This window comes from Sinorhizobium glycinis (assembly GCF_001651865.1).
In the GTDB taxonomy this organism is placed as follows: domain Bacteria; phylum Pseudomonadota; class Alphaproteobacteria; order Rhizobiales; family Rhizobiaceae; genus Sinorhizobium; species Sinorhizobium glycinis.
Window position 1 is genome coordinate 341472 of record NZ_LPUX01000050.1, and the last position, 56659, is coordinate 398130.

A 56659-nucleotide genomic window follows, 5' to 3' on the forward strand; every position below is an offset into this window, starting at 1 on the left:
GGCCGAGACCGTGGAGGGCTGCCTCCTGACATGCAATCGAGTCGAGCCTTAGGGTTCGACGCATGACGCCGATCGCCGCCCTGTGCATGAGATCGAAAGTCGGATCGTCGGCAAGCGCCAGACATGGGAACTCGTCCCACCACATGTAGCAGACGGCGTTCAGGGGAGCCGCGCCGGGTTCGTCGATGTGACCCAACACAGCGGCGCAGCGCGGTGCGAACAGGTCGGTGAAGAGGTTCTCGATGGCTTCTACGCAGCGCAGCCGGGCTGCCGTGGACGTGGAAGTCTTGTAGAACCAGCCGTTATCGCCCGAGGCGCTGGTGCTGAGCAGGTAGGTGAGGCCTTGGGCGATCTGCGCGTCGGAGAAGAAGGCCAGCGAGTGTTCGGTCGTCGAAAAGAGCCTCGTGAAGTAATCGATGGCGACAGGCGGCTCGGGATCCCACCAGGGAGGGTCTTCATCGAAGAACCAGGGGTTGCCGTGCGGCCGGATCGAGTGGCTGAACGCATGCTCGAGCCAATCATCGTAGCTCAGGTTCGACACCGCAGGCATGCAATCCTCCTCCTGTAGGGTTACGTCGCCGAAATACTGGCCTGCTGGCGCGTTTGGCCTTACCTTCTCACGACCTCGTCTCGGGCGCCAGTCGCGCTAACCTGGTTTTGCCATTACCTCTTGCGCGCGTACTTGCGGAGTTTAAGGGCTGGAAGGCAGAAGCGCCGCCTTGTAGGCTACATCACCGCTTCAAAGTGCAGCCGACAGGAGGAAAGTTGCCTCATGCCGCCCGTGAACGTCGATCCCAAAAAGGTGCATGCGTTCGACGCCGCCGAGCGTTTCTACAATTGGCTGGGCAAACACCACGACAGGGAGGACGAGGTCTGGATCAAGATCCACAAAGTGGCTTCGGGGCTCAAGTCGATCACGCCCAAGGAAGCCATCGACGTGGTGCTCTGCTGGGGCTGGATCGACGGCGTTCGCAAAGGGCTCGACGAGACGAGCTATCTGCAGCGCTACACCCCGCGCGGCCGGAAGAGCACCTGGAGCCAGATCAATGTCGACAATGTCGCTCGGCTGATCGATGAAGGCCGGATGACCGAGCACGGTCTCAGGCAGGTCGAGATGGCAAAGGCCGACGGCCGTTGGAGCCGCGCTTACAAGAGCGGCAAGGATATGAAGATCCCCGACGATCTCCAGGCCGCGATCGATGCTGAACCCAAGGCGAAAGAGATGCTCGGCAAGCTCAGCGAGCAGAACCGTTTCGCCATTGCCTTCCGCACCCATAACATGAAGACGCAAGCCGGCCGGAAGAAGAAGATCGAGACCTTTGTGGAAATGCTCAAGCGCGGCGAGACGATTTATCCGCAGGGGAAGAAGTGAGGCGGCCGAGCCCTGTTTTTCTGCGGCGAGTCACCCCAGCCTGAACAGCTATCTGTAGAAGGTACAATCCGTCATCAAGCGCGCAAGAAATTGGTTGAAGTTCCGTGCAAATGCGGACCTCCCGAAAGGATAATAAACAGCGGTTCCGTGCCCTCGCCTGAAAACCAGAACCGAATTGTTTCCCAGCTGAAGAAGGGAACCTCGTCTTCGTCGATGAAATCCGGGTAAATGCTCCACTCGACCGAGCTACGGCGTAATATCTCGGCAATCGCAGCTGTGCTCAGGAAGGAATTCTCGTAGTCATAGGTGTCCCCGCCGGTGATATCCTCTGTCAGCCATCCGGTCCCAATCTGTCGCAAGAAGGCGAGATATGCAGACGGCAGAACGTCCCCGAACTCACGCTCGAAATCCTGGATCTCAGCTTCGCCGCGAGGGACGAACAAATTCGATGTCGTGTGGTCATCGCGATCACGCACGAATCGCCGATACCAGCCCCCAGACTTCCGGATCTATCTTCTCTTCCATTCGCCGGTAACCTCTCAGTTACTTCCAACGCCTGACGTCCTGCCAAAACGAATGGGGCGGCGCATGTTTGGCCGCCCCATTTCCCCCATTCCCCCAAAAATCAGTTCCGCTAGACGTTCAACCCAGTGCCCACGGCCTGGGTGGCTGTCGGCGCCGTCGATGCGGGCGAAGCCGTACCGCGCAAATCCGGGGCCGTATGCTTCATATGCTCACAGCCGGCCAATATTTGTCGTCGGTAAAATCCGTCGGGATCGGATTGAGCTGTCCGAGTTTCTCGGCAACGAAATCGATCTGTATCTTCAGATAGCGGATTGAATGCGGAATCGGCGCTCCAGTGGCGAGGCTGCGTACCCGCCATTGCTCGTAGCCTGACGCCCTTATGCGCCGCTCCGCCTCGCTGCGGATGCATGCCGGCCCGGTGCCGGACCTAGTGTCGATCGCCTTGCCCCCTTCGATCACCCTGAATTTCATGTTGCCTTCCCGATTGCTCCCTTGCTTGAGACGCCGTGAGCATGTCGTGAAAGGGCGACCGGCGCCACCCTTCCTTTGGTACAAATGAACTAAACTGATCCTACGCGTTCAGCCCGCTGCCCCACGGACCGTGGTGGCTGTCGGCGCCGTCCACGCGGTCGAAGCCGTGGGCACCGAAGAAGTCGCGCTGCGCCTGGATGACGTTGGCCGTGCCGCGGCCGCGGCGATAGCTGTCGAAATAGCCGAGCGCCGAGGCGAGCGCCGGCACCGGCAGGCCGCCGAGCACCGCCGCGGAGACGACGCGGCGCAGAGCCCCGTCGGTCTCCTTGACCATCGCCGCGAAGGCAGGCGTCACGATCAGATTCGCCGCATCCGGCGCCTTGGTGAAGGCGGTGGTGATCTCATCGAGGAACTGCGAGCGGATGATGCAGCCGGCGCGCCAGATCCTGGCGATCGTCGGCATCGGCAGGTTCCAGTTGAACTCCTTCGACGCTGCCGACATCACCGCGAAGCCCTGCGCATAGGCGCCGATCTTGGCGGCAAGCAGCGCGTTCTCCAGATCCTCGATGAAGGCCTGCCTGTCAGCCACGTTGAATTCGCCGACCGGCGGCAGGCGGAGGATCTTCTCGGCCGCCTCGCGCTCCTCCTTCGCGGAGGAGATACTGCGGGCGGCGACGGCCGCTTCGATGGCGGTCGCGGGAACGCCCATGTTCTGCGCCTCGATCACCGACCATTTGCCGGTGCCCTTCTGGCCGGCCTTGTCGAGGATCAAATCGACGATCGGCTTGCCGGTCAGCGGATCGGCGGCCTTCAGCACCTTTTCGGTGATCTCGATCAGGTAGGAATTGAGCCGCCCCTTGTTCCAGGCGCCGAAGACTTCGCCGATCTCCTGCGCCGTCATCTTCAGCCCGTCGCGCAGGATGCCGTAGATCTCGGCGATCATCTGCATGTCGGCATATTCGATGCCGTTGTGGATCGTCTTGACGAAATGACCGGCGCCGTTTTCGCCGAGCCAGGCGACGCAGGGGTCACTGTCATATTTCGCGGCGATGGAGGTCAGCACCTTCTCGACGCGGCGGTAGGACTCTTCCGTGCCGCCGACCATGATCGACGGCCCATGACGTGCGCCCTCCTCGCCACCGGAAACACCCATGCCGATGAAGGTGAGGCCCGAGTCCTTCAACCCGTCGAAACGGCGCATCGTATCGCGGAAATTGGCGTTGCCCGCGTCGATCATGATGTCGCCCTTGGAAAGATAGGGCTTCAAAGCCTCCATCTGCTGGTCGACAGGATCGCCGGCCTTGATCATGATGATGATCGGACGCGGCGGGCGGATGGCGGCGACGAATTCCTCGATGGTCTCGCAGGGAACGATCTGCCCCTTGAGCGCGCCGGCCTCCGCGTAGAATTTGCGCGTCGAGTCAACCGTGCGGTTGAAAACGGCGATCTTGTTGCCTTTTTCAGCGATGTTGAGCGCCAGGTTAGATCCCATGACGCCGAGACCGATTAGGCCGATTTCCGCCTGTGACACGTGATTGCCTCCATTGGACAGGATAGGCTGGCCCCGCAGCGATGGCGGTGTGCCGACCCCTTGAATTTGATCTGCGCATGTAGGGCATCCAAAGAGAAAGTGGCGGATGAGACATGCGGCGGCGGAGGCTGTTTTGGCACTCAAATCGATTTACGACAAGCCATTCCTGACAAATCAATGCTTCTCCGGCTTGCCATGCATGGCCTGCGAATGGAACATCTTTGGTGACGCATCTCAAGATAGCCGGATCGGCCGAAACAAATCTGGGAAGGCCGGAACATCGAGTTGCGCCGGAGATTGGCCGTTTCATTCGAGACGATTGCGCAATGTATTGAAACGGAGACACGCATGACCACGATGGCCGCTAGAATCCTTCATATTTCGATCGAGCGGGACTGGCGCGAAGTCTACGCCTTCATGGCCGACCCGGAGACGATGCCGCTTTGGGCATCCGGGCTCTCCTCAGGCCTTGCGCGGGACGGCGACGAATGGATCGCGCCAGGCCCGCTCGGCAATGCCCGCGTCCGCTTCGCTCCCGAAAATGCACTCGGCGTCGTCGACCATCTCGTAACGCTAGAGAACGGCGCCAAGGTCCACAACGCGCTCCGGGTGGTGCCGAATGGCGACGGCGCGGAAGTGATGTTCACGCTGCTGAGACAGACCGGTATCAGCGACGAGCAATTCGCGACCGACGCCGCCTGGGTCGAAAAGGATCTGGCGGCGTTGAAGGCCATTCTGGAAACAGGCGACGAGAAACACAAGACTGGAGAGGAGATGGCCATGATCGGTAACGACCGTCGCATCGACTATATCGAATTCAACGTCGCTGACATCGCGGTGAGCAAAGCCTTTTATGGCGGCGCTTTCGGCTGGACCTTCAAGGATTACGGTCCGGAATATTGCGAGTTCGCCGACGGCCGGCTGACCGGCGGCTTCACGACGCTCGGGGCGGTTCGCAGCGGAGGGCCGCTCGTCATCATCTATGCCGATGACCTGGAGGGCGCTCGGGCCCGCGTGGAGGCGGCAGGCGGCGCGATCCTCAAGCCGATCTTCGCCTTTCCCGGCGGCCGGCGCTTTCACTTTAGCGATCCGGATGGTTACGAGTTGGCGGTCTGGTCCAAGCAATAACGGCGGTGGCGGCGCAGGAATCATTCGCCGAGGCGGGTGGAAAGCGCGCTGACGCGGCCGACGACGATACACTACAGGATGAAACCATCCGTCACATCACGGCTCTAAGCGGCCACCGCCCTCCGCCTGTCGGCATGTTCCTGAATGACCAGGATGGCACCGATGAGCTTTCCGGCACAGGATCGGCAGGGTGTCATGCGGCAGCGAACGACGACAGTGCGGCTATCGACGGTCTTGGCAAAGGTATAATCGATTACCTCGCCGGCGAAACAGCGGTCGAGTTGCGCCCTGACGCGTTCCTCGAAGCGCTGAAGGCCAATGAACTCGACGACGTGCCGGCCGATCAGGTCCATCGGCCGGCGTTCCAGGTGGCTCGCATGCGCGGAATTGGTGTAGAGATACCGGTAATCCGGCGTGATGACCGCGACGCGGTCGGGAAAACAGTCGAGGATCGCCTCGTTGAGCAACCCTTCGTCGGCGCGCCCTTTCGCAGGCAGTTTTGGAACCCGGCCAAGGTCGAGTCCGGTGAGGCCGGCGGTCCCCGTCGCCGCAAGATAGCGATCGATCAGCGATTTAAGCAATTGCGAGTGGCGCAGCACACAGGCGATGTCGTCCGCCTCGGCACGCAACAGGTCCACGACAAACTGGAACTGAAGGCGAGCATCTTCGACGCTCGCGGCTTTCTCGTCATAGACGGCCCTCAGAATGGGATCGAGTTCACGATCGAGGATGTCGATCAGATGTTCGTCTGCCACCTTCACCGCATACCGCAACTGCGAATACCTGAACCAGAATAGCTCAATCAATTCATTCAATTTGAAAACCTCATTCCCGCGGCGAACCCCGCGCCAATGCGTTCAAAGGCGAGTCAGTGCAGCTGAAAATCCCTAAATTTTCTTCCCGAACCCTGATGCGACGCTAAACCGCGTTGCACCTTCCACGCCCCAGTACAACGACGAGTGTACACTCATCGCGTGTTCGTTCAACAGCAGAAGGGAGCGGCGATCGGCCGCAAACGATTTCGACCGCCAAACTTTTGCGGGATCAATCAAGAGTAGAGGCGAATGGTGTCGCGCGAGGCGCCGAGCGAGCATTGGAAGTGGCTTGACGGCGGAGCGCGAGGCACCCTTCCATCAGCGATTTCGCGTGCGCCAGCCTCTCCGGCCGCAGACACTGACATCATACCTCAGGCAAACCCGGTAGGACCGGCTAAAGATACCGCTTGATGCGCCAGCGGTCGTGATACCAGAGCCACTGGCCGGGATATTCCCGGACCCAGCTCTCGACCTTGTCGTTCAGCATCTGCGCCGTTGCCGTGACGTCGACGCTGCCATCGGTCCTGCGGGGAATTTCGACTGCCGGTTCGAGTTCCAGCCGGAAGCGGCCGCCGGGGAGACGGATGCAACGGGCCGGGTAGACCTCGCAATTGAACTGGCGGACCAGTTTCGCGAGGAGAGGATTGGTCTGGACATCCTGCCCGAAAAATTTCGTCTTCAGCCCCTTGCGGAACTTCTGGTCGACCAGCACGCCAACGCCGCCGCCGCGTTCGAGCTGGCGGGCGAGCGCAAAGGAGGAGCCTGCATGGGACGGCACCAGATTGCCCATCCGCTCCTTGCGGAACTCGAACACCTTGTCGGCCATGTATGGATTGTTCGGCGGCCGGAAGAGGACGGTCACGTCCAAGCCAAAGGCGGACCCCGCAACCGGAAGCATCTCGAAATTGCCGCTATGCGCCGTGAAGACGATGAAGGGTCGCGGATTGTCGCGCAGTTCCAGGAAGAGCGGAATGCCCGAGACCTCCACCCTGCCCGGCTCTGCGCGATACGGATCGAAGTCGAAGAGCCGATCGAGGAAGACGTATTCGGCGGCGAGCCGCCCCATATTGCCCCAGCTTTCGAGCGCAATCTCCTGGATCTCGGCGTCGCTCTTCTCCGGAAAGGCATTGCGCAGATTGGTGAGCGTCAGCTTATGGCGGCTGGTCTTCGGCCCGATCCGGCGCACCACCCGATCCATGAAATTGATCGCGGTGTCCGCCGGGAAGAGCTTCAGGACATTGAGCAGCAGGAACACGAACTGCGCGATCAGCCATTGCCGGAAGCGGTCGGCAGCGAGCACCAGCCGTGTGATCAGCATCCGCACCGGGATCAGTCCATCCGCAGAATGATTTTGCCGAAGATCTGGCGCGATTCCATCCGCTCGAGGGCGCGATCGATATCGGCCAGGCCGACCTCCGTATCGATGACCGGATGAACGAGGCCGCGCGCCATCTTCTGCATGGCGTTCGCCATGTTCTCCATGCGGCAGCCGAATGAGCCGAGCAGCTTCAACTGCTGTTGGAAAAGCATCATCAGGTTCATGTCGGTGGAGACGCCTGACGTGGATCCACAGGTGACGAGCCGCCCGCCCCGCTTCATCGACAGCATCGAGCCCGCCCAGGTGTCCTTGCCGACATGCTCGAAGACGACGTCGACGCCCTTCTTCCTGGTGAGCTTGCGCACCACGCCCTCGAAGCGGTCGGTGCGATAGTTGATGACATGATCGGCGCCGAGCGCCCTTGCCTTCTCGATCTTGTCGTCGGAACCGACGGTGGTGATGACGGTGCAACCGATCTTCTTGGCTAGCTGGATCGCCGCCGAGCCGATGCCGGAACCGCCGGCGTGGACGAGGATCGTCTCACCCGGCTCGAGCCTGGCATTGTCGAAGAGCATGTGTTCGACGGTCCCGAAGGTGACCGGAGCGAGCGCCGCACCCACAGCGTCGACACCGGGCGGTGCGGGCACCAGCAGACGCGCCGGCAGGTTGATCTTCTCCTGGGCGAAACCGTCGAGGTGGAAACCATGCACGCCGCCGACATGTTCGCAAAGATTGTCGCGCCCTTCCTTGCAGGGACGGCAGAGGCCGCAGGTGCGCGCGCCATAGATCGAAACGAGCTGGCCCGGCAGAACGCTCGCCACACCCGGACCGATGCTCTCGACGACGCCGGATGCTTCCGCGCCGATGACCAGCGGCATCTTGCGCTTGGCAAAGGCCATGCCGCGCCAGCCCCAGACATCGATATGGTTGAGCGCAACCGCCTTGACCCGCAGCGTCACTTCGCCAGGACCCGGCGCCTCCGGCTCCGGAAGGTCGGTGATTTCGAGCTTGCGGTCATCGAGCAGTTGCAGAGCGCGCATGGTCTTTCCTTAAGATGTTCATAGTCGAGCGGCCGGGCCGTGCTGACTGGGCATATATACACATTGGTCGGGTGGCGCAGCACCCCCCTCTGGCCTGCCGGCCATTTCCCCCACAAGGGGGGAGATTGACCCGCGGCAAGCCTATCGCTCCAAGGCTCCACGTTCAGAGTCCCTTGATGGGCAAGGCGGTGCCACATCCAATCTCCCCCCTTGTGGGGGAGATGCCCGGCAGGGCAGAGGGGGGTTAACGCCCGTGCCACCGTCCTCGAAATGACTCAAACCGGCTCGGCGGTCATCACGAGGCTAGCGTTCTGGCCGCCGAAGCCGAAGGAATTCGACAGCACCGCAGTGACCTGCTGGCTGCGCTTCGCGTTCGGCACGACGTCGAGAACGATCGCCGGATCCGGGTTCTGATAGTTGATGGTCGGCGGCAGCGTGCCGGTGAGCATCGTCTGGATCGAGAAAACCGCTTCGACCGCGCCGGCGGCCGTTAGCGTGTGGCCGATCATAGACTTGTTGGACGAAACCGGGATCGACGGCAGACGTTCACCGAACACGGCCGACATCGACAGATACTCCATCTTGTCGTTCTCCGGCGTCGAGGTGCCGTGCGCGTTGATGTAGCCAATGCCGGTTTCATCGATACCGGCATCGGCAAGCGCCGCTCGGATGGTCGCGATCGCCGGTCCGCCATCGGGCGAGGAGCGCGTGCGGTGGAAGAGATCGGCCTTTTCACCGCAGCCCTTCAGGATACCGTAGACGCGCGCGCCGCGGGCGATTGCCGCTTCGAGCGATTCGAGAACCAGCGTGGCCGCGCCTTCGGCGATCACGAAGCCGTCGCGATCCTTGGTGAAGGGCTTCGACGCCTTTTCCGGCGGATCGTTCTGCGTCGAGAGCGCCGAAAGCAGCGAGAAGCGGATCAGTGCTTCGGCGCTGACTGAGCCGTCGGTCGCGACCGTCAGCGCCCGATCAGTGCGGCCCTGACGGATCGCCTCGACGCCAAGCTGGATGGCGGTGGCGCCCGAAGCGCAGGCGGTCGACAGGGTGACCGGCAGGCCGCGTGTGCCGAAACGATCGGCGAGCCGCTCGGAGATCGAGCCGAACAGCACTGCCTCGTGGAAGACCGGATCGGCCTTCTGACGCATGGCGGCAAGGAAGCGGTTATAGGCGTCGCCCGGCCGCTCCGAGGCGGGCGCGCGGTCCGCGAGCTCGAAGCGCGCGCTCCACTCCGGTTCGATCGGCGGCGCGGCCAGGAACAGCGGGCCGTTGAAATCGCCGGAGAGGCCAGCCTGCGCAAGCGCTTCCAAGGTCGTCTCGCGTGCCATCGCATAGGAGCGCTCGACGGCGTTCTCGGCCGGAAGCTCGATGAAATCGACCGTACCGCTGATCCGGGTCGAAAGGCCTTCGGTCGGGAAGCGGGTAATCTTGTGAATCCCCGAAACGCCGCCGCTGAGCGCCGCCCAATTGTCCTCCACCCCCTGTCCGAGCGAGGTGATGACACCCATGCCGGTAACGGCGACGATCGGACGGCCGAGGTGATCCGTATAAGCCTTGCTCATGCTTGAGCTCCTTATTCCGCGGAAAGCACGGCGATCCCTTCGCCGCGGGCATGGCCGATGGTCGTGACGATCGCCGTCTTGGCCGGCGTCGTCATCGGCGCTTCGGCGGGATCGAAGGGCGGAACCTTGGCCGCAGCCCCGAGCGAAAGTGCGGCAAAGGCCATGCCGACCGGGAATTGCGCCTCGATGCCGTGACCGACGAGGCCGCCATAGGCACGGACCGGCCGCCCGGCAAGCTGCGTCTCGAGGAAGACCTTCTCGCGCCGCGCCAGGTCGTGGAAGCCGCTCGTGCCGGAAAAGACCACGGTCGACTGCGGCTCGAGCTCTGCGCCTGGCCGTGCCATATCCCTCAGCCGCGCTTCCAGCCGGCCGTCCTCGCGGCTGCCGCGATCGCCTTCGATCGCATCGATCGTGGCATAGATGCGGGCGCCGCGGGCTTCGGCGTACTCGCGCGACTCCAGGACGAGGAAGGCGCCGGCGGAGCCCAGGATCATGCCGCCGCCGTTCCCGGGCTTGCGCGACCAGATCGGGTGCCATTCACCGAGGGCATGGCCCTGGATGGCTTCGATCAAAAGGATGATGTCGAGGCGTTCGGCCGAAAAGGCGCCGCCGACGAGCGTATGGGTCGACTGTCCGGCCTTGATGCGCGCAAAGGCGGTTTCCATCGCCGAGATACCCGCCGCTTCCTCGCCCATGAAGGTGCGCGACGAGCCCGTCACCTTGTGGACGATCGAGATATTGCCGGCGAGAAGATTGGAGAGTTGGGCGAGAAACAGCGTCGGGCGGAGCTCCGTCGTCAGCTTCTCGTTCAGAAGCTGTTCGCGATCATTGCGCTTCAGGGCCTCGTCGACGATCAGCGAGTCGACATTGATGTCGCGCTCGCCGCCGCCGGCGGCGACGATCATGTCCATGCTGCCACAGGCCTCGAGATTGTCCTTGAGCCCCGCATCGTCCAGCGCAAGGCCGGCCGCGAAGACGCCGAGACGCTGCCAGTTTTCCATCTGCCGCTGATCGCCGCGCTTGGCGATCTGCTCGGACCAGTCGATCTCCGGCAGGGGATGGACCGGATAGGGCGCGAAGCGCTCCGTCTCGACCCGAACCTTCGGCGCTTCGACGGCACTCAGCAGGGCAACGTGCGGCTCGGCGCCGACGCCCTGGCTGGTCACGATGCCGACGCCGGTGATCACCACGTCGTTTGCGGATTTGGTCATCTCACTTCTCCGAAGCGGCCGCAGCGGCCATCAATCCGACTTCCTCGGCGCGCTTGCGGACGATCTCCCCAAGCGGCACCTGATCGAACGGCATCGTCCTCAGCTTGAGCTGGGCGTCGCAGATCTTCTTGCCGCCCGAAGCGATCTTGGCCTTGGTGACCGCAAATCCCGATCCCTCGTGCTCCAGGAATGCTTCGATTTCGAGCTCGGCGGCGGGCTCGACGAATGTGCGCATCTTTGCCCCGTCGACCGACATCAGGAACGGCATCGCCACGAATTTGGTGGCGGCAAGCACGAGAAAGCCCGAAGCCTGCGCCATCGTCTCTATCAACAGCACGCCGGGAACCAGGGGATAGCCGGGAAAATGTCCTTCGAATACCGGGCTCTTCTCCGGCACGATGGACCGCGCCGTCAGCCGGCCCGCCGCGAGATCGACGGCTTCAATCCGGTCGATCATCTGGAAATATTCAAGGAGCATGAGCGCCTACCCCGTTCGTTTCGGGCTCAAGTAAAAATGCCGATGCCGCCTGTCAAGCAAAGGACGCTGCAGGCGGCATCGGGAAACGGTTGAACCGTGTCAGCGGAAGGTCAATCAGGCCTTGGCGGCCCGAAGCTCGTCGATCTTCGTACAGAGGTTCTTCAGCACGAAGTATTCCTCGGTCGACACCTTGCCTTCGTTGACCTCCTGGGTCCACTGCTCAAGCGGAATCTTGATGCCGAATTCCTTGTCGATCGCAAAGACGATGTCGAGGAAGTCCAGGCTGTCGATGCCGAGATCATCGATCGTGTGGCTTTCCGGCTTGATCGTTTCGCGATCGATCTCGCTCGTTTCCGCAATGATGTCGGCAACCTTGTCGAATGTAGCTGTCACGCGCTTACCTCTTGAAAATCGAGTCTTGGCGATCCCTATAGAAAAATGCACCGCAAAAGCCAATGCCTCCCGGAGTTTTGCCACCCAGATTTGAAAAATGGTGTTGCCAATCGGCGACCGGGTGTCGCTGCTGACGGGCTTCCGGCTGGAAGTTTGCATGGATCGGAACCGCTCAACGAGCAAAACATGCAGCAATTCAAAGCGCTACAGCGACCTTTGTGCGTCTGGTAAGGCGCACGGCGCTGCAGGACCTTATCGGAAACACCCGGCCGCCAGTCGCGGATCGTCCAGGAGGATCGCGTCAGCGTCAATTGGGCGCAGGCGCTGAAGCCCTTCCCCGTCGATCAGGCCGACCGGAAACGGCGGGTATTCAGGCAGCGGAATGGCGCGCGGCTGGCCGACCATTATCGCAAGGTGCAGGCCGGCATGGCGAACGATTGCCGCCTGTTCGAGACTCGCTGCGCCCTGCCATAGCCTGAACCACTCGGCTCCGGCATTCCGGGCCTGACCCGCGGAGTCCGGCTCCTCCAGAAAGGCGAGGACGGCGATGTTCGCTCTGGCGGAGCGTGCGGCAGCGATGAGGTCGAGGCTGCGCAAGCCCAGCATGGTTCGCTCGGCTGCGTTCGCGCCGACGACCTCGTCGATGACGCGCCGGACCTGCTGCGCGTCGGTAAGCTTGATATCCAGGAGAACGCCCAAAGAACCGGAGGCTGCCAGCGCCTCATGGAGCGTCATCGTGGCCGGCAGCAGGCGCCGCAGTGTTGCGAGATCGACCTCCGCAACGGCGCGTGCATCACCGCAGAGCCGTCGAAGGTCGTCGTCATGCATGCAGACAAAAGCGCCGTCCTTCGTGAGGCGGATGTCCGTCTCGATCGCGTCCGCCCCGGCGGCCTGGGCGGTATGCAGCGCCTCCACGGTGTTTTCGGCAGCAAGAGCCGCACCGCCGCGGTGCGCAATGATGAGCGGCTTCCGGCCGGAGCGAGCAATCCACACATTGGAGACCATCGTCTTCTCCGGCCGCTGGATTTCAGAAAAGCAGGAACGGTGGAACCAGGACGGCCGAGGCCAGCGTGAGCGCGGCCCAGGCACCATGGAAGACGCCCACGGCGGCGTCGATGTCGTCAACCCTTGCGACGTCGCGGCCGGAGCCGTTGATCATCGGCTCGTCCACCGTGACGCCGCCATAAACCCGCGGCCCGGCAAGTTGGATATCGAGCGCTCCCGCCATGGCCGCCTCTGGCCAGCCGGAATTGGGCGAACGGTGGAAGCCATGGTCGCTCCTTGCCACGTCGATCGCTGCCCTCGCCGCTTCGGCGCCGCGCTTGAGATAGGCTCCGGCCGCAATGAGGAGCACAGAAAGCCGTGCGGCCGGAAGATTGGCGAGGTCGTCGAGCCGCGCCGAGGCCCAGCCGAAGTGGAGATATTTCGGGCTCTTATGACCGATCATCGAATCGGCCGTGTTCAGCATCTTGTAGGCAAAAAGGCCGGGGAGCCCCGCAATCGCATACCAGAGGGCCGGCGCGACGACACCATCGGAGAAGTTTTCCGCAAGGCTTTCGATTGCCGCCCGGCAGACGCCGGGCTCATCGAGCGTTTTGGGATCGCGGCCGACGATCATCGATACCGCCTCGCGACCACCGGCAAGGCCATCGCGGCGCAGACTGTCAGCGACCCGGCGAACATGATCGGCGAGGCTCTTCTGGGCCAGGAAAACGGCAACGGTCATTGTCTCGAGGACGAAGCCGAGAGCGCCGAGTACATCGAACAGGCGATTGAGCACCACACCGAACAGAATGCTTGCAGCGAGCAGGATGAGAATGGTCGCGACACCCCGCATCTTCAGCCAGCCGCCCTCGCCGCCGCGATTGAGGGCCTCGTCGAAAACGCCGATCGCCTTTCCGAAGAGCACCACCGGGTGCGTCAGCCGCTCCCAAAGCCATTCGGGATCGCCAACGAGGCGATCAATGATCAGAGCGGCAAGGAGGATGAGGAAAATTTCGGCCGACATCTACAGTCCTGTCTTTCGCAAGGCTTCGGCAAGCCGGCGGTCGCCATCCGCGTCCGCGGCCAGCCCGATCCGCAGCCAGCGCCGATCGTAATCGAACTTGCGTGTCAGAATGCGCTCTTCGCAGAGCGCCGCATGAAGATCGTAGGCCCGTTCATGGTCGACAAGCGCGAAGAGACCGGTACCGCCGATGACATTGATGCCAGCGCCACGAAGCACCGCATGGAGTGCCGCATTCCGTTCGAGGATGCCATCCCCAATCAGCTTCGTGTCGCTTTCCATCAGCTGCACCGAAATCGCCAGCGCCGGCCCTGACACCGCCCAGGGGCCAAGCCATTCGCGGAAGGCTTCCGTGATCGAGATGCTTGCGACGACGAAGCCAAGCCTCAGGCCCGCAAGACCGAAGAACTTTCCGAAGGAACGGAAGACGACAAGGTTGTCATGGGCGGCGACATGCGCCGCAACGCTTGCCTCCGGCTCCAGATCCCCGAACGCCTCGTCGACGACGAGGAGACCGCCATGCGCCTTCAGCGCCGTTGCCATGGCCAGAATTTCGTCGGGCGGGAAAAGCCGGCCGGTCGGGTTGTTAGGATTTACGAGAACCACGATGCCGTGCGCCGCCGAAAGGTCATCGGCGCGTGCGACGGGATCGACGACAAGGCCTGCCGCCTTCAAGACGCGTGCGTATTCGCCATAGGTGGGGCCGAATATGGCGGCACGCCTTCTCGAGTCGGCAAGCCGCGGAAGCAACTGAATGACGGCTTGGGTGCCGGGTACCGGCAGCGGCATGAGATCGCCAGTCCGATAGCAGCTGCACGCAGCTGCACGCGCCGCTTCTTCCAAGTGGCGATCCGGCAGCCGATGCCAGACTCGCGGGTCGATCTCCGGCAGCGCGACCGGGCACGGGTTGATGCCGGTCGAAAGGTCGAGCCAATCGTCGGGCGCGCCGCCGAAACGGGCCGCGGCCTCGGTGATTCCGCCGCCATGGACGATCGGACCGGTCATCGTCACTCCGACAGATCGATGAGATGCATGAAGGAGCCGGCAACATTCCCGCGGCGCAGGCCGGCATGGCCGAGCTCGGCGCCAGCCGCATCCATAACGGCGAAAAGCGGCTCTGCCGCCCCTTCGGAAACGATGGTCGAATAGTGAAATTCGTGCGCCGTCATCGGTCCCTCGAAAAACGCAATGTCTAACGGCGCGACGCGCCGGTAGCCGAGATGCCGCTTGCGCTCCGCGAAACTGGTGACGAGCGGCAACAGTCCAAGCATCTCGTAACGTCTGCCGTCCGACGCCACAAGCCCTTCGCCCAGCGCCATGTAGCCGCCGCATTCCCCGAAAATGCGCACGCCGCGCCCGGCGGCAGCATGCATGCCAGCGCGGAATTTCAAAGCGCCGGCGAGCAGTTCGGCGTGCAATTCCGGATAGCCGCCCGGCAGATAGACTGCGTCGGCGGCGATATCGGGCGCTTCATCGTCCAGCGGCGAGAAGAATGAGATTTCCGCTCCCTGCCTCACCCAGCCGGAGAGCAGATGCTCGTAACTGAAGGCAAAGGCGACGTCGCGCGCGACGGCGATCCGCTGGCCGAGCGGTCTCAGCGCCCTGGCTTCCACCGTCGGATCCACCCGCAGAGGAGACGCTGTTGCGAGAATGGCATCGACATCACAGCCCGACGCGACGCGCATGGCCGCGTATTCGATGAAGGCTTCCAGCCCCCCGTGCTCGCCGGCCTGGACAAGACCCAGATGCCGTTCCGGCAGCTTCAACACCCCATCCTGGCGCAGTACGCCGAAAATCCGGACGGCCGCGCGGTCGAGCGCGTCGCGCAGCATCGCCTCATGGCGGTCGCTGCCCACGCGGTTCAGGATGACGCCGGCGACGCGCACATCATCGCGGTGATCCATATAGCCGCGCACCAGCGCCGCGACCGAATGGGAGAGGCGGGCGCAATCAACGACCAGGACCACCGCCAGCCCGAGCGTCGCGGCCAGATCGGCCGGTGATCCCGTGCCGTCCGCGGCGCCGTCATAGAGCCCCATCATCGCCTCGACGATCAGCGAGGAGCCATCCTTCGTCGCGGCCGCAGCGTTGGCGAGGAGCAGTTCCGGCCGCATCGCCCAGGGATCATAGTTGAGACAGGGCTTGCCGCTGGCGGCCGTGTGGAAGGCCGGATCGATGTAATCCGGGCCTGCTTTGCCCGGCGCAATGGAAAAGCCGCGCCGCGTCAGCGCCCGCAGGAGACCCAGCGTCACCGTCGTCTTGCCCGAGCCGGAACTCGGGGCGGCAATCATCAGACCGCTCATGCAGGGTTCCGGCGTATGCGGGTCGAGAACGGATCGACGGCAAGCAGGCGGCCATTGAGCGCGCCCAGCCAATCGAGCGACGGACGCAGCCGAACGACCTCGCCGACGACGACGATTGCCGGCGGCTCCAGCCCCGAAGCTCTAACCTCGGCCTCGGCACGGGAAAGCGTGGTCTCAAGCACCACCTGCTCAGGCGTCGCCGCGTTGCAGACGAAGGCGACCGGCTCGCCAGGCGAACGGCCGGCAGCAATGAGGTTCGCCGAGATCTGCCCGATATGCTTCATCGCCATATACATGACGATGACCGGCGAGCCCTTGGCGATGCCCTCCCAGTTGATCCGGTCCGGGACAACGCCGGAAGAGTCGTGGCCGGTCAGGAAGGTGACCGCGTGATTGACTTCGCGGTGGGTTACCGGGATACCGGCATAGGCAAGCCCGCCGATGCCCGCGGTGATGCCCGGCACGATCCGGAACGGGATGCCGTGTTCGACGAGGGTCAATGCCTCCTCGCCGCCGCGGCCGAACACAAAGGGATCGCCGCCCTTGAGGCGCAGCACCCTCAGCCCGGCGCGTGCGAGCTCGACGAGGCGGAGCGAGATGTCGCGCTGCTTCGGCGACGGCTTGCCGCCGCGTTTGCCGGCGAATTCGAGCGTGGCGCCCGGCTTGGCAAGCGTCAGGCAATCGGCATTCACCAGCGCATCGTGAACGATCACATCCGCCTGGCGAAGCGCATTGGCGGCATGCAGCGTCAAAAGGCCCGGATCGCCGGGGCCGGCGCCGACCAGCCAGACGGAACCGGGATTGAGTTCGGGCAGCCCGGCAAAAAAACTATCGGTCACCGCTTGTTACTCCCGGCCTCGCGAACATCTGAGCTGATTCTCTTTTGAAGGGAATGGTGGCAAAACATTGAATTTGCGAAGAAACGACTCGTTGGCCGCACAAAACATCAGCCGACTCCCGATTCGCCTGTTTCGGTTCCGCGGGTACCGGCCTCGTACCGCGGTCCCGCAACCGCTGCCGTTGCGCGGGCCGAGCGCATCTTCGGAACGAGCAGGACTGCATCGCACCCCGCCCCTGCCAATGCCGCTCCCTCGGCGACGCCGTGGCAGCCGGTATGGGTAAAAACGATCTCGGACGGATTCTGGAGTCGCGTCGCTTCCGCCTCGAGTGTCGCCGCGTCGAAGAAGCGGACGGGCACGGAAAAATGCCGACCCGCCGCATGAATGGCGGGCTCTTCGGCACGCGCGTCGAGCGAAGCGACGAACGCGACATCTCTTCTCCCCGCGCCGGCACCCGCGAGTGCCTGCTCGGCAAGCGCGATCACTTCCGCCGGCTCGGTGTTTCGCTCGCAGCCGAGACCGAGAACGAGTTTCGCGGTTGGATCTGGCCCTTTGACCGAAGGCATCTGCAGTGAGGCTCCCCCGCAGCGCCACGCCTCCCCCGGATGCACAAGCGCTGCAAATCATTAACATCTGCGCGAGATCCCCATACCCCTGGGGTTTGGAGCCGCGCAGCGGTCGGCGTTCAGACGAAGCGCCGGCCTGGGCAGACAGCCGCACCGGTCTGGACAGCACCGGATCTGGCCCCCTGGATGGGTCGACCGCACCGGACGCTCTTTCGATCCGCTCGCACGGACGCCGTCGCATGATCTTCATTTCTACCGAAGGGCATCCGGGCGGTCAAACCGGTTTGCGCCATCGAGGCGTCGTAAACGGCGCAGGCGAGATGCGCCGTCCGTCCCGGCTGACCGAGGCAGCGAGCTTGCAGCAGAACAGCATCTTCTGCGGAAATTGGCGCGGACAATCCTTTGCTTTTCTCCGCCGGCTCTGACACAACGCGGAAGCTATCGTTTCGCATCGAGCCTTCCGTGACCGACCTCGCCTTCCACATCCTGCTTTTCCTGTTCGCGGCCGCCTTCCTCGCCGGATTCATCGATTCGATCGCCGGCGGCGGCGGGATGATCACCATCCCCGCCATGCTGATCGCCGGCATTCCGCCGCTCGGAACGCTCGGTACCAACAAGCTGCAATCGCTGTTCGGTTCCGGTTCCGCCAGCATCGCCTATGCGCGCCACGGCCACGTGAACCTCAAGGAACAGCTGCCGATGGCGCTGATGTCGGCCGCCGGGTCGGTGCTCGGCGCATTGATCGCGACGGTCGTTCCAGCCGATGCGCTCAAAGGGGTATTGCCCTTTCTGCTGATCGCAATCGCGGTCTATTTCGGCTGCAAACCGAATATCGGCGATGTCGAAAAGCACCGCCGCATGTCGGCATTTCTCTTCACCCTCACCTTCGTACCGCTCATCGGCCTCTATGACGGCATTTTCGGACCGGGCACGGGCTCATTCTTCATGCTCGGCTTCGTCTCGCTCGCCGGCTACGGCATCCTCAAGGCGACGGCCCATACGAAGTTCCTGAATTTCGGCTCCAATCTCGGCGCATTCATCGTCTTCGTTCTCTATGGCGCCGTGCTCTGGAAAGTGGGGCTGATCATGGGCGCCGGCCAGTTCCTCGGCGCACAGGTCGGCTCCCGCTACGCGATGGCGAAGGGCGCGAGGATCATCAAGCCGTTGCTCGTCGTCGTCTCGATCGCATTGGCAATCCGGCTGCTTGCCGATCCGATGCATCCGCTCAGAATTTGGCTCGGGGTCTGATCGCGCCGGCCGCTTCCAGGGACGGCGCTTGAAAATGCCAGCCCCGCCGCGTCAGAACTCGACGCCCTTCTGCCCCTTGATGCCGGAGCGGAACGGATGCTTGACGAGTTCCATCTCGGTCACCAGATCGGCGATCTCGATCAAATCCTCCTTGGCGTTGCGGCCGGTCAGCACCACATGGGTCATGTGCGGCTTCTCTTCCTTGAGAAAGCGGACGACCTCGGCGATGTCGATGTAATCGTAGCGCAGCGCGATATTGATCTCGTCGAGCAGCACCATGGAATTGCGCTCGTCGCGGATCAGTTCCTTGGCCTTCTCCCAGGCTTTCTCGGCCGTCGCCACGTCGCGGGCGCGGTCCTGCGTCTCCCAGGTGAAGCCTTCGCCGAGCGTGTAGAACTGGCAGAGATCACCGAAATGCTTGTCGATCAGATCGCGCTCGCCGGTCTGCATGGCGCCCTTGATGAACTGCACGACGGCGCAGGGCATGCCATGGGCGATGTGGCGGAAGATCATGCCGAAACCGGCGGTCGACTTGCCCTTGCCCTTGCCGGTGTGGACGATGACCAAGCCCTTCTCGTCGGTCTTCGTCGCCATGATCTTGTCTCGCGCCGTCTTCTTCTTCGCCATCTTCATGGCGTGACGGGCTTCGTCCTTCTCGGCGACCGGTTCGCCGGTGTTTGTAGTTTCGTCGCTCATCGTGTCCTCCCTATTCGTTTCCGGCGCGCGAGCGGTCCGTCGCCGCGCCGCCTGACAGGCTGTTCAGTTCAAATCGCGCCGAGTTGGAGCGCGGGTTCCACAAAGCGCGATCGACCGCCTCAAGGAACCGCTGGGCGATCTCGGCAAGGGCGGCCGGGTTCTTGTCGCGCAGGAAATCGAGGACCTTTTCATCGGCGATGAAGGCCCGGTAGGCAGCCTCGAAATGGTGGTCGCGCACAGCCCCGGTCGTCGCGGCAAAGGCGAACATGTAATCGACTGTCGCGGCAATCTCGAAGGCGCCCTTGTAGCCGTGGCGCATGACCCCGTCGATCCATTTCGGATTCACGACGCGGGCCCGCACCACGCGTCCGATCTCCTCCTCCAGCGAGCGGATCACCGGCTTTTCCGGACGGGAGTGATCATTGTGGTAGATCGCCGGGCGCTGCCCGCTGAGATGCTCGGCGGCAGCGCTCATGCCGCCCTCGAACTGGTAGTAGTCGTCGCTGTCGAGCAGATCGTGCTCGCGGTTGTCCTGATTCTGGACGACGGCTTCGATCGTGCGCAGGCGCTCCTCGAAAATACCGCGCTCCGCCTTGCCGTCTTCGCCTGCGCCATAGGCATAGCCGCCCCAGGTGAGATAGGTTTCCGCGAGATCGCCGCGCTTCTCCCAGCCTTTTTCATCGATAAGTGCCTGGAGGCCAGCGCCATAGGCACCCGGCTTCGCGCCGAAAACACGATAGGAGGCGCGGCGCGCCGCCTCCTTCGGCTCGACACCCTTTTCCTCGAGCCGCCGCGCTTCCGCGCGCATCCGGGCGGCGATCATGTTGTCGGCATCGTCCTCCTCGAGCGCGCCGATCGCGCGGATCGCCTTGTCGAAAAGCGCGATCTGCTCCGGGAAGGCGTCGCGGAAGAAGCCGGATATCCTCAGTGTGACATCGACGCGCGGTCGGCCGAGCACGGCGAGCGGCACGATCTCGTAGCCGGTCACCCGGCGCGAGGCCATGTCCCAGACCGGCTTCGCTCCGATCAGCGCCAGCGCCTGGGCGATATCGTCGCCGCCGGTGCGCATGTTGGACGTGCCCCAGGCGGTGAGCCCGAAGGACGACGGCCATTCGCCATGGTCCTGCAGATAGCGGCGGATCAGCAGTTCGGCGGATTTCTTGCCGAGTTCGTAGGCCGCCGGCGTCGGCACGGCGCGGCTGTCGACGGAATAGAAGTTGCGGCCGGTCGGCAGCACGTCGGGACGGCCGCGCGTCGGCGCACCGGAAGGCCCCGGCGCCACGAAGCGGCCGTCGAGGCCGGTGAGGAGACCCTTGATCTCCGCTGCACCCGAGCCTTGGATCGAAGGCTTCAACCGTGCCTCGATCTCCTCGAGGACGGCGCGCGTGTTCGTCCAACCGTCGGGGCAGGCGGTCTCGCCCGATACCAGTTTGGTCGCGAGAAGTTCGATGCGCTCGACTGTATCGCCCGCGGTTCGCCAGGGGGCGTCGGAGAGGGTGGCGAGGAGATCGGGCTTCGGGCCAATCCACGGCGCCGACATGACGCAATCGAGCGGGTCGAAGGGATGCGGGGGAATACCCCCCTCTGCCCTGCCGGGCATCTCCCCCACAAGGGGGGAGATTGGCGGGTGGCCACCGGCCTTTTCCCTAGTCTCATTGGAGATGATGGCGCGACATGCGGCCGTCGGGCCTGCCTGGGTTTCGACGGTCTTTTTGGTGGAAGTGCTAACATCCCTAATCTCCCCCCTTGTGGGGGAGATGTCCGGCAGGACAGAGGGGGGTACCTTCACCGAGCCACCCAACCCCAAGTCTACCGCAATCGCCCGCTGCAAACTCTGATCCCCTCCCTCGCCCAGGGCGCGCGGCACCCGGGCGAGCGCAACGGTCAGATCGGTCAACAGCCGTCCCTCCGGCGCCACGCCGAAGATATGCAGCCCGTCGCGAATCTGCATCTCCTTGAGGTCGCAGAGATAGGCGTCGAGCTTTTCGAGCGCCTTGTCGTCGCTATCGCCCTTTTCGATGCCGGCGTCCTGATCGAGGCCGATGTCGCGGACGAGATCGAGGATTTGGCGGCTGAGCAAGCGCAGCCGCCGTGGATCGCCGCCGGCCGCCTCGTAATACTCGTCGACCAGCGCTTCGAGGTCCTTGAGCGGTCCGTAGGATTCGGCTCGCGTCAAAGGCGGCGTCAGATGGTCGATGATCACCGCACTGGTGCGGCGTTTCGCCTGCGTCCCCTCTCCGGGATCGTTGACGATGAAGGGATAGAGATGCGGCGTCGGGCCGAAGACCGCCTCGGGATAGCAGGTTTCGCAAAGCGCCAGCGCCTTGCCGGGCAGCCATTCGAGATTGCCGTGCTTGCCCATGTGGACAATGGCGTCGGCGCCGAAGACCTGCCGCAGAAAGGCGTAAAAGGCGAGATAGCCGTGCGGGGGAACGAGGTCCGGCGCGTGATAGGTTTCCTTCGGATCGATATTGTAGCCGCGGGCCGGCTGGATGCCGACGATGACGTCTCCGAACCGGGCAAGCGGCAGCGCGAATTGGCCATCGAGGAAGAAGGGGTCGGCCTCCGGGGCACCCCAGCGCCCGCTCACCTGCTGCTGAATCTCTTGCGGAAGAGAGGCGAGGAAGTCATTGTAAGAGCGCAGAGAAATCGTCTCACGGATTTCCCGGTCGCGGCTTGCCGCATTGGTCGGCCCGGCCATCAGGAAGCGGATCAGGGCGTCGCCGTCTTCGGGCAGATCGCTGATCGCATAGCCTTCCGCCGCCATCGCCTTCAGCACTTCGAGCGTGCCGGCGGGGGTATCGAGACCGACGCCGTTGCCGAGGCGGCCGTCGCGGTTCGGATAATTGGCCATGACGATGGCGACCCGCCGCGCCTCCGGCCCCGCACGCCGCAGCTTTGTCCAATTGGCGGCGAGCCGGGCGGAGAAGCGCACGCGATCGGCAAGCGGCTCGTGGCCGACGATGTTTGCCTCGACTAGGGGGTCATATACCGAAGCCGACTTGAAGGAGACCGCGCGCGAAAGGATGCGCCCGTCCACCTCCGGCAGAGCGACATTCATGCCGAGGTCGCGCGCCATCAGCCCTTGCGGCGAGGCTTCCCATGCCTCGCGGGAGGACCCTGAAAAGATGACCTGCAGCACCGGCGCGCCGGTGGATTCCAGCACCGTCGGCTGCCGGTCGGCGCCGGGTGCCGAGACGGCGAAGCCGGTGGCATTCATCACCACATCCGGCGCCGCCTCGGAGAAGATGGCCTCGAGCGTGCCGATCGAGACCTGCTCCTTGAGGCTCGAGACGAAGACGGGGAGCGCGCGCATGCCATCGGCCGCCAGCGCGTCTATGAGCGCCTCGACGGGTTTGGTCTCACCGCTTTGCACGAGGGCGCGATAGAAGCAGATGGCGACGATGGGGTGGGTCTCCACGACCGGAGACGTACCCCCCTCTGCCCTGCCGGGCATCTCCCCCACAAGGGTGGAGATTAGCGCGTGGCTACCGCCTGTTTCCCCAACTCTGTCAGCCTGCGGCCTCACCTCAATTTCGGCCGCGGGTGAGGAGCGAACGCTCGCCTCCCTGCTCTCCCCCCTTGTGGGGGAGATGTCCGGCAGGACAGAGGGGGGTATTGTCGAGCCCGCAACAGCTTTCCACCGCTCGACCCCGATCACGCCTTCGCCCGGCCACCATATACCGGCCTTGAGCAATGGCCGAGCCGGCTGCGGCTTTTCGCCGCCGTCGATCAGCGCCTCGGCATAGTCGAGGAACAGGCTGGCATTGTCGGCTCCGCCCTCGGTGAAATAGGCCCAGAGACGCTGACGGTCTTCTGCCGAGACGGTAGAAAATGGCTCAAGGCCGGGGTCGGGCTTGTCGTCACCCGGCAGCACGGCAATCTCGAACTTGCCCGCGACCGCCGCCGCATAGAGCGCTTCCAGCACGTATCGAAAATAGCTGGCGCCGCCGAGCGGTCGGACGACGATCAGCTTCGCATGGCGTGCCGTACGTTCGGCATAGGTATCGACCGACATCGGATGCATGAGGTTCATCAGGCTCGCGATGCGCAAGCTCTTCGCCCCTGCGCGCCGCCGATGGGCGGCGGCGATCGAGGCAAGCTCCGTATCCGCGGCTGACAGGAACAGGATATCGGCCGGGCTCTGCCCGAGGTCGATCGCTTCGTTACCGTCCGCGATCGTGCCCTTCTGGGCTAGGAGGAGGTGCATGACATTCGCCCGTAAGCGCTGTGAAGAGACCCCTCCCCAACCCCTCCCCACAAGGGGGAGGGGCTAGCCGGTGCCTCGCGCAGGCTCTCCACAAGAGGCAACCGTCTTGCCACACGCATGCGCCCATGCCACATCGCAGCGACCGATCTAGAGCGTAGCAGTTCCGGCAGACGCCGCCGAAGCCCCTCCCCCTTGTGGGGAGGGGTTGGGGAGGGGTACTTCCCGAACACCTTCAAAACTAACCTCACACCAGCGCCGAGATTGCCGCCCGCACCGCGGCCTCATCCATGTCGTGCAGGCCGATGACGACGAGGCGCGTGCCGCGCGTCTCGCCGGGTGCCCAGGCGCGGTCGTAATATTGATCGATACGGCTGCCGACCGCCTGGATCAGCAGACGCATGGGCTTGTCCGGAACATCGGCGAAGCCTTTGAGGCGCAATATGTCGTGCTCCGCGACGACACCCTTGAGACGATCGATGAAGCGTGCCGGATCGGCGACCGCTCCGAGCTCGACCACGAAGCTGTCGAACTCATCATGATCGTGCTCCTCGCCCGCCTCGTGGTCCATCTCGTGATGCGATTTGCGGTTGGCGATCTCGCCCTCGGTACCGACGCCGAGGCCGAGCAGGATCGCAGCCGCCACCTCGCCGTTCCTTGCCTCGATCATCGTCGGCTTGCGGCTGATGCGGGAGGCGACCTCGTCGCGCACGGACTTCAGGCCGGCGGCGTCGATGAGATCGGTCTTGTTGAGGACGATGAGGTCGGCGGCGGTGAGCTGGTCCTCGAAAAGCTCTTCGAGCGGGCTCTCGTGGTCGAGATTGTCGTCGTTGACGCGCAGCGCATCGACCTTGTCGTGATCGTCGGCAAAGCGGCCGGCGGCAACGGCGGCGCTGTCGACGACTGTTACGACCCCATCCACCGTCACTTCGCTGCGGATGTCCGGCCAGTTGAAGGCGGCGACCAGCGGCTGCGGGAGCGCGAGCCCGGAGGTCTCGATGACGATATGATCCGGGCGGTTCTCGCGCTCGAGCAGTTTCGTCATGGTCGGAATGAAGTCGTCGGCAACTGTGCAGCAGATGCAGCCGTTGGTAAGCTCGATGATGTCCTCTTCCGAACAGGCCTCAGCACCGCAACCCTTGAGCACGTCGCCGTCGACACCGAGGTCCCCGAACTCATTGATGATCAGTGCAATCCGCTTGCCGTCGGCATTCTGCAGCAGATTGCGGATCATCGTGGTCTTGCCGGCACCGAGGAAGCCGGTGATGACCGTGGCGGGGATCTTGCCCGGTTGGGGCTTTGCAAGTGTCATGAGTCAACCCTTCATTTTCAGCGGCAACCCGGCCGCGACGAAATAGACTTCGGCGGAATTCTCCGCGACGATCTGGTGCAGGCGGCCGGCATGATCACGGAAGTCGCGCGCCATGCGGTTTTCCGGAACGATACCGAGACCGACCTCGTTCGAGACGAAGATGAGCCGCGCCTGCATACCGGGCAGCAATGCGGCCAGTGCCGCAAACTCGGCTGCCATGTCGCGCCCTTCCATCATCAAGTTCGTGACCCACAGGGTGAGGCAGTCGACGAGGATGGCGCGCCCTGGAGAATCCAGGCTGCGAAGCAGACCGGAAAGCTCGACCGGTTCTTCATGCGTCGTCCAGCCCTTGCCCTGCCGCGCCGCCTGGTGACGGGCGATGCGGTCGCGCATTTCCTCGTCATAGGCGCGGCCGGTCGCGACATAGTGCATCGCGAGCCCCGAGGCTTCGACGAGCCTTTCCGCGAAACTCGATTTTCCGGAGCGCGCGCCGCCGAGCACGAGGACCGGGCCTGCATTGGGGATTGTCATCCGACCAGGCCTCGCGCGAGGAAGCCCGTGTGGCCAGAACGATAGGAAGCCGAGGCGTGACCGGCACGCACAGAAGACGATGTATAGGCCACGACAACCTCCGTGCTGGCATTGGGGAGAACTCCCCCGGGCGAAATGCCCTGATGGACGGCAGGTCTCCTGGCTCTCGGCGTCACGGGCAAGGCACTCCTGCGCACCCGGATGCGCATCGATGCTGAGCCCGAACGGGTCCGCCTCGCCTTCCCGGCGTCTGCTGGCTCGTGAAGGCGGACGATTCGTAGAAGAAGAGGCGTCCAGCCCGGCTGCTCACGATACCACGCCAGTGGCTTTTCCGGCGCGCCCTCCGACCTCGCGACAACTGCCCCATGCAGTTTCATCGGAAGAGGAGCGGCATGCCCGATGGCGAACCCTGACCGTTCTACAGTCGCGGGGTCGGCTGCGATAGGGGCGCCCGGTATGGGTCCGCCCGTCACATTCCCATTTACTCCCCCGCGCCGCTTCGGTGCGAGGGAACCATCCATCGCCGTAATTATGAAGCGGATGCGGCAAAGTCAATCGACGGCCTGCGACGCGAGGCCGGCGAATTGCGGCAGCGCGGGCGCGTCGCCAACTATGCGCCATTCTCATAATCCAAACGGGTAGGCAGACGCCCCTCCCCAGCACGTGATAAAACGCGCAGTCGAACCCGTGGCGGCTCCGATGCTTCGCCGGGGGTTTTCGATCATGTCCATGGCACTGAATTTTCTCAGCTCAGCCTGGAGGGGGTGCGATGGCATATCTGCGTCGTGCCGCATTTGTCGCGCTAAGTGTCGCGCTTTACGGCTCCATGCCAAGCAAGGCCGCCGAACCGATTGGTCAGGCGATCCGGATCAAGACTGAAGTCAGCGGAGCGAGCGGGCCACTGGTCGTCAAGGACCCGGTTCATCGCGACGAGCGGATTCGGACATCCAGATCCGGGCTTGGCCAATTCGTCTTCCGAGACGGAAGCAAGCTTGCGGTAGGTGCCGGCTCGTCGGTCGTCATCGACAAATTCGTCTTCGACGACTCGAGATCGGTGCAGAAGTTGACCGTTGCGGCAGCGAAGGGAACGTTTCGCTGGATCAGCGGCAACTCGGGGCACTCGGCCTACCAGATCCTGACACCGGCCGGAACCATCGGCGTTCGAGGCACCGTCTTCGATTTTTACGTCGGCGGCGACGGCACGACGGCGGTGGTGCTCCTCAGCGGCGCTGCCGAATTTTGCGGCCGAGGAGGATGTCAACAGCTGACGCGGCGTTGCGACTGTGTGGTCGCCCGTCCCAATGGCGACATGACCGGAGCGCGACGGGTCGACCGAAGCATCCTCAGGACACTCCGTAACCAGCAGGCTTTGCCGTTCCTCTCCGGCAGACAGCAGCTGTCGCCCGGATGGAGCGGGACGGGCTGCGGCCTTTCAGCTGGGATCCAGATCCGCCCCGATCCAGTCCGCCCCCGTGCCGCGCCGCCACGCGAACCGGCTCCCAAACCGGACAATCCGCCCAAACCCGACAATCCGCCCAAACCCGACAATCCAAGCAAACCGGATAAGCCAAGCAAACCGGATAAGCCAAGCAAACCGGACGAGCCGAGTAAACCGGACAAGCCAAGCAAACCGGATAAGCACAACAGACCGGACAAGCCTGGCAAGCCCGACTAACACGACAAAAGCTGGCACGACAAACCGAACAAATTCGACAGGCCGGACATGCCGAGCAACCGTGATGACTCGCGATACGATCGGGGGAAGGCCCCTTCGCTCGGACGATGGTGACTATAGTTGAAGTTCCGAAAAGCGGCACCTTTTGCAGCGTCCGGCGAAGCACCTATTCGCCAACCGCATCCTTCGCCGTCGGCTCACCAATGAAATGATCGCCGCGCCGGGAAATCCGGCGATAGAACTCCGACAAGCCCGGCGCCAGCGCAGACGCCTTAAGCTTTGCCGCGCCCAACATGCGCCGGCTGTCGGGGGAGCGGGCGCGCAAAGCGTCGACCAGCCGCCGGTGGACTTCCTGCAACTCGGCGAATTCATCCGAGGCGGCCAGTCGCTCGTCACCGACGACTCCAAAGAGCCTCGTTCGCGTGCTCTTGCCCTTGAGCCCCAATGCTCCGGCCTCCAGCAGGGCACAACCGCCGGCCAAACTTGCCGTCGCCTCGGACACGAGAATATCGTAACCGACTTCTTTGCAAGCGGATTCGATGCGCGCCGCCACATTGACGGTGTCTCCGACCGCCGAATAGTTGAAATGCGTCTCAGCGCCCATGTTACCGACGCAGGCAAGCCCGGTGTGGATTCCAATCCCGATGGCGACGCTTTGGCCCGTTCCGAAACCGAAGGCATCCTTGTCATTGAGACGAGCAAGCGTTTCTCGCATCGCCAAAGCCGCGCGAACGGCCCTGCGAGGATGATCTCCAACATCGACGGGGGCGTTCCAGAAGGCCATGATCGAGTCGCCGATGAACTTGTCGAGCGTGCCCTCGTTTTCGATGACATGGCGACTCAACGCGTCGAGAAGCGTATTCAGGAACCCGACCACCTCATGTGGCGCCAAACGCTCGCTGATCTCGGTGAAATTGCGCACGTCGACGAACATGATCGTCAGTTCACGATCGTCTCCGCCGAGGCGCAGGGCGTTCTGCGTGTGCTCGACGCGGTAAAGCAGCGACGGCGACAAATATTGGCCGAAAGCGCGCCGAACGACCCGGCGTTCCCGGTCGGTCACCAGGAAGCGGTATGCCGTCGCGGCGAAATGCGTGACCAATCCGGAAAAGATCGGAGCAAGCGGGTCGAAGAGCAGTCCCGCATAGAGGAACGCGGTCCAGGAGGTCGCGAGAGCCAGTCCGGTAATCAGCAGCCCGCAGGCAAGCGCCACGCCGGGGCTCACGAAGGTCGTCGCGATTACGAGAAGGGTGCCGGCGACGGCGATCGACAGGATCTCAAGCCCTTCGGCCCAGTCTGGACGCGAAAGGAAGCGACCCGACAGGATCTGCTCGACGGCCTGGGCGTGAAGCGAGACGCCCGGGACGTTGTGTCCAAGAGCCGTGGTGCGGATGTCCAGCAAGCCGGCAGCCGAGGTGCCGACGAAGACGATGCTGCCTTCGACCGCAGCCCTGACATCCTGGGGAGCACCCGATGCGGCAAGCACGCGGCCGGCCGACACATATCTTTCCGCCCGGTCCTCACTGACGTAGAGCCAGAGCTCGCCAGCCGCCGTGACCGGCACGGCGAAATCGCCGATCTTGATCCGGGTTATCGTATCGGGCACGTCCTTTGCGCCGGCCAGCAGATAGGTGGAGGCGCCCTGCGCGACACGCAGCGCTTCGAGCGCCAAATTCGGATAGAGCTGTTCGCCATCGCTGAGAAGCAGCGGGACCGTGCGCACGACCGCCGACGGGCTGCCGGGATTGAGGCTGATATGCCCAATGCCGGCCGCATTGGACTCGAGTTCCGGCCGGAGCGGTGTTGCGGCCGTAAGCCGCGGCGGCGCGTCGAACGGGGTCTCGCCGGTGAAGGCGAAGCCCGCCTTCACCGGCGGTCGATAATGGCCTTCGTTCGATAGGCCGAAACCCAGCACGACGGGCTTGCCGGCGATTGCCCCGGCAAAGATTTCGTCATTGTCCGGTAATCGTTCCAGCAATGCGGGATCGATTCCCACGACGTCGCGCATAACGACGCGCGGCGACAGCCGATCGGGCTCCGCGAACAGAATATCAAAGGCAATGACGGCGGCCCCCATGTCGGAGAGTCTTTTGACCAGGGCAGCCAATCGATCCCTCGGCCAAGGCCACTGGCCGAACTCCCTGAGCGATGCCTCGTCGATATCGACGACCCGCACCGGCAGGTTTTCGAGCGGCCGTGGCGCCAGTCGCTGGTACTCGTCGAAGGTGACTTCGCGGGCGAATCTCAGCAGTTGCGGATCACCTGCCCGCAGCACCGTCAGAGCCGCGACAATTACCAATCCGATAAGGACGCCGACCAGCTGGGCGCGTGTCATGACCGCCGACCCTTTTTGCCGAGGGGCGCGACTGGTTTCTCTCGGGAAAAAGCTGGTCTGCCGCCTCGCCGGCCATGCTGCATCCTTCGCAGCGGCCATGCAATATCAACAAACGGGGGTTCGGCGGCGAGTTGTGCGCCGGCGGTGCAGCAGCTATTCGAGCAAGCGGTTGAGCCAGGCGCGGTCGAGCACGCCCTCCAGCTCGGCGGCAATCTCATCCAGGGCGCTGTCGACCGACTGACGATAGTTGGCACCACCGCCGTCGATACCCAGGCTCTTCAGCAATGCGGCGCGGTACGCATCGCTGCCGAAGAGACCGTGAAGGTAGGTTCCCATTACCCGGCCATCGGGCGACATCGCACCGTCAGGGCGGCCGTCGATCGTCACCGGCGCACGTTCGCAATCTGCCCCGACGGTTTTGCCGAGATGAATTTCGTAGCCCTCTAGCGCCACGTCATGCTCCAGCGACCAGGCGCGGCTGTTGCGAACCGTCTTTTCCGGCGCCATCTCGGTTTCGACCGAAAGCAGCCCGAGACCGGCGATCTCCCGCTCGCTTCCTTCAATGCCGAGCGGATCGGCGACACGGACGCCCAGCATCTGATAGCCACCGCATATGCCGATCACGCGACCGCCGCACCGGAAGTGGCGCTCGAGATCGCGGTCCCAGCCCTGGGCGCGGAAATCCTTCAGATCCGAGATCGTCGATTTCGAACCGGGGATGACGACAAGCCCCGCGTCCTCCGGCAGCGGCATGCCCGGTCGTATGAAGACGAGCTCGACCTCGGGCTCTGCCGCGAGCGGATCGAGATCGTCGAAATTGGCGATGCGCGACAGGACGGGCACGGCGATTTTAAGTGCCTTGCCGCTGCCGCGCGCCAACTTCTCGAGAACCACGGAATCCTCGGCCGGCAGCCGCGCGGCACTTTTCAGCCAGGGCACCACCCCGAAACAAGGCCAGCCGGTGAAGCGGCCGACGGCAGCGATGCCATCGTCGAAAAGTGTGACGTCGCCGCGGAACTTGTTGATGAGATAGCCAGTGACCATCCGCCGATCTTCGTCCGGCAGAATCGCATGGGTGCCGACCAGCGATGCGATGACGCCGCCGCGGTCGATGTCGCCTACGAGGACGACCGGCACATTGGCGCGGGTGGCAAAGCCCATATTGGCGATGTCGCCGGCCCTGAGGTTGATCTCCGCCGGCGAGCCGGCACCCTCGACGACGACCAGATCCGCGCCGGCCGAGATGTGCCCGAAACTCTCCATGACTGCGCCGAGCAGCTTCGGCTTCAGCGCCTGATATTCCCTGCCCTTTGCCTGACCCGCGACTTTTCCCTGCAGAATGATCTGGCTGCCCACATCGGATTGCGGTTTCAGAAGCACCGGGTTCATATGCACTGAAGAGGGCACCCGCGCGGCGAGCGACTGCAGCCACTGCGCCCGGCCGATTTCACCACCGTCATCGGAGACGGCCGCGTTGTTCGACATGTTCTGCGGCTTGAAGGGCCTCACCTTCAGGCCGCGATTGGCAGCAAGCCGGCAGAGGCCCGCCACCAATACCGATTTTCCGACATCCGAGCCGGTCCCCTGGAGCATGATCGCACGTGTCATGCGATCTCCGTAGCATCGAAATCCCCTGCCGCAAAGCTCTGTCTCGACGTCATTTCACCGCATTAGCGCCGACGCCGGTCGCGGCGCGCATCACCCGCTTTTCAAGCATGCGACCAACTTTGGAGCGCTGGCCAGAATGCGACATGCGACGCCGAGTTTGGCATCGAGAAATATCCGCCGCACGCCTATATCGCCGCCATCGCAACAACCGGGAAAGACCCGGACTCCCAATGCAGGAAAAACCCATGCTGTTCATCTTCAGCAAACCCAACTTCGTTCAGATCGCTTGGAATGCACAGGCGCCGCGCAGCCAGTCGCGCGTCCGCAATATGCCGGTCGATTCCCCGTTCGGCCCACTCGGCTTCATCCGCACGTCGAACGTAGGCTGATTCCGGGCGGCCACCACCGATGAATAATGGGAGGGCTTTCTCGCTCTGAATTCGGCCGACATTCCGCGAGATGCCAAGGAGGCAGGTCCGGTACGCAACACCTGAACCGGACCTGCGGCAGTCGCCCGCCGCAGGCAAACAATTAGCCTGACATCCTTACCGGATGGTTAGTGAGAGCTTAATCAAACGTGAATTCGCAATTTTTCCTCGTTCGCTGCCTCTCTCGAACAGGATCGCGTCGCCCGATCTGAGGCCACGGCGGCGACTCTCGATTGAAGAGGTTGATTTCTCGTCGGAAACACCTAGGCTGACTGATCGTAGGCCGCGTAACGGCGGGAAGCCCGGGAACATGACGAAACTCCTCGCAATCACGTTCGCCGCTGCTGGCATCTATGCCCTGGCCAGTTCGACACGGGCCGCAGAGTGCGGGGAGGTCAGCATTGCCGAGATGAACTGGGCCTCGGCCGGCATCGCCTCCCATGTCGACAAGATCATTCTCGAGAGCGGCTATGGCTGCACCGTCTCCCTCGTTGCCGGCGACACGATGCGAATCTTCGCCTCGATGAACGAGAGGGCCGAGCCCGACCTGGCGCCCGAGCTTTGGATCCATTCCGTGCGCACGCAGCTCGAAGCGGCCATCAAGGAAGGCCGTCTTATCCAGGCTGCTCCGATTCTCAGCGAAGGGGGCGTCGAAGGCTGGTGGATCCCGAGATTCCTGGCCAATGCCCATCCAGAAATCAAGACCGTCCAAGACGCCCTGAAGCACCCGGATCTTTTCCCGGCGCCCGACGATTCCGGCAAGGGCGCTATCTACAGTTGCCCCTCCGGCTGGAACTGCCGGATCTCGACGGCCAACCTCTACAAAGCGCTGGACGCGGAGAAGGCCGGCTTCAAGCTGATCGATCCCGGTTCGGCAGCCGAGCTCGATGGCTCCATTGCCGAAGCCTTCGAGAAAAAGACGGGTTGGCTCGGCTATTATTGGGCACCGACGGCGATCCTCGGCAAATATGAAATGATCCGGCTCTCCTTCGGCGTCGACCACGACAGGGCGGAATGGGACTCCTGCTCGGCCGTACCGGATTGTCCCAGCCCGAAGGTCAACTCCTATCCAGTCTCGGATGTCTATACCGTAGTGACGAGATCCTTTTCCGAAAAGGCAGGCGCCGCTATGGACTACGTCAATGCCCGCGGATGGGACAATGCGACAGTCAACAAGGTTCTCGCCTGGATGGATCAAAATCAGGCCACCAACGAGGACGCCGCCAGATATTTCCTGGAACACTTCCCGGACCTATGGGCAAAATGGGTGAGTCCGGAAGTTGCAGAAAAGGTGAAGGCGGCACTTTGACGGAAGCCGTATTGAGGACAGAGGACGGATCCTGTTCAGGGCTGCGGCATTCGCCGCCGCATGTTCGCGACGAAGCTGCCCCGCCCCGCGTCGCAAACAGCATAGCAGCGCGCCCATTCCGCTGTCACATTGCGCAACGGGGAACCTGGAAGCGGTTACGCCTCGTGCACGCGCCCAAAGAAGCGCAGCGGCGGAACGCAGCTCCAGCGGTGTTGCACTGATTGGCAGCGCCATCATTTCGGTCGTGCCAGCCAAGCCTTCGGCAGGTGGCTGCAGAAGCATTTCGGAGGTTGTTCATGGCTAGTCGCGCAATCGAGGTGAAGAACCTCTACAAGATTTTCGGTCCGCGCGGGCACGAATATATCGATGCCGTCAGAAACGGCATGGGGAAGGCCGAACTGAACGAGAAATACGGCCATGTCCTCGGCCTGCAGGACATCAACATTTCGATGCCAGGTGGCTGCATAACGGTGGTGATGGGGCTTTCCGGCTCCGGAAAATCGACGCTCATCCGCCACATCAACCGCCTGATCGACCCGACCGCCGGCGAAGTGCTCTACGACGGTGTCGACGTCTGCAAAATGAACCAGAACGACCTCCGCCAGTTCCGCCGCAACAAGACGGCGATGGTGTTCCAGAAATTTGCGCTGCTTCCGCATCGCACCGTGCTTGAAAACACCGTTTACGGCCTGGAGATCCAGGGAGTCGAGCAGCGCGAGAGCCAAAAGCGGGCGCTTGGCTGGATCGAACGGGTCGGCCTCAACGGTTTCGAGAAGCACTATCCGAACCAGCTTTCGGGCGGCATGCAGCAGCGCGTCGGCCTCGCCCGGGCGCTGACCAATGACGCCGAGATCCTGCTGATGGACGAGGCCTATTCGGCGCTCGACCCGCTGATCAGGGTAGACATGCAGACGGTGCTGCTCGACCTGCAGAAGGAGCTGAAGAAGACGGTGGTCTTCATCACGCACGACCTCGACGAGGCCCTGCGGCTCGGCGACAAGATCGCCATCCTGCGCGACGGTCGCGTCGTACAGCAGGGAACGGGCCAGGAAATCGTGCTCGCCCCGGCGGATGATTACATCACCGCCTTCGTCAAGGAAGTGAACCGCGGCCGGGTCGTGCATGTCGAGACGATCATGCGGCCGTTGTCCGGCAATCCGGAGGGCCTCGCGATCGCGGCGGGTACGGTCCTCGAAGCGGCCGCCCGGACGATGACGAGCGCGCATATCAGCACGGCCCACGTCGTCGACGCCAGCGGCCGCCCGATCGGCGCCATCGACCTGCAGACGATCATCGGCGCCATGGTGACGCCGACAGGTCACAGCGACCGCAAGGCGGCGTAAGAACCGTTCGCCGAAATTGATTGGGGCGCCCGATGCGGCGCCCCAATCCGTTTACGCGGCCTCCTGTAATTTGCCGCTGATGAACCGGAACTCTTGGGTCTTGCCGCCATAGCCGTAGGCTGCGGCCGACACCTCATGGACGAGCACGTAGCTTTCGGGGTTGAGCGTTCCGAGCAGCTCTTCAAACCCGGCATAGACCGCCTCGATGTAGCTGGCGAGCTCCTGCTTTGTATTGGTGCCGTCGACAACCTTGATGTCGAGCCAGAAACTCGTCGTCTGCTGCGACGCGATCGACTTTCCGCCGGCGAACCAATGGTGCGGGTCGATATAGCTGATCGCAACGGCCGTGACAGTCGGATCCTTGCGCAGGTGCAGGCGCGTCAACAGACTGACGGAAGCCGCGATTTGCGCGGACAGATCGGGGTTGGCTGCGGCCGCGACGGCGATGTTGATGATCGGCATAGGAGTTCCTTCCTCGATAGACGCGATGACGAGGCCAGCTTGCCATCGTCATTGCGTCAGAAAAATCGAATTGTGTTTCAGGAACAATTCTGCATCATTGAAGTATGAGGACGATCGACCCGGAACTCTTGCGCACTTTCCTCGCGTTTGCCGAAGGCGGCTCGCTTGCCCGTGCGGCGGAGGCGATCAATCGCTCGCCGTCGGCCGTGACGGCACAGATGCAGCGGCTGGAAGCGCTTCTCGGCGAGCCTCTTCTCGCACCGGCCGGGCGCGGGCGATCGCTGACACCTGTCGGCGAGGAGTTCGTGACTCATGCCCGCCGCATCCTCGACGCCCATCGCGACGCTTGGCTCAGCCTCAAGGGCGCCCGGGCGGATGGCCGAGTGGCGCTCGGCAGCACCCAGGATTTCGCCGATGCTGCGCTACCAGCCTTGCTGCGCCGCTATGTACGGTCGCATCCGCGGGTCCGCCTCGACCTTCGGATCGGCCGCACGAAGGAACTGACGACAGCTTACGAGCAAGGCCAGATCGACATGGTCCTGGCAATGCGGCAGGCATCTTCGGCAGATGAGCTGCTTGTCCTGCGCGAACCGATGACCTGGTTGCGCGCCGAGAAGGGCCTGCCTTTCCCGGACGCGGAGATTCCACTGGCCGTGCTCGACCCGCCCTGTGGTTTTCGCGCCGCCGCCACTTCCGCGCTGGAAGCAATCAACCGCCCCTTCCGCATCGCCGCGAGCAGCCCGAGCCTCGCGGGCCTGCGCGCCGCGGTCCTGAGCGGCATCGCGGTGACGGCGCGCACGGAACGGTTTCTTGGTACCGGCATTGTCGCTGCGCCGAAAGACCTCGAGCTTCCGACGCTGCCGGTCGCTGAATTCAGCCTGCGCCTGCGCCCGAACGCAGAGCACGCCTCGACCGATCTCGCTCATCTTCTAGCGGATGAACTGCCGCGGCTGCCGCCAGGCGTTTGACCCTCCGAGAGGGTTTCGCCAGCGGTTCGATGCACATTTAGCTTGCTTCATCATGCGCAAACACATAAAGATATGTTTATATGTTGTTGCAATTTCGCTCAGCCGGGAAAAGCCGATGTCCATCGCAGCCAATGCTCTCTCCGATCTCCTCGCCCAGAAGGGCGTTCTGCTCGCCGACGGCGCGACCGGGACGTCGCTCTTCGCCATGGGCCTTGAGGCCGGCGAAGCGCCGGAGCTCTGGAATGAAACCAAGCCGGAAAACATCACCAAGCTGCATCAGGATTTCGTCGACGCCGGCGCCGACATCATCCTGACCAATTCCTTCGGCGGCACGCGCCACCGGCTGAAGCTTCACCAGGCGGAAGACCGGGTGCATGCGCTCAACAAGCGCGCCGCCGAGATCGCCCGGGCCGTCGCCGACAAGGCGCCGCGCAAGGTGATCACCGCCGGCTCCGTCGGCCCGACCGGCGAACTGCTGGTGCCATTGGGTGCGCTCTCATACGAGGACGCAGTCGCAGCCTTTATCGAGCAGATCGAGGGGCTCAAGGCCGGCGGCGCGGAAGTCGCCTGGATAGAGACGATGTCCTCGCCCGACGAGATTCGGGCAGCGGCCGAGGCGGCCACGAAGGTCGGCCTGCCTTTCGTCTATACCGGCTCGTTCGATACGGCCGGCAAGACGATGATGGGGCTGCATCCGAAGGATCTCCACACGGTTGCAGCGGACATCGGCGAAGGTCCGGTCGCCGTCGGCGCCAATTGCGGCGTCGGCGCATCCGACATTCTGTCGTCGCTTCTCGACATGACCGCCGCCAATCCAGACGGGACCATCGTCGTCAAAGGCAATTGCGGCATTCCGGAATTCCGCGGATCGGAAATCCACTATTCCGGCACGCCGCCGTTGATGGCCGAATACGCGCGGCTTGCCGTGGACGCTGGCGCGAAGATCATCGGCGGCTGCTGCGGTACCTCCTGCAATCATCTGGCGGCGATGCGGCTTGCCCTCGACAACCACTCGAAGGGCGAGCGACCGACGCTCGAGGTCATCGTCGAGAAGATCGGCCCCCTGCGCAACAAGACGGCCAGTGAGGGCGCCGCTGCCCCGGCACGCGAAAGACGCAGCCGCCGCGCTTGATCCGATCATCGGCGGATATTCGAAAGGGCTCCGCGATCATGGTGATCCGGAGCCCTTTCATGATCGCTTCGGGCAGTTCAGCGAAGGCGCTGCGCCTTCAGCCGACCATACCGAGCGGCATTGATCTCCTCCGGCCAATCGCACGAAAACAGCGCGCCGCCGTTGCGGATCGCATGCGGCTCGCCTATCCCGAAGCACGTTCGATTCGAGGGAGACGATTCGATGAGTACGCCAGCCGCCTTTCCGGACCGGGACACGACCGCCGCCAAGCTTTCGGCTTTCGGTGAAGCAGACCAGGCTTTCGTCAAGCTGCTGATGGAAAACCCGGAGCAGGATGAGAACCTCGTGGAAGGCCTGTACCGCCATCTCGATCTCGCCGCCGAGGCGCGCTTGCTCAACTCGATGAAACTGGAGAAGCTCGGGCAGTGGCTCGGCAACGAGGCCCCGGCCCGGCTGCAGATGCGGCTCATGGAAGCCGCCCGCTCCAGCCTGCATCCGGCCTATCAGGCATTCAGGAACGGGCTGGCGAAATCCGGCGGATTGGGGAAGGCTTTTCCAAAAGCATGACAGCCAGCGCCGAACGGCCCTGCCGACGGCACTGGTTGCCCCCTCCTCGTATCCCTGAGTTCACTCCCCCGCCAACCCCTTCGCGAGACGCACCAGATTGACGAACTCGCCGCGATACCCGAACGCGTCCGCCCCCTTGGCGCCGCCTGCGAGATCGGCGATCGATGCATAGGAATAATCGGTCAGCGCCGAATTTCCGGCGAGCTTCTGGCCGAAAGCCGCGACCGCAGTTGAAAAGCGGACATCTACGGGCGCTTCCGCCAGCGAGGGCACCGCATTGGCCTCGGTGACCGGCGTTGCGATCAGCTCGCTCTTGTCGCCGTCCGGCTTCTTGTAGCGGATCTTCAGGAAGGCGAGTTCGCCATTGTTGCCGGTCGCGTCGCCTGAGGGTTTCTCGGCCGTCGCATAACGAAGGTCGTCGTTGAGCACAGCCGGGCTGCCCTTGGGCGTCACCTCGTAGATCGCCGTCACGCTGTGGCCTGAACCGATATCGCCCGCATCGACCTTGTCGTTGTTGAAGTCCTCGCGCTTCAACGCGCGAGTCTCGTGGCCTATCAACCGATACTCGGCGATCGCCGCCGGATTGAACTCCACCTGCAGCTTCACATCCTTGGCAATCGGAAAGAGCGCCGATCCCGCCTCCTCGACCAACGTCTTCTGCGCTTCCGCCAGCGTATCGACATAGGCTGCAACACCGTTGCCATTCTGAGCGATGGTCTGCATCAGCGCGTCGTTGTAATTACCCCGGCCGAAGCCGAGGACGGAGAGGAAGATACCGCTCTTGCGCTTCGTCTCGACCACACGTTTCAGATCCTCGTCGCTCGACGGGCCGACATTGAAGTCGCCATCGGTCGCGAGCAGGATGCGGTTGACGCCCTCCTTGACGAAGGCCTTCTCCGCCAGCTGATAGGCCGCGTCGATGCCCGCGGCACCGGCCGTCGAGCCGCCCGGCTGCAGCGTATCGATCGCCGAGAGGATCTTCGTCTTGTCCTTGACCGCAGTCGGTTCCAGCACCGTCCCGGCATTGCCGGCATAGGTGACGATCGACACTGTGTCGTCGGGCCTCAGCCGATCGACGAGCAGCCGGAAGGCATTCTTGAGGAGCGGCAGCTTGTCCGGTTCGTCCATCGAACCGGAGACGTCGATCAGAAAGACGAGGTTGGCTTTCGGCGTCTCCTTCTGGACCACTTCATAGCCCTTGATCGCCACATGCATCAGCCGGGTGCCCGCGTTCCACGGGGACGGCGTCACCGTGACAGTGGCCTTGAAAGGCTCCGCCGCCGTAGCGGGGCGCGGCCAGTCATAAGGAAAGTAGTTGACCATCTCCTCAACGCGCACGGCGTCGGGGTTCGGCATCTCGCCCGCCATCAGCGAGCGGCGGACGAAGGAATAGGAGGCCGTATCGACATCGACCGAGAAGGTCGAGACCGGCTCGGTCGCGACGCTCTTGACCGGATTGGCATCGGCGTTGCCGAAGCGTTCACGATTTTCCATTGGCGGAGCGAGAATATCGCTCGGCACCCCTGGCGCCGGCATGACTTCCATGCGGCCGCGCGCAACAGTTCCACTTGCGGCGCCAAGACGTCCAACGGCATCGTCCATGGCCTGGCTCGCCACCGCTTCTGTCTCCGGTGCGGCCGCCGGCTTGTTCGCGGGCTGCTCGGCAATTTCGGCTTTCCTCTCCTCTGAAAGCACTGGAGCGGTGGCGTCAACCGAGGATGCGGCTGGCTTGGCTTGCTCGCGTTTTGCGGCGATCTCCGTTTCGAAGCCGAACGGCCGATCGTTGCGGACGATCTCCAGTGTCAGAAAGGCGGCGGCGGGTACGACGAGCAGTGTCGCCAGGGCCGATCCGGCCAGCAATTTCCGGTTCATGATGGGGCTCCATATCCGGTTGAAGATGGAGCTTTGACGACCGGGGATTGTCGATCCTTGGGTTGCGGCCGAGTTTTCTTCCGCCGCGTCATAGGCCTGCATGGCGGCGGCAAGCGCCCGCGCCCGTGCCTCGCCCCTCGGCTCAGGCGGCGTCCGTCCGGACAGAAGGTTGAGATCGTCTGTCATTACACAGCCTCCTTGCCGAGCAGCGTCCGCAGGCGCTTGCGCGCCTCGTGGATGTGCCAGGAGATGGTCGCTTCCGAGCATCCGAGCACATCGGCGGCTGCCGCATGGCTCAGACCCTCGGCATAGACAAGCAACACGGCATCACATTGCTTTCCCGGCAGCGCCCGCACCGCTGTCCAGAGAGCCTCCCGCCGATCCTCGTCGTCGCTTCCGGAATCTGCATTCAATGTGGGGTCCGACGCATAGGCCACAATCTTTTTTTCGTCGCGCGCCTGCCGGCGCCGGTGATCGCGCGCGGCGTTCAGCGTCAGCGTACAAAGCCAGGTGCGAAACCGGCTGGTGCCACGAAAGCCGCGGATTGCTGAGCCCAGCCGAATACAGACGTCCTGCGCGATATCCTCAGCGTCGGCCTCGCTGCCCGACCAGCGCCAGGCAACCGCATGGACGAAGTCATAGTGACGCTCGATCAACCGGCCGAAGGCCTCGCGATCCCCATTCACCGCCCTGTCAACAAGTTCCGCGTCCAAGTCCCTGCCCGCTCTTGTCCTGTCTTAACCCTTAGACGTCCGCCGATCGTCATTCCTTGGGGCCAGAGGCAAAAAATTGCGCTGGGTTCATCGTGGAAAACGCGCGACCACGGCAATGATCGGCCCGAGCGGAAACAGCCGGTCGTGGCGGTTGATCTCGGGCGCGTAAAGGCTCGAGATCGTGCCGTCGAGGAAGAGCGCGTTCGGGCAATCGAGCACGTCGCGAAACAGAGTCGCGAAGTCATGGAAGCGCACCGGGCGCTTCGAAACCACAAAAACCACCTCGCCGCTTTTCGTGACGCCGACACCATTGCGGGTCTTCAGGCTGTCGCTGTCCGGTAGGAAGCGCGGGTGGAGCGCTCCGTCGATCACCAGCATCGGACCGGACTGCGTCGCAAAGCGCGGCTTGAAGCCGGCGGCCCGGTAGGCCTCCGCCGCCATGACGCCGGCCTTGCCGTCGCCGACATAGAAGACGCCATTCGGCAGCAGATGGAAGTTGCCCCAGCCGGGGTTGGTATTGAGCGGTGCCTGCTCCACGCCCTCTTCGACATGTAGCCCCACCGGAGAAAGATCCTCGTGATACATGCCGCCATTCATGGCGAAGACGAGATATTCGTCGCGCTGGCGCAGTTCGAGCGACAGCGCCTTGAAGGATTTGAATGGCGCACCCGCCTGGTCCTTGTTGTAGAGGCGAATGTCGCTCGCCGCAGGATCGAAGCTGCAGGCGATATAGTCCTCGCCGAGATGGCTCACGTTGCGGCAGGCGGCGAACCCGGGGGCAGCAAGGCTGGCGGAGAAAATGGCGGCGCCCGCGAGCAAAGATTTGGGAAACAGCGGCATTGGTCCAAAACGTAAGTGGAATCGTCACATGAAGCATCGCATAGATTGCGGCGGATTGATGCGCGCTCTTGCTGCCGAGTAAGCCTGCCGCAAAATTCGGATCAACTGTGGATGAGAAGCATGATTGTCGGAGATCCAGGGTGTTTCGCCCTTGAAAGCGAGTTTATACAGGCCGTTCCGCGCCTCAGCCAAATGGCGCCTGGCTTCTTCATCATTCACGTTGGTGGGAAAGCTTACGGCGTCCGCGAACCGGACGCCTCGATGCTTGGCCGCTCATTTCATGAGGTTGGCGACCGGCTAAATCGTCAAGGCAACCACAGCGCGGTATTCGGCCCAGAACATGAAGGATGCTCGATTGCCGCGGCTTACCTTGCTTCATTTTATTGTGAAGAGCCCCGACATGACGATTTTCTCGGCCTCTCCCAGGCCGCCCTCAGGGAGGCGCTTATCTCGAATGCAATCATCTGGGCACCGGACGGAGACGAAGCGTTCGATGACGGCAGCCACGTCCTTCAGTTCGACATCGGAGACAAGGTTCGCATCATAGCGTTCAAGAATACCGAGGATCCTGCGGACATGCCCGAGACGCTTGCCGAGCAATGGCTCGATGCCGATGATTTCTACGACGTACTTGAACGGTGGCATCGCCTTTTCAAGCGGCGATGGGAGCGCGCCCTGGCATAAGCGCCTATAAGCGTCTGTGGCGCACATCCCTCGCGCCAGCTACAGACCAAGCGCCGCCATATGGAAACGCAGTTGCTCCATCGAATAGCGATAGCCTTGGCCAATGGGGCAGGCATCGCGGGAAAGGCAGCCATCAACAAGACAGCCGAGCGCCCCCGCCTGCTTCTTCAAATGCGTGCGGCATCGCCCCAGATCGAACATACCGGTCCTCAGGGCGTCCACCGGACAGGCGGAAATGCACGGCTTGCCCCTACAGTCGTCGCAAGGATGGCCGGCTGTAACGGAGCTCGTTTGCGGCAGTGCCCGGTCAAAGCCGAGTGCGCCGCGGTAGCCGTGCCACAACCCATACCGTGGGTGAATCAATATGCCGAGCGGAGAAGCCTTCAGGCCTTCGGCGCGCATCGCCCATTGCTGGAAAGGCTGCCAGGGCGGATCGGAGGGAAAATAGGCGGTGGCGCCGGCAGCCTCAGCCGCCGGCAGGATCACCTGCTTCGACCAATTGTCGAGCGGGTCGGCGCCGCGGCGGTCCCGTTCGCCTTCGAGCCAGCGCGTGAACGGCTCCCAGATCGAGCCGCCGATATTGCCGATGAGCGCGACGCTCGCAGCAGGATCGCCGCTCTTAAGCATCGGCGCCGCCTCCCCCGTCGCAAAACTCACCGTGCCGCGCAAAAAAAGTCCGTGCGGCTCAAGAGCCGCACGGAGCGTTTCGACTGGATTGTCGACACAAGCGGGGGCTGCCGTCATTTCGGCTTCGGCCCCTGCGTCTCGTAATGCGGGCGCCAGACTTCCTTCTGGATCATGTCGGCCACCTGCGCCGCGCCGCCTTGCTCCCTGGCTCGCTCGGGAGCCTTTCAGGTGAAGGCGTCCGGCATCGAGTCCTTGCGCTTGGCGATGTAGTCCTTCAGCGCATCGTCGATCGCCGGGTCGAGGTAAGGCGCCTCGTAATGTTCGAGCCAGCTGCGGGCAAGCGCGTTGGCACGCTGCTCGATCCGCTTCTCGCCTTCGATCTCCCACTGTTCGAAGGAGTTGTTGTCGGCGAGCGGCGAGCGGTAGAAGGCCGTCTGGAAGTTTGCCTGGGTGTGGGCGCAACCGAGATAGTGGCTGCCGGGGCCGACTTCGCGGATCGCATCGAGCGCCTGGGCGTTTTCGGAAAGATCAACGCCCTCGGCCATCTTCTGCATCATGCCGAGTTGGTCCTGGTCGATCATGAACTTCTCGTAGGACGATACGAGACCGCCTTCGAGCCAGCCGGCCGCGTGCAGCACGAAGTTGGTGCCGGCAAGCAGCGTCATGTTGAGCGTGCTCGACGACTCATGCGCCGCCTGGGCATCCGGGACCTTGGAGCCGCAGAGCGAACCGCCGGTACGGAACGGCAGGCCAAGGCGACGGGCGAGCTGCGCCGCGCCATAGGAGACGAGCGACGGCTCCGGCGTGCCGAAGGTCGGGGCGCCAGACTGCATCGAGATCGAGGCGGCGAAGGTGCCGAAGAGCACCGGCGCGCCCTTGCGGATGAGCTGGGTGAACGAGGCGCCGGCGAGCACTTCGGCCAGAATCTGCGTCAGCGTGCCGGCGACGGTCACAGGGCTCATCGCGCCCGAAAGGATGAAGGGCGAAAGCACGCAGGCCTGGTTATGGCGTGCGTAAACCTTGAGCGCGCCCACCATCGTCTCGTCGAAGACCATCGGCGAGTTGGCGTTGATGAGGTTCAGCGTGACGGTGTTGTTCTCGACGAAATCGTCGCCGAAGACGATCTTCGCCATCGCGATCGTGTCTTCCGCCCGTTCCGGCGCCGTCACCGAGCCCATGAAGGGTTTGTCGGAATAGCGGATATGGCTGTAGACCATGTCCAGATGGCGCTTGTTGACCGGGATGTCGACCGGCTCGCAGACCGTGCCCCCCGACGAATGGACGGACGGCGCCATATAGGCGAGCTTCACGAAATTGCGGAAATCCTCGATCGTCGCATAGCGGCGGTTGCCGTCGAGATCGCGTACGAAGGGCGGGCCGTAGACCGGTGCGAAAACCGTCGCCTTGCCGCCGATATGCGCATTGCGCTCCGGGTTGCGCGCATGCCAGGTGAAGTTCGACGGCGCCGTCTTCAGAAGGTCCCGGCAGAGGCCCCTCGGGAAATGCACGCGCTGGCCGCGCACATCGGCGCCGGCCGCCTTCCAGAGCTCGAGCGCTTCCGCGTCGTCACGGAATTCGATGCCGATTTCCTCGAGCACCGTGTCGGCGTTGCGCTCGATAAGCTGCAGGCCCTCCTCGTCGAGCACCTCATATTCGCGAATCTTGCGCTGGATATAGGGCAGAGACGGTCCCGGACCGCCGCCGGTGCGGGAGGCGCGGCGCGCTGCCGCTCCCCGGCCCTCGCCACGCGCGCGGCGTCCGCCGCCTTCGACCGCGCCTTGTTCTGTAACGTCGCTCATTCGCTCATTCCTCTCCCGCCACGTCCTCGCACGAAGGACGCCGCAACATTTCGGTAGGTGGGCGCATAATCCTTTCCGCCGGTCGAATCCAGTGGCGGCACCATGCGCCCGGCATGGATTTGGCCTAATGCTACCAAGCCGCCGGAGCCGTACGGGTCTCAATGCGCCAACAGGTGGCGCAACTTAGACACTCGACCGGCGCGTTCGCGTTGTGCCGTAGCGACCTCGCGCGCATGGGGCAGCACGGCGGCAATGCTCCGAAGCAGCGCGTGAGCGCTAGAACTAACGCCTTGAACTGTTGCATAATTTTACCGACCGACCGATTCCGCATCGGCGCATTATGCGATAGGACAATAGAGCGGGAGGGCACGAAGGCCGCGTCGTCGTTTTTCATCATGTGCGACGTCGCTTTCGAAAAGAGATTTTTCGGCGCCGCCCGCTAAGGATGGGCAACGCGTCCGGAGTGATCGTGCCACCCGCGCGAAACGGCTATGCCAGGAACCGAGGAAACCCTACTATGGCAGACGATGAAATCATTCTCGAGGACCTTTCCGACGAGGAACTCGTGCAGCAGATGCATGACGACCTTTATGACGGTCTCAAGGAGGAAATCGAGGATGGCACGCGCATCCTCCTCGAGCGCGGCTGGACGCCCTACGACATCCTGACCCAGGCGCTCGTCGAAGGCATGCGCATCGTCGGCATCGACTTCCGCGACGGCATTCTCTTTGTGCCGGAAGTGCTGCTTTCCGCCAATGCGATGAAGGCCGGCATGACGATCCTGCGTCCGCTGCTCGCCGAGACCGGCGCACCGAAGCTCGGCAAGATGGTGATCGGCACCGTCAAGGGCGACATCCACGACATCGGCAAGAATCTCGTCGGCATGATGATGGAGGGCGCCGGCTTCGACGTGGTCGACCTCGGCATCAACAATCCGGTCGAAAACTATCTCGAAGCACTCGAGCGCGAGCAGCCGGACATCCTCGGCATGTCGGCTCTGCTGACGACGACGATGCCCTACATGAAGGTCGTCATCGACACGATGAAGGAAAAAGGCCTGCGTGACGATTACGTCGTCCTCGTCGGCGGCGCGCCGCTCAACGAGGAATTCGGCAAGGCCGTCGGTGCCGACGCCTATTGCCGCGACGCAGCCGTGGCCGTCGAAACGGCCAAGGATTTCATGAGGCGCAAGCACAACAGCCTCGCCGCCGGCTGAACCTCGCAATTGTAAAAGATAAAAGCCGGCTGCGCGGATGAAAAACGCAGCCGGCTTTCTTATTTGAATGCGATGAGATGGCGCGCCGATAGCGCGCCCTGCCTGATTATCAGTTTGCGGCCTTGGCGACCCGGCGCCCGGCTCCCTCTGTGGCGTTCACGGCATTTGCAGTATCCTGCCCCATGCCGCGGATCGTGTTGGCGCAGGAAGTCAGGGTTGCGAGCGCTACGAGAACGGCGCCGATCATCGCGATGGATTTTGTTGTCATGACCATGATTCCTTTGTGTTGATGCAAGGTGGAATAAAGATGGAAAACGCAACGTCGGCAAGAGAACGTACACAACCGAAGAAAGTTCATGTCATTGGTTGCGGCGCCATCGCGCGCGAAATTCTTGCCGTATGCGAGGCCAACAAGCTCGAGCACATAGAGCTCAACTGTCTGCCAGCCATCTGGCACAACACGCCGGAAAAGATCGTGCCGGGCCTGCGCGAGGCGATTGCCCGGGCCCGCGCCGACGGATTCGAGCGCGTCTTCATCGCCTATGCCGATTGCGGCACCGGCGGCCTCATCGACCGGCTCTGCGAGGAGGAAGGCGTGACGCGCATTCCCGGCCCGCATTGCTACTCCTTCTTCGCCGGCAATGCGGATTTCGCGTCGCGCTGGGACGACGATCTTACCGCCTTCTTCTTGACCGATTTCCTCGCCCGCCAGTTCGAGGCCTTCATAGTCGAACCGCTCGGCCTCGACCGCCACCCGGAACTGCGTGATATGTATTTCGGCCACTACCGTAAGCTCGTCTACCTTTCACAACTGGAAGACGCGGCGCTGCAGGAGAAGGCCCGCCGCGCCGCCGATTATCTCGGCCTCGACTATGAGTATCGCTTTACCGGTTACGGTGACCTCACGCGGTCGTTGATCGAGGCGTAATCCAACTGCGTCCTTTCACTTGCAACGGCACCCATGCGCCGCGCTTCAGCCGTGCCGCGTCGAGGTGCGAAAGTGAAAGACTCGTCCGGCCGATGCCTCGTTAAGGCCACCGTAAACCATCCGGGCGTATTGGTTGCACACGACAGTGGCTTCGGTTGCCGTGCAAGGACTTGCGTCAGCCGATGCAGGCAATCAGTAACGGGGTTTGCGAGGATGATGGACGCCGCCACCCAATCAAACGCAGGGCGGCATGTACCCGCGAAATCCGCTGTCGGTGGGCGTGTCGTGGTGGTCACGGCCGGCGGCGCTAATCCGAACATCATCATCAACGCATTGACCGCGCTCTTCGAGGACGTTGTGGTCCTGCAGGAGCAGCCGGAGTCAAAGGCGCTTTTCGTCCGGAGGCGTGCCCGCAAGCTGGGATGGGCGAAGGCCTTGGGCCAGCTGGCGACGATGCTCATCTCCCGCTTCGGCAAGCGATTCACGCGGCGGCGAGCCGAGGAAATCCTGCGGCAGCATGGCGCGTCCGCGGATTCGCCGGCCGTGCCGATCTGTCCCATCCGGTCGATCAACGATGCCCACGCGATTGTGCGGCTGACAGAGCTTGCGCCCGCCGTGGTCTTCCTCGTCAGCTGCCGCATGCTGAAGCCGGAAACGCTGGCCGCCATCCCCTGCCCTGTCCTGAATTTCCATGCGGGAATCAATCCGCAATATCGCGGCTTGATGGGCGGCTACTGGGCGCTCCTCAGCAACGATCTGGAAAATTTCGGCGCGACCGTCCATCTCGTCGACGAAGGCGTCGATACCGGCGGCATTCTCTACCAGTCGCGACAGATACCGAGCCGCGCCGACACGATGCACACCTATCCGCTGCTCCAGACCGCCGCCTCGACGGCGATAGCGATACAGGCAGTCGAAGACGCGCTCGCCGGAAATCTCCGACCCGTCGATGTCGTCGCGCCTTCCCGCCAATGGTATCATCCGCCTGTCTGGACGTGGGTCTGGAATGGCTTCCGGCGTGGAATCTGGTAAAACCAAGGAAGAAGCCGCAGCTCCCAGAATGGTCGTCGCAAATCAACCAGGGCTGCGTGACAGCCGCCTCGACACCGCAAGCGCCATCCTACTGAGCAGCAGTCAGGACGCGTTTGGTTGCACTATCCACGGCATGGCCTGTCTGCGTACTATCCTGCCTGAATCCGCGCGCGGTATTTGCGCAGGATGAAAGCGCGAGAAGTGCGAGACATAATATCGTGAAGCCGGTCTTTGACATCATGACCTCCGGGTGCGTCGGCATATCCGATGGAAATGATGCGCGTTTCTGCGAAATCAAGCGGCGCGCATGAGCATCTCTAGGGAATACTGGCGGCACGCCATATGTCATACCCAATCTATGATCGGAGAATCGTGATGACCCGCAAATCATCGATCGTCGTAGCCGCGATTGCCCTTTTGACGCTCGCGGGATGTATGACCAATCAAGCCAGCCGAAACACGAGCCCGCCGCCCGCAAGCGCTTCAAGCGGCTCCGGCGGCAGCGGCATGGGCGCCAGCACCCAAAGCGGTGGAAGTTCCGGTTACTGATCGCCGTCCACGCCGAAGCCCGCTCGCGGTGGTGGCGAGCGGGGCTTCGAGAGCCTCAATAGTAAGGTGAGTAGCACTGTTGGCGGGGACCGCCATAGGGCTGGAAGGAATTGTCCCAGGCGCGATAAGACCGATATTGGTCGTAGCACCAACTGACATGGCGCTGCGGCAACCGGGGTTCGGCATGGCGCGGCTCGACGTAACGCGGGGGCGCGGCGATAGCATTGCCGATGATGACTCCCGCCCCAAAGGCGGCCAGCGGATACCACCAGCCGTCGCTGTGCCGCCGATACCCTTCCCGGCGGTAGCGATAACCGCGGTATCCATTATAGTAACTGTAGCGAGCGCCTTCCGCCTCACGCCAGGCCCTTCGGGGACCACCGCGGTGATGCCACGGCTTGTGGTGAACGAGCTCTACGCTCGAACCAGACTGCGGCGCCGACGGAACGGGCATGGCCTCAGCAGAGCCATAGCTCGTGAAAGCCGTCGCGGCCGCAAGGAACAGGATACCAATCTTCGTCATCTTCAATATCCGATCTGCTGCGATGGTGCATGTTTGCCGAATGCGACGTGAATGGTTGGTGAATGACTTTATGCTGATATTCTGAATTGACCCGCGTCGTCAGCGCCTCGGCTCGACATCCCGCGCAACGCCACCATCCTGGTCAGCGGCTTTCCGGAGCGCGTTTCGGCGTCTCCAACGTCAAACACGGCCGCCACGATATCCGTGACGCATTTCGCTCGTATACGAACCGTGGAGCGTCGTTTTTGGACATATCCGACGTCGTGGCAAGGTGAGCCACGGCGCATGGACATGCGCATTGTCGGCATTACAGCGCCGCGCGCCAGAACTGACGCGTAAAGGACGTTGTAACACTTTGACTCGGTGCATAAGCCTTTCCGAATTTTCGGTTTCGGAGTTATGCGCTAGAGGAGAACAGGGAATTCCATGGCAGACCGCATCATCGTCTACTGGCGCGATATCCCCGCCCAGGTCATTGTCAAACAGGGCCGCAAGAGCGCCAAGCGTGAGCTTTCGCTTCGCTTCACCGAGGCGATCGACATGTGCGCGATGCGCACCGGCGCCGCCGAGACCGACGACTATCTCGCCGAGTGGCGCAAGGCAGATCCTGTTCAGGTTTCAGATGATCTCGAGGCGGAGGCCGACAAGGCTGCGGCCGAGCTCGAGGCTGCCTACGACAAGGAGCGGCTCGTAGCTCTCGTCAAGGCAGGAGGACGGGAAAATGGCTGATCCCAAGGTCGTCACCGGCAATGCGCAGCCCGCGAAGAAGGCGGCGAGCGGCGCCTATGTCCCAACGAACGTGTCGCCGAGCCGCCGCTCGCGTCGCAAATACACCGTGCGTCTCTGGGCCGTGCGTAATTCGCGCTTCCTCGAATGGTTCTACAACCGCTTTGCCGATATGTTCCTGAAGCTCCATCCGCTGTGGAACGCCATCGGCTACGGCCGCGTCGAGCGGCCGGTGACCTTTGTCGAACGGCACGTCAAGGGTTTCCTCTTCGACTGTCGCATGTGCGGTCAGTGCGCGCTGTCCTCGACCGGCATGTCCTGTCCGATGAACTGTCCGAAGCAGCTCCGGAACGGCCCTTGCGGCGGCGTGCGCGCCAACGGCAACTGCGAAGTGGAGCCTGACATGCCTTGCGTCTGGGTGCAGGCCTGGAAGGGTTCGCAGAACATGGTGAAGGGCAATGCGATCATGAACGTTCAGAAGCCGGTCAACCAGTCGCTGCGCGAGACCTCCGCCTGGCTCCGCGTGACGGCCGAGTCCGCGGCCCGCGAAGAGGCGCAGAAGGAGGGCCAGCGATGAGCCCGGATATCAATCCTCTCGACCCCGGCGCACCGCTCGATCCCCTGCCCGGTCATTCCTCGCGCGGCCGGCTGGAGCGGGTGCTCCGCCGCGGCGAATTTGCCGTCACGGCCGAACTCAACCCGCCGGACAGCGCCAATCCAGAGGACGTCTACGAGCGTGCCGCGATCTTCGACGGCTGGGTGGACGGCATCAACGCCGTCGACGCTTCGGGCGCTAACTGCCATATGTCGTCGGTCGGCATCTGCGCGCTGCTGACGCGCATGGGCTATTCGCCGATCATGCAGATCGCTTGCCGCGACAAGAACCGCATCGCCATCCAGGGCGACGTGCTCGGCGCCTCGGCCATGGGCGTGCAGAACATCATGTGCCTGACCGGCGACGGCGTGCAGGCCGGCGACCAGCCGGGCGCCAAGCCGGTCTTCGATCTCGATTGCATGTCGCTGCTTGAGACCGTGCGCATCATGCGCGACAACTCGAAGTTCCTCTCCGGCCGCAAGCTGACGACGCCGCCGCAGGTCTTCCTCGGCGCCGCGATCAATCCATTTGCACCGCCCTATGACTTCCGGCCCTACCGGCTGGCCAAGAAGATCGAAGCGGGCGCGCAATTCGTCCAGAGCCAATATTGTTTCGACGTGCCGATGTTCCGCGAATACATGAAGAAGGTGCGGGATCTGGGCCTGCACGAAAAATGCTTCATTCTTGTCGGGGTCGGTCCGATGGCTTCCGCCAAAACAGCTCGCTGGATCCGCTCCAACGTCCCCGGCATCCATATTCCGGATTCGATCGTAACGCGCCTTGAAGGTGCGCAGGACCAGAAGAAGGAAGGCAAGCAGCTCTGCATCGACATCATCAACGAGGTGAAGGAGATCGAGGGCGTTTCCGGCGTTCACGTCATGGCTTACCGCCAGGAGGAATATGTGGCCGAGATCGTCCACGAGTCCGGCGTCTTGAAGGGCCGCAGGCCATGGAAACGCGAAGCGACGCCGGCCGAAACGCTCGTCGCCGAGCGACTCGACCACCTGCGCGAGGGCATTGAGGAAAACCAGCAGCAGATGGCGGAAGCCGCGGCACATCATCCGCATTGAGAACAAAAGCCGCGCTCGCGGCTTTAGCAGAGGAAAACCGGCGCTTCGGCCCGTCGAGCGCCTTACAAACGAAAACGGGCCCTATTACATAGCCCCACGCTTCAGGATCAAAGGATCTTACATGACCCGCACCATCGTCGCTTCCGCCACCCGCGAGATCGTCATCGGTTTCGACCAGCCCTTCTGCGTCATCGGAGAACGCATCAACCCGACGGGGCGCAAGAAGCTCGCCGCCGAAATGGTCGAAGGCAATTTCGAGACGGTCATCAAGGACGCGCTGGAGCAGGTCGCCGCGGGTGCTACGATGCTCGACGTCAATGCGGGGGTGACAGCTGTCAACCCCAACGAGACGGAGCCGCCGCTGCTCGTCAAGACGCTGGAGATCGTCCAGGGCCTCGTCGACGTGCCGCTGTCGATCGACAGCTCGGTGACGGCTGCTATTGAAGCCGGCCTGCGCGTCGCCAAGGGCCGGCCGCTGGTCAACTCGGTCACCGGCGAGGAGGAAAAGCTGGAGGCTATCCTGCCGCTCGTCAAGAAATACGACGTACCGGTCGTGGCGATCTCCAACGATGAAACCGGAATCTCGATGGATCCGGACGTGCGCTTCGCCGTCGCCAAGAAGATCGTCGAGCGCGCCATGGACCACGGCATCAAGCCGCACGACATCGTCGTCGATCCGCTCGTCATGCCGATCGGCGCCCTGGGCGATGCCGGCCGGCAGGTCTTCGCGCTGCTGCGGCGCCTGCGCGAGGAACTGAAGGTCAACACCACCTGCGGCCTCTCCAACATCTCGTTCGGCCTGCCGCACCGGCACGGCATCAATGCCGGTTTCATCCCGATGGTGATCGGCGCCGGCATGACCTCGGCGATCATGAACCCCTGCCGCCCGCAGGAAATGGAAGCCGTACGCGCCGCGAACGTCCTGAACGGCACCGACGCGAACTGCACCAACTGGATCATGACCTATCGCGACCACAAGCCGGCTGAAGGCGGCCATGCGGTCGCCGCGGCGGCACCGGCTGCCGGCGGCGGCCGCCGCGGTGGACGCGCAGCGCGGGCCGGCGCCACGGCAAGGGCGGAATAACCATGGCCAAGCACTCCATTGCCAAAGATCTGGCGGCGCTCTGGTTCCAGGCGCCGATGGTCATCGCCGCACGCACTCAGGCCATGGCGGTTGCCGCCATGACGGGGACCGCAGCCGACTATGTCGAGACAAGCCGGATGGTAACGGAGAAGATGGCTGCGGCTGCGGAAAGCGTCGTCGCAGCCAATGTCGCGGTGATGAAGGAAGGTTTTGACGCTGCGGCGGGCCTCGCAGTCGGCAAGATCGGGCCTGCGGCCGGCCACAAGCGGATAGCGGCAGCGGCGCTCCGGCCTTATGCCAAACGCGTGCGGGCGAACGCGCGCCGGCTCACGAAATAATCTCTTGGCGAGACAAGAAGATGTTGAACGTGCCCCCGAAGGACAACAAGACCGATCCGCTGGTGCTCTTCATGCCATCGGGAAAGCGCGGCCGCTTCCCGGTCGGCACGCCGATCCTTGACGCAGCGCGTTCGCTCGGCGTCTATGTCGAGAGCGTCTGCGGCGGGCGCGCGACCTGCGGACGCTGCCAGGTTTCCGTGCAGGAAGGCAACTTCGCCAAGCACAAGATCGTTTCCTCTAACGACCATATCTCGCCGGTCGGCCCGAAGGAGCAGCGCTACGCGAGTGTGCGCGAACTGCCCGATGGTCGTCGCCTGTCCTGCTCGGCGCAGATCCTCGGCGATCTCGTCATCGACGTGCCGCAGGACACGGTCATCAACGCCCAGGTGGTGCGGAAGGCCGCGACGGACCGGGCGATCGAGCGCAATGCCGCCGTCCAGATGTGCTATGTCGAGGTGGAAGAACCGGACATGCACAAGCCGCTCGGCGATCTCGATCGGATGAAGACGGTACTGGAGAAGGACTGGGGCTGGAAGGACCTGCTGATTGCGCCGCACCTGATCCCGCAGGTGCAGGGCATCCTGCGCAAGGGCAACTGGGCGGTGACCGCCGCAATCCACCGGGACATGGATTCGTCGCGCCCCTTTATCGTCGGCCTCTGGCCGGGTCTGAAGAACGAGGCCTATGGCATAGCCTGCGACATCGGCTCGACGACGATCGCCATGCATCTGGTGTCGCTCTTGTCCGGCCGTATCGTCGCCTCCTCGGGCGCATCCAACCCGCAGATCCGCTTCGGCGAGGATCTGATGAGCCGCGTCTCCTATGTAATGATGAACCCGGATGGCCGCGAAGCGATGACCAAAGCGGTGCGCGAGGCGGTCAATGGCCTGATTGGCAAGGTCTGCGCCGAAGGCGGGATCGATCGCCACGACATTCTCGACATGGTGGTCGTCGGCAACCCGATCATGCACCACCTGTTCCTCGGCATCGACCCGACGGAACTCGGCCAAGCGCCCTTCGCGCTTGCCGTTTCCGGCGCGCTGCAATATTGGGCGCATGAGATCGACATTGAGGTCAACCGCGGTGCGAGACTCTACATGCTGCCCTGCATCGCCGGCCATGTCGGCGCGGACGCCGCTGGCGCGACGCTTTCGGAAGGCCCGCACCGCCAGGATAAGATGATGCTGCTCGTGGATGTCGGCACCAACGCCGAGATCGTCCTCGGCAATCGGGAACGCGTCGTCGCCGCCTCCTCCCCCACTGGTCCGGCTTTCGAAGGCGCCGAAATTTCCTCCGGCCAGCGAGCAGCGCCGGGCGCGATCGAGCGCGTCCGCATCGACGCGGAAACGCTGGAGCCGCGCTTCCGGGTGATCGGCGTCGACAAGTGGTCGGATGAAGAGGGTTTCGCGGAAGCGGCCGCAGCGGTCGGCGTCACCGGGATCTGCGGCTCGGCGATCATCGAGGTGGTCGCGGAGATGTATCTGAGCGGCATCATTTCGCAGGACGGCGTGGTCGATGGCGCCATGGCGGCGAAAAGCCCGCGCATCGTTCCGAACGGCCGCACCTTCTCCTACCTGCTGCATGACGGCGAGCCGAGAATCACCGTGACGCAGAACGACATCCGGGCGATCCAGCTCGCCAAGGCGGCGCTTTACGCTGGCATCAAGCTGCTCATGGAAAAGCAGGGCGTCGAGCATGTCGACACGATCCGCTTCGCCGGCGCCTTTGGCTCGTTCATCGATCCGAAATACGCCATGGTCCTGGGGCTCATCCCCGACTGCGACCTCGCTGAGGTGAAGGCGGTGGGCAATGCCGCCGGCACCGGCGCGCTGATGGCGCTCCTCAATCGCGGCCACCGCCGCGAGATCGAGGAAACGGTGAGGAAAATCGAGAAGATAGAGACGGCTCTTGAATCGAAATTTCAGGAGCACTTCGTCAACGCCATGGCGATGCCGAACAAGGTGGATGCCTTCCCGAAGCTCGCCGAGGTGGTCTCGTTGCCGGAGCGCAAGGTGCTGGCGGATGACGTCGAAGGCGGCGGCCGCCGTAGGCGCCGTAGCCGGGAGTAGACTGTTCCTGCCGTTCTCGGAGTTGGAGGCGGAATTCCAACACGCGAAAGTTGCCGCAGCCGCCCGTTCATGCCCTCTGTTTTATGAGGTCGACATTCGCCCCGAAGTCCAGATCGCCTTCGAAGCTCACCGCAAAGAGCCAGAGAAAACCGGCGTGAACGAAATAGTGGTGCTGGGGAATATCCAAAATGCAGGGGAGAAGCGCCATCGCGGTTTGAAGGCGGCAATGATAGGCATGATCTGTCAGACTGTCTCCGAGATACGTTATGCGGTCATCCAGATGGTAGCGCGCATTCATCTGGATCATGAACTGCAGGACCTGTTCGGCCGGGTTCTCGTCGAGCGCACCTTTCACATGAACGTGCATCCTTGACCAGTCAGGCCGGGAGGAGCCGAACGGAAAGTTCGCTTCCATCTTCCTGATGCAATCATGGGGATTTTCGTCGATAACGACATGGTCGCGGAGCGCCTGGCGATTGAGCTCCATGGCGATCGCTCGATCGTAAAAGCTACCCCCGGCTGCCAACGACATCAACTCGCTCGCGCCTTATCTCCCAGCGGCACCCTCAGCCCCACCTTCACCCGGTCCATAGCGAAGAAGGTGCGGAATTTCTTGACATTGCTGTTGCCGAAGAAGAGCCGCCGCGTCAGCGCTTCGTAATCGGCCATGGTGGCGGCGACGATGACGAGGATGAAATCCGCCTCGCCGGTGACGTAGTAGCATTGCTGCACCTCCGGCGTGGCGGAAAACTCGGCCTTTGCCGCATCGATAAGTTCGGCCGTCTCGCTGATCACCTCGACCTCGACGAAGATGGTGATCGGCTGGCCGACCTTGGCCGGGTCGACGATCGCGCAATTCGCCTGGATTACCCCTGCCTGCTCCATGCGCTTAATGCGCCGCTGCACCGCAGGCGCGGAAAGATTGACCGCCTCGCCGATCATGCGCTGCGGCGTCGCATTGTCATTCTGCAGGATCGTCAGGATCGCCAGGTCGAAGGAATCGAGGGCGATTTCGGGGTTGGTCTTCGCCAAGGAGGCTCCTCACGAAACAAACTTGCAACTCGCGCCCGCGAATACAGCGCAATTTTCGCGGCGCATGCAATATATCTTCGCCAGCTTTTTTTGAACGAGGTGGCCCCATGTTTCTGCTCAACACTCTTCCCGCACACAACAAGCCTCTCATCCCCGTCGATGCAGAAACCCTCGGGGAAAGCGCGGCTGAAACGGTCGAACGATTCCTCGAACATCGCGCAAACCATGCCGAAACGCCCCTGCATTCCCTGCCGGCGCTGGCTGCGGCGCTGGGCGTGGCCTCCATCCACGTCAAGGACGAGGGCCATCGCCTCGGCTTGGGGAGTTTCAAGGCGCTTGGTGGAGCCTATGCGGTAATCCGGCTTCTTCTTGAGGAAGCAGGAGAGAAGCTTGGCCGCGCCGTCGATGTTTCCGAGCTTCAATCGCCAGAGGTCCGGGCCGTCGCGCGCACCATGACGGTTGCCTGCGCTACCGACGGCAACCACGGCCGGTCGGTTGCGCAGGGCGCTGAACTCGTGGGTGCGCGGGCGGCAATCTTCGTGCATCCGGGTGTAAGCGACGAGCGCGTCGCAGCCATTGCTCGTTTCGGCGCCGACATGATCCGCGTCGACGGCACCTATGACGAGTCCGTTCGGGAGGCTGCCCGCATTGCCGAGGCGAGGGGCTGGACTATCGTTTCGGATACGTCCTTGCCCGGTTACGAACGTATTCCCGGACTGGTGATGCAGGGCTACACGGCACTTGTTCGCGAAGCCTTGAGGAAAATGCCGGAACCGCCGACACATGTGTTCATCCAGTGTGGCGTTGGCGGGATTGCCGCCGCCGTGGCTGGCCATCTGGCGATCGTGCTTGGCGACGAGCGCCCGATTTTTGCGGTCGTCGATCCCGCTCGCGCGGCCTGCATCTTCGAGACGGCCCGCGCCGGGCATCCGGTGACGATTGCGCATGGGGAGCCGACTATAATGGCCATGCTCGAATGCTACGAGCCTTCTCTGGTCGCCTGGCGTGTTCTCTCGCGCGTCGCCGACGCCTTCATGACCATCGACGAGGAGGATGCGGTCTCCGTTATGAGACAGCTTGCCGACCCGGCCGCAGGCGACCCTGCCATCGTCGCCGGTGAAAGTGGCGGCGTCGGACTGGCCGGGCTGATGAAGGCGGCGTCGGATCCCGCAATCAAGGCCGCTCTTCGCATCGATGGACAATCGCGCATCTTCCTCGTCAACACGGAGGGGGCAACCGATCCGGGCAAATACGAAGAGATCGTCGGGCGATCACCCGCCGCGGTGGCAGCGAAGAACGCCATGGGAGCCGAAGCATGAGCAACCCTTCCATAGATGCGGCGCGTCTCCCCGGACCGGCAATGTTTTCGGGATCTGACCTGGTCGCAGGAGCCAATATCCTGCTGGACGTCGCTCGCCAGCTTGCAAGGAAGGATGGCTGACATGACTGTCGACACGAATGCGCTTCATATGGACATGACCGCTTGGCGACGCGACCTTCATGCTCACCCGGAGTTCGGCTTCGAGGAGAAGCGCACCTCCGCCTTCGTCGCGGAAAAGCTCAGGGAGTTCGGACTTGAGGTCGCCG

The 56659-nt window shown here is 63.1% G+C and carries 54 protein-coding genes, 2 pseudogenes and 1 riboswitch (2 of these 57 only partly in view); of the genes and pseudogenes, 24 read left to right on the plus strand and 32 right to left on the minus strand.

The features are described 5' to 3' along the window. Positions 1–550, minus strand: partial view of a hypothetical protein gene (locus AU381_RS04215; protein ID WP_064240542.1) — the 5' portion only. Its footprint begins 125 nt before the window's first position; 550 of the gene's 675 nt are visible here — the first part of the coding sequence; the start codon lies at positions 548–550; the stop codon falls past the left edge of the window. A 222-nt stretch (positions 551–772) separates the two neighbouring features. Between AU381_RS04215 and AU381_RS04220 the strand changes: the two genes are divergently transcribed. Continuing rightward, on the plus strand, positions 773–1372 hold the full coding sequence (locus AU381_RS04220; RefSeq protein ID WP_064240543.1) for a YdeI/OmpD-associated family protein: 600 nt from the start codon (positions 773–775) through the stop codon (positions 1370–1372). A 74-nt stretch (positions 1373–1446) separates the two neighbouring features. On the opposite strand, the gene AU381_RS04225 is transcribed toward AU381_RS04220, so the two are convergent. The 3 genes from AU381_RS04225 to gndA all read right to left on the minus strand — a co-directional run bounded on the left by AU381_RS04225 (position 1447) and on the right by gndA (position 3899). Further along, positions 1447–1848 carry an SMI1/KNR4 family protein gene (locus AU381_RS04225; protein ID WP_064240544.1) on the minus strand — a complete coding sequence of 134 codons (402 nt, stop codon included), beginning with the start codon at positions 1846–1848 and terminating at the stop codon, positions 1447–1449. Between the two features lie 250 nt (positions 1849–2098). Next, the gene (locus tag AU381_RS04230; RefSeq protein ID WP_064240545.1) at positions 2099–2368 is read right to left on the minus strand and encodes a hypothetical protein; all 270 of its coding nucleotides are present in this window, start codon (positions 2366–2368) and stop codon (positions 2099–2101) included. Positions 2369–2468: 100 nt separating this feature from the next. After that, entirely contained in the window at positions 2469–3899 is a 1431-nt protein-coding gene (gene gndA / locus AU381_RS04235; RefSeq protein WP_064240546.1) for an NADP-dependent phosphogluconate dehydrogenase, read from the minus strand. Positions 3900–4247: 348 nt separating this feature from the next. Between gndA and AU381_RS04240 the strand changes: the two are divergent. Further along, positions 4248–4673, plus strand: a pseudogene (locus AU381_RS04240) (SRPBCC family protein); the annotation flags it as partial. After that, positions 4674–5027 (plus strand): VOC family protein, encoded by a 354-nt coding sequence (locus AU381_RS04245; protein WP_064240636.1) that lies wholly within the window; start codon positions 4674–4676, stop codon positions 5025–5027. A gap of 104 nt (positions 5028–5131) precedes the next feature. Here AU381_RS04245 and AU381_RS04250 read toward each other — a convergent pair whose 3' ends face one another. The 13 genes from AU381_RS04250 to AU381_RS04310 form a co-directional block, all read right to left on the minus strand. Then, positions 5132–5842 carry a PAS domain-containing protein gene (locus tag AU381_RS04250; protein WP_064240547.1) on the minus strand — a complete coding sequence of 237 codons (711 nt, stop codon included), beginning with the start codon at positions 5840–5842 and terminating at the stop codon, positions 5132–5134. Positions 5843–6236: 394 nt separating this feature from the next. After that, entirely contained in the window at positions 6237–7160 is a 924-nt protein-coding gene (locus AU381_RS04255; protein WP_064240548.1) for a lipid A biosynthesis lauroyl acyltransferase, read from the minus strand. A gap of 11 nt (positions 7161–7171) precedes the next feature. After that, positions 7172–8200, minus strand: coding sequence for a zinc-binding dehydrogenase (locus AU381_RS04260; protein WP_064240549.1), 1029 nt, complete (start codon positions 8198–8200; stop codon positions 7172–7174). Between the two features lie 275 nt (positions 8201–8475). Further along, positions 8476–9759 carry a beta-ketoacyl-ACP synthase gene (locus AU381_RS04265; protein ID WP_064240550.1) on the minus strand — a complete coding sequence of 428 codons (1284 nt, stop codon included), beginning with the start codon at positions 9757–9759 and terminating at the stop codon, positions 8476–8478. 11 nt (positions 9760–9770) lie between these two features. Further along, complete coding sequence (locus AU381_RS04270; RefSeq protein ID WP_064240551.1) at positions 9771–10970, minus strand: beta-ketoacyl-ACP synthase; 1200 nt, start codon at positions 10968–10970, stop codon at positions 9771–9773. Between the two features lies 1 nt (position 10971). After that, positions 10972–11448, minus strand: coding sequence for a 3-hydroxyacyl-ACP dehydratase FabZ family protein (locus AU381_RS04275; protein ID WP_064240552.1), 477 nt, complete (start codon positions 11446–11448; stop codon positions 10972–10974). 114 nt (positions 11449–11562) lie between these two features. Next, complete coding sequence (locus tag AU381_RS04280) at positions 11563–11841, minus strand: acyl carrier protein (protein ID WP_064240553.1); 279 nt, start codon at positions 11839–11841, stop codon at positions 11563–11565. A 252-nt stretch (positions 11842–12093) separates the two neighbouring features. Next, on the minus strand, positions 12094–12846 hold the full coding sequence (locus AU381_RS04285) for a glycerophosphodiester phosphodiesterase (protein WP_064240554.1): 753 nt from the start codon (positions 12844–12846) through the stop codon (positions 12094–12096). Between the two features lie 22 nt (positions 12847–12868). Next, positions 12869–13849, minus strand: coding sequence for an adenosylcobinamide-phosphate synthase CbiB (gene cbiB / locus AU381_RS04290; RefSeq protein ID WP_064240555.1), 981 nt, complete (start codon positions 13847–13849; stop codon positions 12869–12871). Continuing rightward, positions 13850–14851 (minus strand): threonine-phosphate decarboxylase CobD, encoded by a 1002-nt coding sequence (cobD, locus tag AU381_RS04295; protein WP_064240556.1) that lies wholly within the window; start codon positions 14849–14851, stop codon positions 13850–13852. A gap of 2 nt (positions 14852–14853) precedes the next feature. Beyond that, a complete protein-coding gene (locus tag AU381_RS04300) occupies positions 14854–16149 on the minus strand; it encodes a cobyrinic acid a,c-diamide synthase CobB (protein ID WP_064240557.1) in 1296 nt (431 codons plus the stop codon). Continuing rightward, positions 16146–16988, minus strand: coding sequence for a uroporphyrinogen-III C-methyltransferase (cobA, locus tag AU381_RS04305; protein WP_064240558.1), 843 nt, complete (start codon positions 16986–16988; stop codon positions 16146–16148). Before cobA ends, AU381_RS04300 begins: the two co-directional genes overlap by 4 nt. Before the next feature lie 107 nt (positions 16989–17095). Further along, complete coding sequence (locus AU381_RS04310; RefSeq protein WP_064240559.1) at positions 17096–17554, minus strand: cobalamin biosynthesis protein; 459 nt, start codon at positions 17552–17554, stop codon at positions 17096–17098. A gap of 462 nt (positions 17555–18016) precedes the next feature. Here AU381_RS04310 and AU381_RS04320 point away from each other — a divergent pair, with 462 nt between their 5' ends. Continuing rightward, positions 18017–18802, plus strand: coding sequence for a TSUP family transporter (locus tag AU381_RS04320; protein ID WP_064240637.1), 786 nt, complete (start codon positions 18017–18019; stop codon positions 18800–18802). A 51-nt stretch (positions 18803–18853) separates the two neighbouring features. Here AU381_RS04320 and cobO read toward each other — a convergent pair whose 3' ends face one another. From cobO to cobU, 4 genes are all read right to left on the minus strand, one after another. Then, positions 18854–19498, minus strand: a complete 645-nt coding sequence (gene cobO / locus AU381_RS04325) for a cob(I)yrinic acid a,c-diamide adenosyltransferase (protein WP_064240561.1) — start codon at positions 19496–19498, stop codon at positions 18854–18856. 10 nt (positions 19499–19508) lie between these two features. After that, the gene (cobN, locus tag AU381_RS04330; RefSeq protein WP_064240562.1) at positions 19509–23708 is read right to left on the minus strand and encodes a cobaltochelatase subunit CobN; all 4200 of its coding nucleotides are present in this window, start codon (positions 23706–23708) and stop codon (positions 19509–19511) included. 244 nt (positions 23709–23952) lie between these two features. After that, positions 23953–25017, minus strand: coding sequence for a cobalamin biosynthesis protein CobW (gene cobW, locus AU381_RS04335; protein ID WP_064240563.1), 1065 nt, complete (start codon positions 25015–25017; stop codon positions 23953–23955). A gap of 3 nt (positions 25018–25020) precedes the next feature. Next, positions 25021–25548, minus strand: coding sequence for a bifunctional adenosylcobinamide kinase/adenosylcobinamide-phosphate guanylyltransferase (cobU, locus tag AU381_RS04340; protein ID WP_064240564.1), 528 nt, complete (start codon positions 25546–25548; stop codon positions 25021–25023). 132 nt (positions 25549–25680) lie between these two features. Continuing rightward, a riboswitch (cobalamin riboswitch) is annotated at positions 25681–26081 on the minus strand. 236 nt (positions 26082–26317) lie between these two features. Between cobU and AU381_RS04345 the strand changes: the two genes are divergently transcribed. Then, entirely contained in the window at positions 26318–27223 is a 906-nt protein-coding gene (locus AU381_RS04345) for a FecR family protein (RefSeq protein WP_082909645.1), read from the plus strand. Between the two features lie 166 nt (positions 27224–27389). Here the strand turns inward: AU381_RS04345 and AU381_RS04350 are convergent, their stop codons facing one another. Both AU381_RS04350 and AU381_RS04355 read right to left on the minus strand, forming a co-directional pair. Next, the gene (locus tag AU381_RS04350) at positions 27390–29558 is read right to left on the minus strand and encodes a CHASE2 domain-containing protein (RefSeq protein WP_064240565.1); all 2169 of its coding nucleotides are present in this window, start codon (positions 29556–29558) and stop codon (positions 27390–27392) included. Between the two features lie 153 nt (positions 29559–29711). Then, on the minus strand, positions 29712–31166 hold the full coding sequence (locus AU381_RS04355) for a cobyric acid synthase (RefSeq protein WP_064240566.1): 1455 nt from the start codon (positions 31164–31166) through the stop codon (positions 29712–29714). A 245-nt stretch (positions 31167–31411) separates the two neighbouring features. Between AU381_RS04355 and AU381_RS30210 the strand changes: the two genes are divergently transcribed. The 3 genes from AU381_RS30210 (at position 31412) to AU381_RS04365 (ending at position 34246) form a co-directional block, all read left to right on the plus strand. Continuing rightward, positions 31412–31555 (plus strand): hypothetical protein, encoded by a 144-nt coding sequence (locus AU381_RS30210; RefSeq protein ID WP_164476161.1) that lies wholly within the window; start codon positions 31412–31414, stop codon positions 31553–31555. 349 nt (positions 31556–31904) lie between these two features. Further along, positions 31905–32903: a glycine betaine ABC transporter substrate-binding protein gene (locus tag AU381_RS04360; RefSeq protein WP_064240567.1), complete on the plus strand. Its 999-nt coding sequence runs from the start codon at positions 31905–31907 to the stop codon at positions 32901–32903. A 296-nt stretch (positions 32904–33199) separates the two neighbouring features. Further along, entirely contained in the window at positions 33200–34246 is a 1047-nt protein-coding gene (locus AU381_RS04365) for a quaternary amine ABC transporter ATP-binding protein (protein ID WP_064240568.1), read from the plus strand. Between the two features lie 51 nt (positions 34247–34297). Here AU381_RS04365 and AU381_RS04370 read toward each other — a convergent pair whose 3' ends face one another. After that, the gene (locus tag AU381_RS04370) at positions 34298–34708 is read right to left on the minus strand and encodes a tautomerase family protein (protein WP_064240569.1); all 411 of its coding nucleotides are present in this window, start codon (positions 34706–34708) and stop codon (positions 34298–34300) included. 104 nt (positions 34709–34812) lie between these two features. Here AU381_RS04370 and AU381_RS04375 point away from each other — a divergent pair, with 104 nt between their 5' ends. From AU381_RS04375 to AU381_RS04385, 3 genes are all read left to right on the plus strand, one after another. Further along, positions 34813–35676, plus strand: a complete 864-nt coding sequence (locus tag AU381_RS04375; RefSeq protein ID WP_064240570.1) for a LysR family transcriptional regulator — start codon at positions 34813–34815, stop codon at positions 35674–35676. A 115-nt stretch (positions 35677–35791) separates the two neighbouring features. Further along, on the plus strand, positions 35792–36808 hold the full coding sequence (gene bmt / locus AU381_RS04380) for a betaine--homocysteine S-methyltransferase (RefSeq protein WP_064240571.1): 1017 nt from the start codon (positions 35792–35794) through the stop codon (positions 36806–36808). Between the two features lie 222 nt (positions 36809–37030). After that, the gene (locus tag AU381_RS04385) at positions 37031–37375 is read left to right on the plus strand and encodes a hypothetical protein (RefSeq protein WP_064240572.1); all 345 of its coding nucleotides are present in this window, start codon (positions 37031–37033) and stop codon (positions 37373–37375) included. A 60-nt stretch (positions 37376–37435) separates the two neighbouring features. Here the strand turns inward: AU381_RS04385 and AU381_RS04390 are convergent, their stop codons facing one another. The 3 genes from AU381_RS04390 to AU381_RS04400 form a co-directional block, all read right to left on the minus strand. Continuing rightward, entirely contained in the window at positions 37436–39433 is a 1998-nt protein-coding gene (locus tag AU381_RS04390) for a vWA domain-containing protein (RefSeq protein WP_064240573.1), read from the minus strand. Further along, positions 39433–39960, minus strand: coding sequence for an RNA polymerase sigma factor (locus AU381_RS04395; protein WP_064240574.1), 528 nt, complete (start codon positions 39958–39960; stop codon positions 39433–39435). Before AU381_RS04395 ends, AU381_RS04390 begins: the two co-directional genes overlap by 1 nt. 87 nt (positions 39961–40047) lie before the next feature. Then, positions 40048–40800: a phosphodiester glycosidase family protein gene (locus tag AU381_RS04400; protein ID WP_064240575.1), complete on the minus strand. Its 753-nt coding sequence runs from the start codon at positions 40798–40800 to the stop codon at positions 40048–40050. Positions 40801–40920: 120 nt separating this feature from the next. On the opposite strand from AU381_RS04400, the gene AU381_RS04405 reads away from it, so the two are divergent. Next, positions 40921–41484, plus strand: a complete 564-nt coding sequence (locus AU381_RS04405; protein WP_064240576.1) for an Imm42 family immunity protein — start codon at positions 40921–40923, stop codon at positions 41482–41484. Between the two features lie 39 nt (positions 41485–41523). Here AU381_RS04405 and AU381_RS04410 read toward each other — a convergent pair whose 3' ends face one another. Both AU381_RS04410 and AU381_RS04415 read right to left on the minus strand, forming a co-directional pair. Next, positions 41524–42228 (minus strand): 4Fe-4S dicluster domain-containing protein, encoded by a 705-nt coding sequence (locus AU381_RS04410; RefSeq protein ID WP_064240577.1) that lies wholly within the window; start codon positions 42226–42228, stop codon positions 41524–41526. Between the two features lie 107 nt (positions 42229–42335). Beyond that, positions 42336–43910, minus strand: a complete 1575-nt coding sequence (locus AU381_RS04415) for a trimethylamine methyltransferase family protein (protein ID WP_064240578.1) — start codon at positions 43908–43910, stop codon at positions 42336–42338. A 517-nt stretch (positions 43911–44427) separates the two neighbouring features. Between AU381_RS04415 and AU381_RS04425 the strand changes: the two genes are divergently transcribed. Further along, positions 44428–45126: a corrinoid protein gene (locus AU381_RS04425; protein WP_064240580.1), complete on the plus strand. Its 699-nt coding sequence runs from the start codon at positions 44428–44430 to the stop codon at positions 45124–45126. 109 nt (positions 45127–45235) lie between these two features. Here the strand turns inward: AU381_RS04425 and AU381_RS04430 are convergent, their stop codons facing one another. After that, on the minus strand, positions 45236–45394 hold the full coding sequence (locus tag AU381_RS04430; protein WP_064240638.1) for an entericidin domain-containing protein: 159 nt from the start codon (positions 45392–45394) through the stop codon (positions 45236–45238). Between the two features lie 39 nt (positions 45395–45433). On the opposite strand from AU381_RS04430, the gene AU381_RS04435 reads away from it, so the two are divergent. Both AU381_RS04435 and AU381_RS04440 read left to right on the plus strand, forming a co-directional pair. Further along, a complete protein-coding gene (locus AU381_RS04435; RefSeq protein WP_064240581.1) occupies positions 45434–46054 on the plus strand; it encodes a DUF1638 domain-containing protein in 621 nt (206 codons plus the stop codon). 216 nt (positions 46055–46270) lie between these two features. Then, complete coding sequence (locus AU381_RS04440; protein ID WP_064240639.1) at positions 46271–47086, plus strand: formyltransferase family protein; 816 nt, start codon at positions 46271–46273, stop codon at positions 47084–47086. A gap of 604 nt (positions 47087–47690) precedes the next feature. Here the strand turns inward: AU381_RS04440 and AU381_RS28220 are convergent. Then, positions 47691–48158: a BA14K family protein gene (locus tag AU381_RS28220; RefSeq protein ID WP_082909648.1), complete on the minus strand. Its 468-nt coding sequence runs from the start codon at positions 48156–48158 to the stop codon at positions 47691–47693. Positions 48159–48584: 426 nt separating this feature from the next. Between AU381_RS28220 and AU381_RS04445 the strand changes: the two genes are divergently transcribed. From AU381_RS04445 to AU381_RS29485, 7 genes are all read left to right on the plus strand, one after another. Beyond that, positions 48585–48887 (plus strand): virulence factor, encoded by a 303-nt coding sequence (locus tag AU381_RS04445; RefSeq protein ID WP_064240582.1) that lies wholly within the window; start codon positions 48585–48587, stop codon positions 48885–48887. Then, the gene (locus AU381_RS04450; RefSeq protein WP_064240583.1) at positions 48880–49461 is read left to right on the plus strand and encodes a methylenetetrahydrofolate reductase C-terminal domain-containing protein; all 582 of its coding nucleotides are present in this window, start codon (positions 48880–48882) and stop codon (positions 49459–49461) included. Before AU381_RS04445 ends, AU381_RS04450 begins: the two co-directional genes overlap by 8 nt. Further along, a complete protein-coding gene (locus tag AU381_RS04455) occupies positions 49458–50549 on the plus strand; it encodes a methylenetetrahydrofolate reductase (protein WP_064240584.1) in 1092 nt (363 codons plus the stop codon). Before AU381_RS04450 ends, AU381_RS04455 begins: the two co-directional genes overlap by 4 nt. A gap of 121 nt (positions 50550–50670) precedes the next feature. Next, complete coding sequence (locus AU381_RS04460; RefSeq protein ID WP_064240585.1) at positions 50671–51633, plus strand: methyltetrahydrofolate cobalamin methyltransferase; 963 nt, start codon at positions 50671–50673, stop codon at positions 51631–51633. 2 nt (positions 51634–51635) lie between these two features. After that, entirely contained in the window at positions 51636–51971 is a 336-nt protein-coding gene (locus tag AU381_RS04465) for a hypothetical protein (protein WP_064240586.1), read from the plus strand. A 20-nt stretch (positions 51972–51991) separates the two neighbouring features. After that, positions 51992–54040 carry an ASKHA domain-containing protein gene (locus tag AU381_RS04470; protein ID WP_064240587.1) on the plus strand — a complete coding sequence of 683 codons (2049 nt, stop codon included), beginning with the start codon at positions 51992–51994 and terminating at the stop codon, positions 54038–54040. Beyond that, positions 53994–54413 carry a hypothetical protein gene (locus AU381_RS29485; protein ID WP_156528537.1) on the plus strand — a complete coding sequence of 140 codons (420 nt, stop codon included), beginning with the start codon at positions 53994–53996 and terminating at the stop codon, positions 54411–54413. The genes AU381_RS04470 and AU381_RS29485 overlap by 47 nt, the downstream gene beginning before the upstream one ends. A 158-nt stretch (positions 54414–54571) precedes the next feature. Here the strand turns inward: AU381_RS29485 and AU381_RS04480 are convergent, their stop codons facing one another. Then, entirely contained in the window at positions 54572–55072 is a 501-nt protein-coding gene (locus AU381_RS04480; protein ID WP_064240589.1) for an Lrp/AsnC family transcriptional regulator, read from the minus strand. 107 nt (positions 55073–55179) lie between these two features. Here AU381_RS04480 and AU381_RS04485 point away from each other — a divergent pair, with 107 nt between their 5' ends. Continuing rightward, a complete protein-coding gene (locus AU381_RS04485; RefSeq protein WP_064240590.1) occupies positions 55180–56391 on the plus strand; it encodes a diaminopropionate ammonia-lyase in 1212 nt (403 codons plus the stop codon). A 123-nt stretch (positions 56392–56514) separates the two neighbouring features. Continuing rightward, positions 56515–56659 (plus strand): annotated as a pseudogene (locus AU381_RS04490) (M20 aminoacylase family protein); it runs 1006 nt beyond the window's last position.

Excerpts from the sequence above, each read along its gene's own strand:
- AU381_RS04310 (WP_064240559.1), bottom strand. The coding sequence starts at position 17,554 with ATGCCTTCGGTCAAAGGGCCAGATCCAACCGCGAAACTCGTTCTCGGT.
- AU381_RS04450 (WP_064240583.1), top strand. The coding sequence starts at position 48,880 with ATGGCTGATCCCAAGGTCGTCACCGGCAATGCGCAGCCCGCGAAGAAG.
- AU381_RS04285 (WP_064240554.1), bottom strand. The coding sequence starts at position 12,846 with ATGGTCTCCAATGTGTGGATTGCTCGCTCCGGCCGGAAGCCGCTCATC.
- AU381_RS04230 (WP_064240545.1), bottom strand. The coding sequence starts at position 2,368 with ATGAAATTCAGGGTGATCGAAGGGGGCAAGGCGATCGACACTAGGTCC.
- AU381_RS04390 (WP_064240573.1), bottom strand. The coding sequence starts at position 39,433 with ATGACAGACGATCTCAACCTTCTGTCCGGACGGACGCCGCCTGAGCCG.
- AU381_RS04485 (WP_064240590.1), top strand. The coding sequence starts at position 55,180 with ATGTTTCTGCTCAACACTCTTCCCGCACACAACAAGCCTCTCATCCCC.
- AU381_RS04350 (WP_064240565.1), bottom strand. The coding sequence starts at position 29,558 with ATGACACGCGCCCAGCTGGTCGGCGTCCTTATCGGATTGGTAATTGTC.
- AU381_RS04385 (WP_064240572.1), top strand. The coding sequence starts at position 37,031 with ATGAGTACGCCAGCCGCCTTTCCGGACCGGGACACGACCGCCGCCAAG.
- cobD (WP_064240556.1), bottom strand. The coding sequence starts at position 14,851 with ATGACCGGTCCGATCGTCCATGGCGGCGGAATCACCGAGGCCGCGGCC.
- AU381_RS04435 (WP_064240581.1), top strand. The coding sequence starts at position 45,434 with ATGGAAAACGCAACGTCGGCAAGAGAACGTACACAACCGAAGAAAGTT.
- AU381_RS04440 (WP_064240639.1), top strand. The coding sequence starts at position 46,271 with ATGGACGCCGCCACCCAATCAAACGCAGGGCGGCATGTACCCGCGAAA.
- AU381_RS04255 (WP_064240548.1), bottom strand. The coding sequence starts at position 7,160 with ATGCTGATCACACGGCTGGTGCTCGCTGCCGACCGCTTCCGGCAATGG.
- AU381_RS04410 (WP_064240577.1), bottom strand. The coding sequence starts at position 42,228 with ATGACGGCAGCCCCCGCTTGTGTCGACAATCCAGTCGAAACGCTCCGT.
- AU381_RS29485 (WP_156528537.1), top strand. The coding sequence starts at position 53,994 with ATGACGTCGAAGGCGGCGGCCGCCGTAGGCGCCGTAGCCGGGAGTAGA.
- AU381_RS04415 (WP_064240578.1), bottom strand. The coding sequence starts at position 43,910 with ATGAGCGACGTTACAGAACAAGGCGCGGTCGAAGGCGGCGGACGCCGC.
- AU381_RS04400 (WP_064240575.1), bottom strand. The coding sequence starts at position 40,800 with ATGCCGCTGTTTCCCAAATCTTTGCTCGCGGGCGCCGCCATTTTCTCC.
- AU381_RS04220 (WP_064240543.1), top strand. The coding sequence starts at position 773 with ATGCCGCCCGTGAACGTCGATCCCAAAAAGGTGCATGCGTTCGACGCC.
- AU381_RS30210 (WP_164476161.1), top strand. The coding sequence starts at position 31,412 with ATGCTGTTCATCTTCAGCAAACCCAACTTCGTTCAGATCGCTTGGAAT.
- cobN (WP_064240562.1), bottom strand. The coding sequence starts at position 23,708 with ATGCACCTCCTCCTAGCCCAGAAGGGCACGATCGCGGACGGTAACGAA.
- AU381_RS04375 (WP_064240570.1), top strand. The coding sequence starts at position 34,813 with ATGAGGACGATCGACCCGGAACTCTTGCGCACTTTCCTCGCGTTTGCC.
- AU381_RS04455 (WP_064240584.1), top strand. The coding sequence starts at position 49,458 with ATGAGCCCGGATATCAATCCTCTCGACCCCGGCGCACCGCTCGATCCC.
- cbiB (WP_064240555.1), bottom strand. The coding sequence starts at position 13,849 with ATGTCGGCCGAAATTTTCCTCATCCTCCTTGCCGCTCTGATCATTGAT.
- AU381_RS04425 (WP_064240580.1), top strand. The coding sequence starts at position 44,428 with ATGGCAGACGATGAAATCATTCTCGAGGACCTTTCCGACGAGGAACTC.
- AU381_RS04300 (WP_064240557.1), bottom strand. The coding sequence starts at position 16,149 with ATGAGCGGTCTGATGATTGCCGCCCCGAGTTCCGGCTCGGGCAAGACG.
- cobW (WP_064240563.1), bottom strand. The coding sequence starts at position 25,017 with ATGACACTTGCAAAGCCCCAACCGGGCAAGATCCCCGCCACGGTCATC.
- AU381_RS04260 (WP_064240549.1), bottom strand. The coding sequence starts at position 8,200 with ATGCGCGCTCTGCAACTGCTCGATGACCGCAAGCTCGAAATCACCGAC.
- AU381_RS04345 (WP_082909645.1), top strand. The coding sequence starts at position 26,318 with ATGGCATATCTGCGTCGTGCCGCATTTGTCGCGCTAAGTGTCGCGCTT.
- bmt (WP_064240571.1), top strand. The coding sequence starts at position 35,792 with ATGTCCATCGCAGCCAATGCTCTCTCCGATCTCCTCGCCCAGAAGGGC.
- AU381_RS04445 (WP_064240582.1), top strand. The coding sequence starts at position 48,585 with ATGGCAGACCGCATCATCGTCTACTGGCGCGATATCCCCGCCCAGGTC.
- AU381_RS04470 (WP_064240587.1), top strand. The coding sequence starts at position 51,992 with ATGTTGAACGTGCCCCCGAAGGACAACAAGACCGATCCGCTGGTGCTC.
- AU381_RS04245 (WP_064240636.1), top strand. The coding sequence starts at position 4,674 with ATGGCCATGATCGGTAACGACCGTCGCATCGACTATATCGAATTCAAC.
- cobO (WP_064240561.1), bottom strand. The coding sequence starts at position 19,498 with ATGAGCGACGAAACTACAAACACCGGCGAACCGGTCGCCGAGAAGGAC.
- AU381_RS04465 (WP_064240586.1), top strand. The coding sequence starts at position 51,636 with ATGGCCAAGCACTCCATTGCCAAAGATCTGGCGGCGCTCTGGTTCCAG.
- AU381_RS04270 (WP_064240551.1), bottom strand. The coding sequence starts at position 10,970 with ATGACCAAATCCGCAAACGACGTGGTGATCACCGGCGTCGGCATCGTG.
- AU381_RS04265 (WP_064240550.1), bottom strand. The coding sequence starts at position 9,759 with ATGAGCAAGGCTTATACGGATCACCTCGGCCGTCCGATCGTCGCCGTT.
- cobU (WP_064240564.1), bottom strand. The coding sequence starts at position 25,548 with ATGACAATCCCCAATGCAGGCCCGGTCCTCGTGCTCGGCGGCGCGCGC.
- AU381_RS04275 (WP_064240552.1), bottom strand. The coding sequence starts at position 11,448 with ATGCTCCTTGAATATTTCCAGATGATCGACCGGATTGAAGCCGTCGAT.
- AU381_RS04370 (WP_064240569.1), bottom strand. The coding sequence starts at position 34,708 with ATGCCGATCATCAACATCGCCGTCGCGGCCGCAGCCAACCCCGATCTG.
- AU381_RS04355 (WP_064240566.1), bottom strand. The coding sequence starts at position 31,166 with ATGACACGTGCGATCATGCTCCAGGGGACCGGCTCGGATGTCGGAAAA.
- AU381_RS28220 (WP_082909648.1), bottom strand. The coding sequence starts at position 48,158 with ATGACGAAGATTGGTATCCTGTTCCTTGCGGCCGCGACGGCTTTCACG.
- AU381_RS04460 (WP_064240585.1), top strand. The coding sequence starts at position 50,671 with ATGACCCGCACCATCGTCGCTTCCGCCACCCGCGAGATCGTCATCGGT.
- AU381_RS04365 (WP_064240568.1), top strand. The coding sequence starts at position 33,200 with ATGGCTAGTCGCGCAATCGAGGTGAAGAACCTCTACAAGATTTTCGGT.
- AU381_RS04430 (WP_064240638.1), bottom strand. The coding sequence starts at position 45,394 with ATGACAACAAAATCCATCGCGATGATCGGCGCCGTTCTCGTAGCGCTC.
- AU381_RS04405 (WP_064240576.1), top strand. The coding sequence starts at position 40,921 with ATGATTGTCGGAGATCCAGGGTGTTTCGCCCTTGAAAGCGAGTTTATA.
- AU381_RS04360 (WP_064240567.1), top strand. The coding sequence starts at position 31,905 with ATGACGAAACTCCTCGCAATCACGTTCGCCGCTGCTGGCATCTATGCC.